At 34.1% G+C, this 42,194-nt stretch carries 40 protein-coding genes and 3 pseudogenes; 39 read left to right on the top strand and 4 right to left on the bottom strand.

The window, feature by feature from the left end; genetic code table 11:
- Window positions 1–39 precede the first annotated feature (39 nt).
- From KI369_RS02685 to KI369_RS29405, 36 genes and pseudogenes are all read left to right on the top strand, one after another.
- Window positions 40–545, top strand: a pseudogene (locus KI369_RS02685) (recombinase family protein).
- Between the two features lie 585 nt (window positions 546–1,130).
- Window positions 1,131–1,478, top strand: coding sequence for an ArsR/SmtB family transcription factor (locus KI369_RS02675; protein ID WP_000416301.1), 348 nt, complete (start codon window positions 1,131–1,133; stop codon window positions 1,476–1,478).
- Window positions 1,479–1,506: 28 nt separating this feature from the next.
- Window positions 1,507–2,562: an ACR3 family arsenite efflux transporter gene (gene arsB / locus KI369_RS02670; RefSeq protein WP_000072354.1), complete on the top strand. Its 1,056-nt coding sequence runs from the start codon at window positions 1,507–1,509 to the stop codon at window positions 2,560–2,562.
- A gap of 26 nt (window positions 2,563–2,588) precedes the next feature.
- Window positions 2,589–2,993, top strand: a complete 405-nt coding sequence (arsC, locus tag KI369_RS02665) for an arsenate reductase (thioredoxin) (protein WP_000428325.1) — start codon at window positions 2,589–2,591, stop codon at window positions 2,991–2,993.
- 65 nt (window positions 2,994–3,058) lie between these two features.
- Window positions 3,059–3,418, top strand: a complete 360-nt coding sequence (arsD, locus tag KI369_RS02660) for an arsenite efflux transporter metallochaperone ArsD (protein WP_000717840.1) — start codon at window positions 3,059–3,061, stop codon at window positions 3,416–3,418.
- A gap of 18 nt (window positions 3,419–3,436) precedes the next feature.
- Window positions 3,437–5,200, top strand: a complete 1,764-nt coding sequence (gene arsA, locus KI369_RS02655) for an arsenical pump-driving ATPase (protein WP_000182869.1) — start codon at window positions 3,437–3,439, stop codon at window positions 5,198–5,200.
- A 23-nt stretch (window positions 5,201–5,223) separates the two neighbouring features.
- Entirely contained in the window at window positions 5,224–6,168 is a 945-nt protein-coding gene (trxB, locus tag KI369_RS02650; protein ID WP_000549739.1) for a thioredoxin-disulfide reductase, read from the top strand.
- A gap of 16 nt (window positions 6,169–6,184) precedes the next feature.
- A complete protein-coding gene (locus tag KI369_RS02645) occupies window positions 6,185–6,466 on the top strand; it encodes a HesB/IscA family protein (RefSeq protein WP_212954972.1) in 282 nt (93 codons plus the stop codon).
- Between the two features lie 27 nt (window positions 6,467–6,493).
- Window positions 6,494–6,922 (top strand): protein-tyrosine phosphatase family protein, encoded by a 429-nt coding sequence (locus KI369_RS02640; protein ID WP_033695785.1) that lies wholly within the window; start codon window positions 6,494–6,496, stop codon window positions 6,920–6,922.
- Between the two features lie 118 nt (window positions 6,923–7,040).
- Window positions 7,041–7,880 carry a heteromeric transposase endonuclease subunit TnsA gene (locus KI369_RS02635; protein WP_001129155.1) on the top strand — a complete coding sequence of 280 codons (840 nt, stop codon included), beginning with the start codon at window positions 7,041–7,043 and terminating at the stop codon, window positions 7,878–7,880.
- Window positions 7,861–10,005 carry a TnsB C-terminal domain-containing protein gene (locus KI369_RS02630; protein ID WP_000631828.1) on the top strand — a complete coding sequence of 715 codons (2,145 nt, stop codon included), beginning with the start codon at window positions 7,861–7,863 and terminating at the stop codon, window positions 10,003–10,005. Before KI369_RS02635 ends, KI369_RS02630 begins: the two co-directional genes overlap by 20 nt.
- Window positions 9,998–11,638 (top strand): ATP-binding protein, encoded by a 1,641-nt coding sequence (locus KI369_RS02625; protein WP_001285624.1) that lies wholly within the window; start codon window positions 9,998–10,000, stop codon window positions 11,636–11,638. Before KI369_RS02630 ends, KI369_RS02625 begins: the two co-directional genes overlap by 8 nt.
- Window positions 11,639–11,644: 6 nt before the next feature.
- On the top strand, window positions 11,645–13,528 hold the full coding sequence (locus tag KI369_RS02620; RefSeq protein WP_000888139.1) for a TnsD family Tn7-like transposition protein: 1,884 nt from the start codon (window positions 11,645–11,647) through the stop codon (window positions 13,526–13,528).
- A gap of 665 nt (window positions 13,529–14,193) precedes the next feature.
- Window positions 14,194–14,355, top strand: coding sequence for a hypothetical protein (locus KI369_RS02615; protein ID WP_000353863.1), 162 nt, complete (start codon window positions 14,194–14,196; stop codon window positions 14,353–14,355).
- Between the two features lie 106 nt (window positions 14,356–14,461).
- Complete coding sequence (locus KI369_RS02610) at window positions 14,462–15,385, top strand: Rpn family recombination-promoting nuclease/putative transposase (RefSeq protein ID WP_000118205.1); 924 nt, start codon at window positions 14,462–14,464, stop codon at window positions 15,383–15,385.
- A gap of 208 nt (window positions 15,386–15,593) precedes the next feature.
- Entirely contained in the window at window positions 15,594–15,782 is a 189-nt protein-coding gene (locus KI369_RS02605) for a hypothetical protein (RefSeq protein WP_000727316.1), read from the top strand.
- 149 nt (window positions 15,783–15,931) lie between these two features.
- Window positions 15,932–16,351 (top strand): hypothetical protein, encoded by a 420-nt coding sequence (locus KI369_RS02600; protein WP_001216648.1) that lies wholly within the window; start codon window positions 15,932–15,934, stop codon window positions 16,349–16,351.
- Window positions 16,352–16,417: 66 nt separating this feature from the next.
- A complete protein-coding gene (locus KI369_RS02595) occupies window positions 16,418–16,768 on the top strand; it encodes a PrgI family protein (protein WP_001233525.1) in 351 nt (116 codons plus the stop codon).
- Window positions 16,769–17,683 carry a hypothetical protein gene (locus KI369_RS02590; RefSeq protein WP_000892011.1) on the top strand — a complete coding sequence of 305 codons (915 nt, stop codon included), beginning with the start codon at window positions 16,769–16,771 and terminating at the stop codon, window positions 17,681–17,683.
- A 2-nt stretch (window positions 17,684–17,685) separates the two neighbouring features.
- Window positions 17,686–18,639 (top strand): annotated as a pseudogene (locus KI369_RS02585) (putative type IV secretion/conjugal transfer ATPase); the annotation flags it as partial.
- 733 nt (window positions 18,640–19,372) lie between these two features.
- Entirely contained in the window at window positions 19,373–21,205 is a 1,833-nt protein-coding gene (ltrA, locus tag KI369_RS02580) for a group II intron reverse transcriptase/maturase (RefSeq protein WP_000914978.1), read from the top strand.
- Between the two features lie 116 nt (window positions 21,206–21,321).
- A pseudogene (locus tag KI369_RS02575) lies at window positions 21,322–22,464 on the top strand (putative type IV secretion/conjugal transfer ATPase); the annotation flags it as partial.
- Between the two features lie 30 nt (window positions 22,465–22,494).
- Complete coding sequence (locus tag KI369_RS02570) at window positions 22,495–26,475, top strand: TrbL/VirB6 family protein (protein WP_000884607.1); 3,981 nt, start codon at window positions 22,495–22,497, stop codon at window positions 26,473–26,475.
- Window positions 26,472–28,679 carry a lysozyme family protein gene (locus tag KI369_RS02565; protein ID WP_000081398.1) on the top strand — a complete coding sequence of 736 codons (2,208 nt, stop codon included), beginning with the start codon at window positions 26,472–26,474 and terminating at the stop codon, window positions 28,677–28,679. The genes KI369_RS02570 and KI369_RS02565 overlap by 4 nt, the downstream gene beginning before the upstream one ends.
- A 16-nt stretch (window positions 28,680–28,695) precedes the next feature.
- Window positions 28,696–29,271, top strand: coding sequence for a hypothetical protein (locus KI369_RS02560; RefSeq protein WP_002163382.1), 576 nt, complete (start codon window positions 28,696–28,698; stop codon window positions 29,269–29,271).
- A gap of 164 nt (window positions 29,272–29,435) precedes the next feature.
- Window positions 29,436–29,819, top strand: a complete 384-nt coding sequence (locus KI369_RS02555; RefSeq protein WP_001237722.1) for a hypothetical protein — start codon at window positions 29,436–29,438, stop codon at window positions 29,817–29,819.
- Entirely contained in the window at window positions 29,810–30,115 is a 306-nt protein-coding gene (locus KI369_RS02550; RefSeq protein WP_000426065.1) for a DUF2325 domain-containing protein, read from the top strand. The genes KI369_RS02555 and KI369_RS02550 overlap by 10 nt, the downstream gene beginning before the upstream one ends.
- Before the next feature lie 85 nt (window positions 30,116–30,200).
- A complete protein-coding gene (locus tag KI369_RS02545) occupies window positions 30,201–30,485 on the top strand; it encodes a hypothetical protein (RefSeq protein ID WP_000949089.1) in 285 nt (94 codons plus the stop codon).
- A 151-nt stretch (window positions 30,486–30,636) separates the two neighbouring features.
- Window positions 30,637–31,320, top strand: coding sequence for a hypothetical protein (locus tag KI369_RS02540; RefSeq protein ID WP_000784097.1), 684 nt, complete (start codon window positions 30,637–30,639; stop codon window positions 31,318–31,320).
- Between the two features lie 18 nt (window positions 31,321–31,338).
- Complete coding sequence (locus tag KI369_RS02535; RefSeq protein ID WP_000886566.1) at window positions 31,339–32,580, top strand: glutathionylspermidine synthase family protein; 1,242 nt, start codon at window positions 31,339–31,341, stop codon at window positions 32,578–32,580.
- Between the two features lie 130 nt (window positions 32,581–32,710).
- On the top strand, window positions 32,711–32,965 hold the full coding sequence (locus KI369_RS02530) for a hypothetical protein (RefSeq protein WP_001032086.1): 255 nt from the start codon (window positions 32,711–32,713) through the stop codon (window positions 32,963–32,965).
- A 192-nt stretch (window positions 32,966–33,157) separates the two neighbouring features.
- Window positions 33,158–33,550, top strand: coding sequence for a hypothetical protein (locus KI369_RS02525; protein WP_000425107.1), 393 nt, complete (start codon window positions 33,158–33,160; stop codon window positions 33,548–33,550).
- 49 nt (window positions 33,551–33,599) lie between these two features.
- Window positions 33,600–34,304 (top strand): CPBP family intramembrane glutamic endopeptidase, encoded by a 705-nt coding sequence (locus tag KI369_RS02520; protein ID WP_002020067.1) that lies wholly within the window; start codon window positions 33,600–33,602, stop codon window positions 34,302–34,304.
- A 30-nt stretch (window positions 34,305–34,334) separates the two neighbouring features.
- Window positions 34,335–34,868 carry a D-glycero-alpha-D-manno-heptose-1,7-bisphosphate 7-phosphatase gene (locus KI369_RS02515; RefSeq protein WP_001074762.1) on the top strand — a complete coding sequence of 178 codons (534 nt, stop codon included), beginning with the start codon at window positions 34,335–34,337 and terminating at the stop codon, window positions 34,866–34,868.
- A 138-nt stretch (window positions 34,869–35,006) separates the two neighbouring features.
- Window positions 35,007–35,237 carry a hypothetical protein gene (locus KI369_RS02510; protein ID WP_001288776.1) on the top strand — a complete coding sequence of 77 codons (231 nt, stop codon included), beginning with the start codon at window positions 35,007–35,009 and terminating at the stop codon, window positions 35,235–35,237.
- Between the two features lie 191 nt (window positions 35,238–35,428).
- On the top strand, window positions 35,429–35,608 hold the full coding sequence (locus tag KI369_RS29405; protein WP_000428650.1) for a DUF8096 family protein: 180 nt from the start codon (window positions 35,429–35,431) through the stop codon (window positions 35,606–35,608).
- A 258-nt stretch (window positions 35,609–35,866) separates the two neighbouring features.
- Here the strand turns inward: KI369_RS29405 and KI369_RS02505 are convergent, their stop codons facing one another.
- Both KI369_RS02505 and KI369_RS02500 read right to left on the bottom strand, forming a co-directional pair.
- The gene (locus KI369_RS02505; RefSeq protein WP_001186864.1) at window positions 35,867–37,012 is read right to left on the bottom strand and encodes a DUF418 domain-containing protein; all 1,146 of its coding nucleotides are present in this window, start codon (window positions 37,010–37,012) and stop codon (window positions 35,867–35,869) included.
- Window positions 37,013–37,051: 39 nt separating this feature from the next.
- On the bottom strand, window positions 37,052–37,534 hold the full coding sequence (locus tag KI369_RS02500; RefSeq protein WP_001045585.1) for a thioredoxin family protein: 483 nt from the start codon (window positions 37,532–37,534) through the stop codon (window positions 37,052–37,054).
- 284 nt (window positions 37,535–37,818) lie between these two features.
- Here KI369_RS02500 and KI369_RS02495 point away from each other — a divergent pair, with 284 nt between their 5' ends.
- The 3 genes from KI369_RS02495 to KI369_RS02485 all read left to right on the top strand — a co-directional run bounded on the left by KI369_RS02495 (window position 37,819) and on the right by KI369_RS02485 (window position 41,125).
- Window positions 37,819–38,448: a hypothetical protein gene (locus KI369_RS02495; RefSeq protein ID WP_000181006.1), complete on the top strand. Its 630-nt coding sequence runs from the start codon at window positions 37,819–37,821 to the stop codon at window positions 38,446–38,448.
- A 153-nt stretch (window positions 38,449–38,601) separates the two neighbouring features.
- Window positions 38,602–39,924, top strand: a complete 1,323-nt coding sequence (locus KI369_RS02490) for a hypothetical protein (RefSeq protein ID WP_000210898.1) — start codon at window positions 38,602–38,604, stop codon at window positions 39,922–39,924.
- Window positions 39,893–41,125 carry an SIR2 family NAD-dependent protein deacylase gene (locus KI369_RS02485; protein WP_000051204.1) on the top strand — a complete coding sequence of 411 codons (1,233 nt, stop codon included), beginning with the start codon at window positions 39,893–39,895 and terminating at the stop codon, window positions 41,123–41,125. The genes KI369_RS02490 and KI369_RS02485 overlap by 32 nt, the downstream gene beginning before the upstream one ends.
- 331 nt (window positions 41,126–41,456) lie before the next feature.
- Here KI369_RS02485 and KI369_RS02480 read toward each other — a convergent pair whose 3' ends face one another.
- Together KI369_RS02480 and KI369_RS02475 are read right to left on the bottom strand one after the other, a co-directional pair.
- Complete coding sequence (locus KI369_RS02480; protein ID WP_001043947.1) at window positions 41,457–41,729, bottom strand: non-specific DNA-binding protein Hbs; 273 nt, start codon at window positions 41,727–41,729, stop codon at window positions 41,457–41,459.
- 111 nt (window positions 41,730–41,840) lie between these two features.
- On the bottom strand, window positions 41,841–42,110 hold the full coding sequence (locus KI369_RS02475; RefSeq protein WP_000162598.1) for a ribbon-helix-helix domain-containing protein: 270 nt from the start codon (window positions 42,108–42,110) through the stop codon (window positions 41,841–41,843).
- Window positions 42,111–42,194: the final 84 nt, after the last annotated feature.

The raw sequence follows: 42,194 nt of genomic DNA, 5'->3' as shown, positions 1-42,194 counted from the left end.
TCTTAAGTTGATGGGCATGCGGCTGAACCCCAAGATGACTTGAAATGTGAAGAACAACTCAAAAGCTTAGAGAAATGTAATTGTACGATGATTATCTCAGAGGAACATTCATCGGCAAAAAAAGAGTACAACTTAAAAATATGATAGATAACCTAAAGCAAGATGATAAAATTGTTGTTACAAAACTGTTCACATTAGCTGATTCAACACGTCATCTTGTTGAGTTATTACAAGTCATTGATAATAAAGGTGCTTACATTTACTTTGTTCAAGAAGATATTGATACGAGTCATGCAAATGGGTATCATTTTGGAGATATTATAAAACATCTTGTTGATTTTCAAAGTGATGTAATTAGTGAAAAAACGAAGAAAGGCTTGTATGAAGGGAAACAAAAGGGAGTTACAGCAGGACGCCCAAGAAAACCTGATGAGAATGTAAAGCGTGCTATTGTAATGTATCAAAGTGGTAACTATAGTTTAGCTGAAATACGAGAAGAAACTGGAATCAGTAAATCTACTTTATATAGATATTTAGAAAATTAAATCACATTAAGGGCCTTTGTAAAAGGCTCTTTTTATTTTATCTAGGTACAGTATGTTTACAGTATGTAGTAACAACTAAAAAATAGAAAAAAGTGAATTATTAAGTATATAACTATATACTTATGTTATTGTTATAGAAAAGAATTTCTAACAAATCTTTACAAAAGGGATGAAAAATTTATTAAAAGGGGAGATCTATTTGATTGATCAATTATTTATTGTGGGGATTTACCTACTAATCATTTTTATGTGTACATATATCACATTAGAGTATCGACAGCATAAAATGAGTAAACAGTATTTTGTAGTATGGTTAGTTGCTGTTTTTTTAACAGGTCCATTCGGTTTTCTTTTATATCTGTTATGTGGCAAGAGATACAAAGGTCTGTAAGAATACGTTGTAAAGAAGTATTGTAAAGGTTTTGTAAAGAATGAGCTTTTCGGTTGATTATATAAGTAGTTAATTATATACTTATTTCAAGAAGGAGAGAAAATTAAAAAAGAATCTATTTAATGAATATTATGTTTAATTTTCGCTCAATATATAAGTGTATGCTTATGTATTTATAAATAGGAGGTGTGGATATGGAAAAAACGGTTATAGAATTAACAAGAGTGTCACAGTTACTAAAGCTACTAGGAGACAAAACAAGACTAACAATAGTATCAATTCTCAAACAACGTGAATGTTGTGTCTGTGAACTTCTTGAAGTGTTTGACATGAGTCAACCTTCAATCAGTCAACATCTTCGAAAGTTAAAGGATTTAGGCTTGGTGCAAGAAGAGCGTAGAGGTCAGTGGATTTATTATTCTTTAAATCAAACAAGTGATTTATACGCACTTTTAGAAGATATTTTAGCGCATGTACCAGACCAAACAGAGAAAATTAAACAAATTGAGAAGAGCAATCCTACACTCCAGTGTGGTTGTTAATAAATAGTTAGAAAGGGAAGTGAGAAGGATGAGCAACACGGGGAAAAAACGTCTGTCTTTCCTAGATCGATATCTAACCCTTTGGATTTTTCTTGCAATGGCAGTAGGAATTGGAGTTGGCTATATATCCCCTGGATTTGTTGAGGGCATGAATAGCTTACAAGTAGGAACAACCTCTATACCACTTGCGATTGGGTTAATTTTAATGATGTATCCTCCATTAGCAAAAGTTCGTTATGAAGAGATGGGGCGCGTTTTTAAAGATGTAAAAGTATTGGTATTATCACTTGTACAAAACTGGATTATTGGTCCTATTCTTATGTTTGCCTTGGCAATTATATTTTTACAGGATAAGCCAGAATACATGGTGGGCTTAATCATGATTGGTTTAGCTCGTTGTATTGCGATGGTTATCGTATGGAATGACTTAGCGAAAGGTGATACGGAGTATGCGGCAGGATTAGTTGCTTTTAACTCTGTATTCCAAATGTTATTTTTCTCAGTATACGCTTATGTGTTTGTAACAGTCATTCCAGAATGGTTAGGAATTGAAGGAGCTGTTGTAGATATTACAATGGCAGAGGTTGCAAAATCAGTCTTTATTTATTTAGGAATTCCGTTCATCGCAGGAATGTTAACACGTTTTATTTTTGTAAAAACAAAAGGGCGAGAGTGGTACGAAAAAGTATTCATTCCCAAAATCAGCCCAATTACATTAATCGCATTATTATTTACAATTATTGTGATGTTCTCATTACAAGGTGAAGCTATTATTAGCGTACCATTCGATGTTGTACGTATTGCAATCCCATTACTGATTTATTTTGTATTAATGTTCTTTATCTCTTTCTATATGGGTAAGAAAATTGGTGCAAGTTATGGAGTATCAACAACATTAGCATTTACAGCTGGAAGTAACAACTTTGAATTAGCAATCGCTGTAGCTGTAGGTGTATTTGGAATCCAGTCTGGTGCAGCGTTTGCGGCAGTTATCGGACCTTTAGTCGAGGTGCCAGTTATGATAGCGCTTGTAAATGTAGCACTTTGGTTCCAACGTAAATACTTTCAAACACAACCAAAATAACTAATTATAATAAAGGTGGAATTATCATGGAAAACAAAAAAACAATTTACTTCTTATGCACAGGAAACTCTTGTCGTAGCCAAATGGCAGAAGCTTGGGGCAAAAAATATTTAGGTGACAAATGGAATGTACTTTCTGCTGGTATTGAGGCACACGGAGTAAATCCAAATGCGATTAAAGCACTGAATGAAGTAGACATCGATATCACGGATCAAACATCTGATATTATTGATCGCGACATTTTAGACAAAGCGGATCTTGTTGTAACGCTTTGTGGCCATGCAAATGATGTATGTCCAACAACGCCACCACATGTAAAACGAGTTCACTGGGGCTTTGATGATCCAGCTGGTCAAGAGTGGTCTGTATTCCAAAAAGTTCGTGATGAAATTGGTGAACGTATTAAAAAGTTTGCTGAAACAGGAGAATAATTGAAAACAAAATAAGCCGAGAATTTTTTCTCGGCTTATTTTATAAAGAAGGGGAGAAATCAGAGATGAAAAAGATTGAAATTTTTGATCCTGCAATGTGTTGCTCTACCGGAGTTTGCGGCCCAAGTGTTGATTCAGAATTAATTCGTATATCAGTTGCTGTTAACAATTTGAAAAATAAAGGAATTGATGTAACTCGTTATAATCTTGCGAGTGAACCAGATGCTTTTGCTAATAACAGTGTTATTAGTCAGTTATTAATGGATAAAGGACCAGATGTGTTACCTGTAACTATAGTAGATGGAAAGATAGTAAAAGAAAGAGTTCATTTAACAAATGAAGAATTAGCACAATTAACGAATATGACGGAAGAAGAGTTAAGTCAGAAGCCAAAGATACGTTTAAATGTAAACGTAAAAAAATAGAGAAAGAAGTGAAAGGCAATGACAAACCTATTTAATCCAAGCACAATGACATTTACACCATTTCTATTCTTTACTGGTAAAGGTGGCGTAGGTAAAACATCAACCGCATGTGCAACAGCCATAACGTTAGCTGATATGGGGAAACGTGTTTTGTTAATTAGTACTGATCCCGCTTCAAATTTGCAAGACGTATTTGAAATCGAACTAACCAATAAACCAAAAGTCATTCCTAATGTTCCGAATCTACATGTAGCTAACTTAGATCCTGAAACAGCTGCTCATGAATATAAAGAGCGTGTTGTTGGTCCATATCGTGGAAAGCTACCTGATACGGTTATTGCGACAATGGAAGAGCAATTATCCGGAGCGTGTACAGTAGAAATTGCAGCTTTTGATGAGTTTTCTACGTTACTTACAAATAAAGAATTAACATCGAAATTCGATCACATTATTTTCGATACAGCGCCAACAGGACATACGCTCCGTCTTCTTCAACTTCCAACAGCTTGGAGCGGATTCCTAGAAGAAAGTACACATGGAGCTTCTTGTCTAGGACCGTTAGCGGGACTTGGAGATAAAAAAGAATTATATAGTCAAACTGTTGAAGCGTTATCTAATCCAAAGCAAACATCGTTAATGCTTGTGACACGTCCTGATAGTTCCCCGTTGCAAGAAGCAGAACGTGCAGCCAAAGAGTTAAAAGAAATTGGAGTTAGTAATCAATATTTGCTAGTAAATGGTGTTTTAACGAACTATGTGCAAAATGATAGTGTTTCTAAAGCATTGTTTACAAGACAAGTACGTGCGTTAGAAAACATGACAGAAGAACTGAAAGATCTTCCAGCTTATGAAATTCCATTAGTGCCGTTTAATGTTACTGGCATAGAGAATATGAGAAAGTTGGTTCAACCAATAGAAAATCTTTCAATTTCAGATGAAGAACAACACAATGTTTCTATACCACCTCTTCAAAACTTGATTACAGACCTATCTAAGACAGGAAAAAGAGTTATTTTTACAATGGGAAAAGGTGGAGTAGGAAAAACAACTGTAGCTTCAGCAATTGCAGTTGGGCTTGCTGAAAAAGGACATCATGTACATTTAACTACAACGGATCCAGCGGCACATATTGATTATGTTATGCATGGCGAACAAGGGAATATTACGATAAGCCGTATTGATCCAAAACTAGAAGTAGAAAATTACCGTAAGGAAGTTATTGAGCAGGCGAAAGATACAGTAGATGAAGAAGGGTTAGCGTATTTAGAAGAAGATTTACGTTCTCCTTGTACAGAGGAGATTGCGGTATTCCGTGCTTTAGCTGATATTGTTGAAAAAGCAAATGATGAAATCGTGGTAATTGATACCGCACCAACAGGTCACACATTATTGTTACTAGATGCGGCGCAAACGTATCATAAAGAAATCGCAAGATCTTCAGGTGAAGTACCGCAGTCTGTGAAAAACTTACTACCACGTCTTCGTAATCCAGAGGAAACAAGTGTTGTAATTGTAACGTTAGCAGAAGCGACACCAGTTCATGAAGCAAGTCGTCTACAAGAGGATTTAAAACGTGCAGAAATTTATCCGAAATGGTGGGTAATTAATCAAAGCTTTTATGCAACGCATACAATAGACCCAGTATTAAAGGGACGATCACAATCTGAAGTGCAATGGATTCAAGAAGTTCAAAAAGAATCAAAACATAATAGTGTGATTATTCCTTGGCAATCAGAAGATGTTATTGGATATGAAAAACTAAAAGAATTGACAGTTCAATAATTGTTCATTAGGAGGCATTCACAATGCATAAAGTCGTTATTTTAGGAACAGGACCAGCCGGATTAACAGCAGCTATCTACTTAGCACGTGCGAATATGAATCCACTTATTATTGAAGGAACTCAGCCGGGTGGACAATTAACTACGACAACGGATGTAGAGAACTTTCCAGGTTTCCCTGATGGTATTATGGGACCAGAGCTAATGGACAATATGAGGAAACAAGCAGAACGATTTGGTGCAGAGTTTAAAAATGGTTGGGTAGAAAAAGTGGATGTATCTAAGCGACCATTTAAAATCACTGTAACTGGAATGGAAGAGATAGAAGCTGAATCCATTATTGTTTCTACAGGTGCTTCTGCTAAATTACTCGGGATTCCAGGAGAGAAGGAAAATATGGGTCGTGGAGTAGGAACTTGTGCAACATGTGATGGATTCTTCTATCGTGGTAAAAAAGTCATTGTAGTTGGTGGTGGAGACTCTGCAATGGAAGAAGCAAACTTCCTAACAAAGTTTGCAACAGAAGTTCATATTGTACATCGTAGAGATGAACTACGTGCATCTAAAATCATGCAAGATCGTGCAAAAGCAAACGAGAAAATTACTTGGGGATTAAATAAAACACCGATAGAAGTAATAGCAGATGGAAAAGTTACAGGTCTAAAAGTGAAAGATAACGAAACTGGTGAGGAAGAAATTATTGAAACTGACGGTATTTTCATTGCGATTGGCCATCGTCCAAATACAGAGTTTTTAAATGGTCAAGTTAAGATAGATGAAGCTGGTTATATTGTTGTAAAACCAGGAACGACAGAGACAAATATACCAGGAGTATTTGCATGTGGAGATGTGCAAGACCATAAGTATCGTCAAGCAATTACGGCTGCAGGAACTGGTTGTATGGCTGCATTGGATTCCGAACGCTTCTTAGAAAATCATGCTGTGCATGATTGGAGTCAATCTTTATAAAACGGGGGAAGTTAAAATGAATATTACAGATAAAGCAAAAGAGTTTATTGAAACTGCTATGAAAGAAAATGGTGTTACAACATTACGTTTTACATTTGATGGTGCTGGCTGCTGTGGTCCTAGCTACGGTACTAATCTAGGCGAAGCACAAGAAAATGATGTCACAGAAACAGTAAACGGTATTCAAGTTGCAATGGATCCAAAGGTTGTTGAAATTGTAAATACATTGACACTAGACTATGTAGAAGATCAACAAGGTGCAGGCCTTGTTATTAGTGGCGGATCTAACTGCTGCTAAAGTATAAATAAAAGGAGACTAACAAACATGACGAACTATCACGAACTTGTAAAAGGAAAAGTATATATTGGTGGAGTAGACGCTATACAAGACGCAGTAAAAAAGCATGGGATTACAGAGGTGTTTGATTTACGTGCTGGAGGAGAAGAGCCAGAAGGATTTCCAGGTGAAGCTAAGCGACATGCTTATCCAATTGTAGAGGGTGTAGAAGGGCAAGATGAATCTGTTAAAAGTGCAATTGGAGCCGTTAAAGAAGCTGTAGAACGAGGAGAAAAAGTATTTTTCCATTGCTCTGGTGGACGAAATCGTACTGGTACGGTTGCTACAGGATTATTATTAGAATTAGGTCATGCTTCTAATGTAGAAGATGCAGAACAACAAGTAAAAACAGTTCGTTCTATTATTGCAATTAAACCAGAGTTAAAACAAGTATTACAAAACCTATATCAACACTAAGAGTGAAACGGATATTTTTTATAAAATATCCGTTTTTTTATAAACAAGAATATGTATTGTACGCATAAAAATATCCGATAATGGAAATGATAAAAATTTTTTAAGAGGGGATATGTAAATGGCAAAGCGTAAAAATGATTGGACGGAAAAGAAAATAGAGAAGTATATAAAAGAAGGCAGAGGACAAGGGGAGTTAAATAACTATAAACCCTGGTTAACGATACAAAATGTATCTTCAACGGGGAATAGCTCTCGTATAATGGGGTGGAAAACTAATAGGAGACATGAGTTTCTGTCGGATTTAGAGAGGGATTACTTTTTTATATTAGAATGGATAGAAGAAGTTATTGATATTCGTGAACAATTTCCATTAAATCGAGAATTGACATATAAAATTGCTGAAGAAAAAGGGATACATCATCCTATTTGTAAAGGAACTGAAACGTTAATAGTTCTGACAACAGATTTTTTCCTGACGGTTCGAGACGGAAAAGAAATTAAATATATTGCTAGGACTATAAAGCCTAGTAGTGAATTAGAAAATGAAAGGGTAATTGAAAAGTTTGAGATAGAAAGAGAATATTGGGAAAGGAAAGGAATCGATTGGGGAGTTGTAACAGAAAAGGATATTCCCGATACGATGAGTCAGAATATTTCGTGGATTCATAACCATTATTATCTCGAAGAAATTGAGGATGAAACTTTTGTGAAATTCTTTTTTAGTTACTTAATGACGTTTCAAAATGTGGATAAGAGCTTTATAGAAATCTGCAATGAGTTTGAAGAACAGTATAATTTGGAACAAGGTTCGTCAATTAATTATTTTAAATATTTAGTAGCTAGAAAGTTAATTTCTGTAGATATCAATACGCAAAAATTAAATATGCGAGGTTTACATATAAGCGAACTAGCTTTTAGTGAAAGGGGCGATGAGAATTTTGATTACGCTATCAGTTAATGAAATATTTAAGTCAATTGATGATTCAAAGATATACAGATTACTCTGGATAGATGAAAGTAATGTTATTACATATTTAATCGATGTATATGATGAAAAAGCTATGCCTTTTGTAGATACACTGAAAAGTCTTCAAGAAGGCTTTTCGAATGGACAGTATATGAAAGTAAGCAATGATGAAGTATTTCCAGTTGTAAATCATCAAGAATTGACAGAAAAAGATATACTTATGAGAGATAAGGCATGGAATATTATACAAGATTTAATAATTCAAGAACCTAACATTTATAAAAGAGATAAAAGAGGTACGTTAATTAGACAAACGAGAGGGAATTTTGGGTGCTCAAAACAAACGATTTACAAATATTTAAAGCGGTATTGGCAAAGAGGAAAGGTCAGAGATAGCCTACTTCCTGATTTTAAAAATTGCGGTAATAAGGGGAAGTCGAAGAATTGGAGCGGAAATAAGACGGGTAGACCGAGAATGACTAATAGCACGGGAATCAATATTACATCGGAATTAAAAGGAATATTCAAGAAAGCTATACAAAATTATTATTTTACAAGTCCAGAAAATACACTGACATATACATACAAAATGATGATTAGGGATGCTTTTCAGGCAAGCATTCGTTATCAAGATGGAACAAAGTATATTGTGATTGAAGACGCAGATACCATTCCTACTTTTCGACAGTTCTATTATTGGTTTCATAAAGAATATGGAGTTGAAGAAATTACGTCAGCTAAGCATGGGAGAAAGAAATTCGAAAGAGATCATAGGGCTGTTTTAGGTTCGTCTTCTTTTGAAGTTTTTGGACCGGGATCCAGATATCAAATTGATGCGACAATCGCTAACGTATATATAGTTTCTCGTTATAATTCTGATTGGGTATTGAAGAGACCAACTATATACTATGTAACGGATGTCTTTACCCATTTAATTACTGGTTTTTATATTGGGCTTGAAGGCCCCTCATGGACTGGAATGATGATGGCACTTTTGAATTCTACAGTTTATAAAAAGGACTTTTGTGCGGATTATGGTATTAATATTACAGATAATTGTTGGCCAGCAGCACATCTACCAGAGATTATTTTAGGAGATCGCGGAGAGTTAGAAGGATATAATGTAAATCATTTGATACAAGGGCTTAATATTACAGTGGAAAATAATCCATCCTTTCGTCCAGACTGGAAAGGCATTGTAGAAAAATTATTTGATACATCTCAAGAAACAATACGCCCCTTTTTACCTGGATATGTTTTAAAAGATTGGGGTGAAAGAGGGGCAAAAGATCCACGTTTAGAGGCGAAACTCAATATAGAACAATATACAAAAATTATTATCAATTTTATTCTGCATTACAATAAAAATTTCTATATGAAGAATTATATACGGGACAAAGATATGATAGTTGATAATGTAAAACCAACACCAATTGAATTGTGGAAATGGGGAATAAAAAATCGCTCTGGGAAATTACGAGTCGTTCATCCTGATATCATGAAATTTTATTTAATGCCGAGAGGTGTTGCTAGAATCACTGCAAAAGGAATCAGATTTGAAAAAATGTTGTATAGCTGTGACACGGCAATACAACAATCATGGTTTGCTACAGCAAGAACAAAGAAAAGTTGGAAAGTGGATGCTTCTTATGATCCTCGAAATATGAATAATATTTATATTCATACAAAGGATGAAAAGATATTTGAAAACTGCTATTTATTAAAACATCAAGAGCGATATCAAGATAAAGCCTTAGAGGAGGTTAGACAGTTAAATAGCTTAGAAAGTAAAGGTTACAAAGAAGAAGAACATATATTACTACAAAATGAAATTAACTTTTTTGATAATATTCAATCGATTGTTAAAGAAGCTGTTAAGGAAGCAAGCAAAAAACAAACAAAGCATGTAATAAAGAGAAAGAAAATTAAAGACATCAAGCATCATACCCAATTGGAGAGGAAAATGCGAAGAACTGAGGAAGTATTTCAACTTGATAACAATGAAGAAGAGGCTCTACCAGAGGTTATTCATTTGGATAAACAACAAGAAGATGAATTCAAGCGTCGCTCAGTTAAAGAATTATTTAATAAAAGGAGGAGGCATAAGCATGAGTGACACTCTAAGAGAAATACAGTTAGATAATGGGACATACGCTTTTCTAGCTCAATATCAGCAACAGCAATTAGTTGATTATCAGGGGAATCCGCTGATAGAAGCTTTACCTGGCATATTGTCATATGAAGAAGCTTTTGATCAACTTAGCTTCCTACCCAATTATCATGAAAAAGAAAGAAATTTATCAGATCATCATCGATTTCATGCCTTATTACGTTTAACTCGTTTTTTTCAACCAATTTCTCAAACATTAGACTTGGAAAGACGTTTTTCAAGATTTTTACGCTATGGATATGTGAATCGGAATCCTCTTCAAAAGCAACACGTTCAAGTATTAAATGAATTACATCATCAATTAGTAGAAAGAAATAATTTAAGTCTGCCGGCGGATATACGGGCTACTGCATCTAGTTTTACATTAATGGGTTTCTCTGGCATTGGAAAATCAACAGCTATAGAACGAATACTTTCATTATATCCTCAACTTATTATTCATAGAGATCCCCTCAATACGCTTCAAATTGTTTGGTTAAAATTAAATTGCCCACATGATGGGTCGTTAAAGTCATTATGTCAAAACTTCTTTGAAAAGATAGATCAATTAATTGGCACAAACTATCTCGAAAGTTATGGGAAATCCTCTAATTCTATAAGTTCAATGGTAACTAGGATGGGGCAAATTTCTAGACTACATTGTGTTGGTGCATTGATCATAGATGAAATTCAACATCTGTTGGCAGCGACAGGGGATGCCTCTGAGAAAATGATGAATTTTTTTGTTACCCTTATTAATGAAATTGGTATTCCGGTAATGATAATTGGAACCATGAGGGCTAGGAGCCTTTTACAAAAAGATTTTAGACAAGCACGTCGTGGTAGTGGACAAGGTGATATGGTCTGGCAACAAATGAGCAATAAAGAAGATTGGGAAGTTTTAATTACAAGTATGTGGGATTATCAGTGGACAAAGCAACATGTGGAACTAAATCAAGATTTATTAGATGTTATTTACGAGGAAAGCGAGGGTATTACTGATATAGCTATAAAGTTGTTTTTACTAGCACAGGGGCGAGCGATTGAAACGGGCATAGAAAAAATTTCATCAGAATTAATCAGAAAAGTGGGTAAAGAAGATTTAAGACTTGTTCAACCTATGCTTCAAGCTCTTAAATCTGGTTGTGAAACAGAAATTGCAAAGTATGAAGATCTTGTATCGTTAGATATACAAGATTATATATTTAATAAACTTCCAGTAATTGATATGAGAGCCAAACTCCAAGATAAAAAAGAAAAAATCGCACAAGAGCGTCAGAAAATAGAACCAACAAAGGTAGAGAAATTGATTATTTCCCTTATAAACTTAGATATAAACGAAAAGGATGCAGAAAGAGCAACAAAATATGTATTAAATAAATCACCTAACTCTAAAATTAGTGAGTTGATGAAAGAAGCTTTACAATATATTAAGGACAAAGGAAGCAAAAAGAAAAAAGTTGTAGTAGAGGATAAAAATAAATTAAAGTGTATCATTGATGAAGGTAAAAAGAATAGACAGTCTGCGTATGAGGCTCTCAATGGTGAAGGATATATTAAGGACCCTTTAAAAGAATTTAATTATAAAGAATCAAGGTGATGTAAAATGCTTGATTATTTTCCTGTACCGTATGAGGATGAATTGTTTTATAGTATAGTCTCTAGATATCATATTCGAAGTCCAGATTTATCAAAAAAGCATACTATGAAGAAGTTGTTTAATAAAAGTGGCTGTTTCTTCGGGATTGAATCCATTGGTGAATTAAAATATTTAGTTGATAATTTACAAGTGTTTTCAGATGTGTTTACTGAAAAGTATTTTATAGAAAGGCATTCACTGATTCCACTTATAAGACCATTTAAAACAAAAGAATGGTACGAACAATTAAGCATAGGAATCTCTTCAAAAGTTTATCAGAGTTTATTTAGTTTGAAAAAAGGGAATATAAAGTCAAAAGAGCATTTATATTATTGCTCTGTATGCGTAAAGGAACAATATCAACTTTATGGTGAAGGGTATTGGAATAGAGTACATCAGGTTCCAGGAGTTTTTGTATGCATTAAACATCAATTACCTCTAAAGAAACATCCGGTTAATATTATGACTTTTCGGTCTCATAATTTTATCTATCCAAATCTAAAGGATAGTAACAGCAATGAGATATTCATGGAAAGTGAACTTGTGGATGAATTAATAGGAATTGCAGAAGATGTAAAATATTTGCTAGATAAAAATTTTTCGTCTTTTTCAAAAGATTATTATGTTGAGAAATATGAGACACTTTTGAAGGTTAAAGGGATTGGATACCCCACTTTAAAAAGACATCAGCGCTTAAGGGAGTTACTTCAAGATCATTATTCGCAAACCCTATTAAGGATGTTAGAATCCTCATTTAAAATAGATGAAAGATTATCATGGGTAAATTATATTCTGGGGAAAGGTAGTATACAATTTTGTCATCCCATTAGGCATATATTGATTATGCGATGTTTGTGTGGCTCAGTAAAAAATTTTTTTGAAAATGAATATTTGTATGAACCCTTTGGAAAAGGTCCATGGTTATGCATGAATTCCCTATCGAATCATTATTTACAAAAATGTGTAGATAAGGTGGAAATCAGTGTTCACGGATTGAATCGAGAAATTCAAGGGGATTTTGAGTGTGATTGTGGTTATATATATAGACTTAGGGAATGGGAGCAAAACCCCCTAGAAGTTGCATTCTTTAATAATAGGATTATTCAAAAAGGCCACGTATGGGAAGTGGAGTTTAGCAAACTTTTATCTAGTGGATTAACACAAAAAGAAATAGCTATGAAAACGGGTTTTACACCACCGACTATACGAAAAATATTGAAGGATCGTAAAAATGTCCCAATTAAAAAATCGAGAGAAGACAGTTTGAAGGTCGCTCGAGAAAAGAAAACAGCTCAGTACAAGCATAAATGGATACAATTACGAAATAAATATCCAGCGTATACGAGAGCGAAATTAAGTGGTTTAAATAGAGCTGCATATGCGTGGCTAAGCAATTATGAGAGAGCGTGGTTAGAGGAACATTCACCACTTAAGGTTTTGGGGAAGCATTCAAAAAAAAAGAGTGTAGAAAGCTACAATAGAGAAGATTTAATATTAATCGAAGAAGCAAAAAAAATAGTTGATAACTGGGATGAATATGAAAAAAACAGAGGTAAGTTAATTAGAAAAACGTATGCAGCTGTTACGAAAATATTAGGTGTATACCAGAAATGTCAAAAAAAGAAAAATCATTCTTTATTACAAAGTTACATTGTCACAGTTGAAGAATCTTTACAAGATTTTCAAAAAAGAAGAGTTCGATATTTATTAAATACAAAATTCAAAGATAAAGTAGTTACTTTATCTAAAATAAAAGAGGCTGCAAGTATAAAGGTGGCTGTAAGGGAAGGCGAAGGGGATATAAAAGAATACGTTGAAAAATTGATCAAAGCTCATAATCAAACAAACTAAAAGATAGTATGGGCTAAGGATTATAAATCATCGTTTTTAAAACAAAAAAATTCATTCGTGAGTTTAAAATAAATATAACTCTTTTATAAAAAGGATAAACCGAAATCTTTCTATGATTTCGGTTTTTTTATTGAGATATAGTGAGTATGATGAATAAATAAGAGAAGAAGAAAATTAATATCGAATGTATAAACAAACAAGGGGATATAGATAGAAAGTTAACCCATTTTGTTCTGAACTTTTGTTTTACAAGAAAAAATATAAAGAGTGTGTTTTGATCCTTTTCAGAACACACTCTTTATTTATGCTCAAGTATTGAGTGGGAGTGTATAAATTTTTAATAATTTATTTTAGTAGGATAGTCCATAACTTTCTTGTAATAATTAAGATAGTATGCATTCCTAAAGGAAATACATTAGTGTTCAACTTTCTTGTAATTATTTTCTCTTAAGGGCCTTAAATATAATGGTTTAAAAGCATATTAGTAAAAGGGTTTGTTGTAATTAAACACATAATTGTGAAGTTAAAACAAAATTGTACACGTTAAAAGAAAGTCGTACATTTTACAACAAAGTAGAAGTATTAGTGTAAAACTTTCTTTTAACAAAACACTTAACAGTTTAGCTAGAGGACTTTATATAAAAGAAAGGTGTGTATTAAGTATTATGGATATTATGCAACAATTAATGGACGTAGATAAAAAAGCTAGGGAACAAGAAAGAATGGAACTCATTCAACGATTTTATAATGAGGGAGTTTCTATCACGACAATTGCAAATGCGACAAATATGTGTGAAGAGGATATTTCTTATATAGTAAGTAACTAGTAGCCATATTTGATGAGATGAATAGAGGAGAAAAAGATAGAATATAATTCTATCTTTTTTTATGCTCTTAAATACAATTTTAAAACGAGAAAGGTAGAGGGAAAACATGAGTGTATATGTAAAAAAGAATCTAGTAAATTTACGAGTTGATTATGCTTTTAAGCGTTTGTTTGGAGTAGAAGGAAATGAAGATATATTAATTGGGTTTCTTAACGCGGTACTACAATCATCTATTGATGAAGAAATTACATCTTTGCACTTAGATGATCCGCATCTTCCAAGAGAGCAGAAGGATGATAAATTGTCTATTTTAGATTTGCGAGCTACGCTAAATAGTGGTATAAAAATTAATATAGAGATTCAAGTTCGAGACAAAAAAGATATGATAGAACGTTCTTTGTTCTATTGGTCAGGTATGTATTATTCTCAAATGACTCAAGGGATGAAATATACAGAATTAAGACCAACCATTTGTATTAATATAGTGGATTTCATTCTATTTCCAGAAGAGCAGGAGTTTCATAGTATTAATACAGTGATGAACAAAAAATCTAAACGTATCATTACCGAAAATATGCAGTTGCATTTTCTTGAAATTCCAAAAGTGATTCAAGAATGGCAAGGAAAACGAATGGATCCGTGGGAAGATTCTTTAGCGCGTTGGTTACTATTATTTCCTGCGCATGAGGATGAGAGATTAACAACAATCCTGGAGGCGATAGCAATGGAAAAAGATCCAGTTTTGAAAAAAGCAATAGAGGATTGGGAGCGTTTAAGTAGCGATAAGGATTTTTTACGCTTATATGAGGCTAGAGAAAAAGCAATAAAAGATAGAATATCAGAAATAGAGACAGCAGAAGAAAGAGCTGCGAAAAAAGCTGCAGAAATAGCTACAGAAGAAACTAAAATTGCAACTAAGATAGAGATGATTGAAAATATGTTTAAAATAGGATTACCTATAGAAAAAATTGCAAAAGTTGCAGAATTAAGTGTTGAAGAGGTTAATGAAATTATAAGAAATAAAAGGTAGATATAAATGATAAAAAAACAGGTAATTGTGGGTACACACGATTACCTGTTTTTTTGATTTAATGAAAGTAAGTGAATAGATGTGAAGGAAGGGGGAATAGTTATGAAAGTAACAAGAGGAAATGCTATTTGAAGTGTGTAATTTTTACATACTCAATTATTCTGTTATTAAAAAAATATAAAGAATATAAGGGGAAGTTATTTGTATTATGAAAAAGAAAAAAGAAGCATATTATGTACATGTGTATACGCTTAGAGACAAAAGTATAAAATCTATAAAAATAGAACCATGGCGCTCATTGAAAGAGGAAATGAATGTTTTGGGTCTTAAGGACAGTGATATTTTTCAAATTCAAATGGTATGGTACGATCCAAACAAAGAGGATAAAAAGAAATGAAATAAAACGGAACACGAAAAGTCCAATTTTACTTTTTAGGCGTAAATAAGGCTTGTTTTTTTAAAATCGTATTGCTATAATATAAACGTAATAAGATTTAACAATAAAATAAAAAATTAATCAGTTCGCATATAAGAGAAGACCTCAATATGCGCCATGTCCTTAGGGGACGTGTGCGTGTATTGGGGTCTTTTTGCGTTTTGCGAGCAAAAACACCCGGAGGTGCAGGAATTATGTTGAATTGGTTGTCTGCAAAACTTATGACAACATCAGTAGGAGATTTTCTACTGGCAAAAAAAAGTTTTGAGGGGGGGCTTACTGGGCACACCAGTGGTGCAGATGCTACCACTGTACAAAAAAGCATGAATACCCTTGTAACAACACTAATTGGTTTTGGTGGTATTTGGGTAGCAGCTTGCGTTGTATTTGCAGCTATTAAACTATCTGGTGCACAAGGTAAAAACCCTGAAAACCGTACACAAGCCATGATTGGTTTAGCGTGTGCAGCAATTGGAGGCTTTGTCATGATCAAAGCATACGACATCGCTTCTTGGGTTACAAAAATTTAACATAAGAGTTTGTAAAAGCTCTCCTCTATTTGGGGAGAGCTTCTCTTATATAAGGGAGGAAACAAAATGAGAAAAGTAACCGTTCCTGTTGATATGACTTCGGAACAAAAAACACTGTTAGGTGTGCTGAGCAAACGCCAATTGATTTATCTATTGGGTGGCGGAGCATCCCTTTATTTATATGTGCCATTCTTATGGCGGTTATTTGCACCTTTTAATGCGGCGGTAGCATTTTTTATTTGCTTAATTTTAGCAATACCAACAGTAGTAGTTGTAATAACGTTTGCTTTTATTTATAAAGAAAAACAACACATGTATCTAGATAAATATTTACTTATCAAAATGCGTAGCCGTTCTGAAAAAGGCAAGTGGAGAAAAGGATACGAGCCAATTACATGGGTAAAGGAGAATTTATAGATGTTAGAAATGATATATTTTGCGTTGGTAGCCATTGTAGGGTTTTTCTTTTATCGGAAAATGAATGGAAAACCGATGTTTGGTTCTAAGAAAAAGGGGAAAAGCCAGGGCGGGTTAGAGAAACGTACTGCTGAAAAAAATGGAAAGAAAAATAAAAAGAATACGCCTGCTGAATCGGAAATTGATGAGGATAATGTTGATTTCTTTCGTGCTTTTATAGAAGACATTAAGGAAGTTGAAAATCATATGATTCGTTATCATGATGACACGTTTATCCTAATCGCGGAGGCACACCCAGTAAACTATTATTTACTTTCCAATGCGGAACAAGAAGCGATTGATATCAAAATTGAATCATGGTTAACCACATTAGAGTTTAATACGAAGGTATATATCCAAAGTAAGTTTGTAGATTTAACAGATCCTGTACGAAAAATGACAGAAACAATGAAAGGTGCGAAGGACCTTACACCAGAGACAGTACTTTATGGGCAAGAAGTTATCGACAACTTAGAGTACTGGCAACGTTCGCAGCCTCGATATGAACAAAAGCGATATTTAATTTATCCATACAAAGTGGATATTAGTACGATTACAGCTGATACAGAGGATGAATTGGAAGAAAAGATTGTAGATAAAGCGTTTAACGAATTATATCGTCGCTATAATGCTTCCCGAAATCTACTATCGAAAGCAAAAATTAGTGTAGAAATGTTAACAAAAGATAAATTAATAGAACTCCAATATGTAGCGTTTAACCGTCGTAAAGCGGTGAAAGCACGTTTCCAAGATTTAATTGAAAATGAGAACTTCTCTCTCTATTCAACTGGTGAAACAAATGAGAGAAAACTAGAGTTAATGAAGAAAGTGCTAGCGGAAGAAAAAGCTGAAAAATCAAATAATGGGGTGGCATAAGTATGAAATTGTTTGGAAAGAAGAAAAAAGAAAAAAAGAAGTTAGAAGCTGAAAAGAATGACGAATTGGAACTAGAGGAGGAAGCGTACGAACAAGAAGAAGTTCCGCCTCAATTAGAAAATCAAACAACTGTGTTTGATGTCATTGCCCCAGAAGGAATGAAAATTGATTCAGAAGACTATGGGGTAATTAAGCAGTCTTTGGGAAGTAATACTTTCTTCCGTCCATTTTATATTCCACGTGATGGATACCCTCGTATGATGCAGACCAATTGGCTGAACATGTTAACTTCAGCTGGAGAGGTTGATGTCATGATTGATATTCATAAAGAGCCAAAAGCAAAAGCGATGCGTTCGTTAGATATGCAGCTGACGATGTTACGTTCGAACCTTTCTTTCCAACGTACACGTGGAAATATTGACCAAGAAAAAGATTTAGATGCAAAAATTCAGGATACAAACAATTTAATGGATGAAATTCAATTTAATGAGAATGACTCTTATATGGTAAGTACCATGGCGGTTGCGTATGCTGACTCAAAGAAAGAATTAGATGTTTTATGTGAGTATATCGAAGATGAAATGCAAGCATCTCACTTTAAAATAGCGAGTACTTGGAATCGTGTGAAGAGTGGCTTGAAAGCAGTTATGCCACTAGGTGCACCAAATACTCTGCAAGATACATATCGCAATATCGATAGACGTGCTCTATGTACATTTGCTCCCTTTGTATCAGGTTCCGGAAGATTTAACGGTGGTATACCAATAGGAAAGAACAAAATTACTGGCCAAGTAGAATTTTTAAATTCATTTGGTAACGCAGATTATCGTCCACCAAACTATAACATTGGTGTGACAGGGATTTCAGGTTCCGGTAAAAGTTTACTCTTAAAAATGAAGCTAGCTCGTGAAACATCACTTGCAGATACACATGCGATGATCATAGATCCCGAGGGTGGTGCGACACGTTCCTAAGTGAAAAGCTTAGGCATTGTCGAACTTACAGTTCAACAGTGAACTGTCATTCCAAGAAGTCAAATGATAGGGTAACGCCTTGAAGGGCTTCCTTTAATACTCCGACATGCAGTGAAGTTAGCAAGAACTGAACTGTATGAAGCTCGGTGAAGTCGGTTGAGAGTTACCGTAATCCTATAGGATACGAAAGTCACTCAGAGGTGGGTGGTGTAACCTATAAACCGGAAGTCTATAAATTACCTATGGTTAGTATGCACTATGAACCAATAGAGTATGGTATGTGCGGACGAATCTCTGATGGTACGGGTCTATATCGGAAGTAAGTCGAAAGGCTTACTGACACAATTAGTGTCGCTACTGTGGATGAGTAAAACTCGCCTTTATGAAAGTCCATATATTGTTACAGGCAATATCAAGGTAGCAGGCTCATAGGAGAAACCTAACGGTATATGCACAGATAGGAATGACGGAACGTGGTAAGCTGTCAACACTGAGGGCTTGCTTCCGATGAAGTGGTTCTAGGGAAAACAATTGTAAATTGTATAACCTAGGTTTATGACAGTGAAAGTGGTGGCACAGTACCTATGAAACGTGTAATGAACGTGGAGGGATAGCCACTAGTCGATTGAAAACTGACTGTTACTTATGGTTGACATGGTTTCGAGTAAGACTAAAGAGATGTAAACCTCCAGTAAATAAGGGGAGGTTACAGCCCATGTTAAAGAAAACTAAACTAAGGCACAGTGAATATTACGACATGCAAAGAAAGTATGATGAGTTATATTCTAATAGCCTTAATGGTAACAATTTCTATAAATTAATTGATATTATCGGTTCGGAAGAAAATATTAGATTAGCATACCGCAACATCAAAACTAATAAGGGGAGTAACACGGCTGGAGTTGACAATTTAACCATTAAAGATATTTGGCACCTAAACGATACAAAGATTATTCATGAAGTTAGGAAACGATTAAATAACTATCAACCACAAGCAGTTAAAAGAGTCCTTATCCCAAAAGAGGGCAGTGATAAGAAGCGACCCCTGGGGATTCCAACAATTTGGGACAGATTAGTACAACAATCTATCCTCCAAGTATTGGAACCTATTTGTGAAGCTAAGTTTCATAACCATAGTTATGGATTTAGACCGAACAGAAGTACACACCATGCACTAAGTAGAGTTGTAAGTCTTATTAACATAGGTCACCAACACTACTGTGTTGATATTGACATTAAGGGGTTCTTTGATAATGTATGCCACAAAAAGCTATTAAGGCAAATGTGGACTCTGGGAATAAGAGACAAATCACTTCTATGTGTTATTTCAAAAATCCTTAAATCTGAGATAGAAGGAGAGGGTATTCCCAATAAGGGTACTCCGCAAGGAGGAATTATTTCTCCTTTACTTTCCAACATTGTTCTAAATGAACTTGATTGGTGGATAAGTAGCCAATGGGAAACCTACAAACCTCACAGAATCTCTACTCGGCATTTAGGGTTTCGACAATATGCTAGGAAGTACACGAATCTAAAATGTGGTTATGTAGTGAGATACGCGGATGACTTCAAAATAATGTGTCGGACTTATGATGAAGCACAACGCTTTTATCATGCGACAGTTGATTTTCTCAAATCCCGCTTGGGATTAGAAATTAACCCCAAAAAGTCCAAAGTGGTTAATCTCAAGAAAAACTCGTCAGTTTTCCTTGGATTCAAAATCAAAGTGGTTAAACAAGGTAAAGCTAAATTTGGATATATTGCAAAAACCAGTATGTCCGACAAAGCTATTACAAAAGCTAAAAGACAACTAAAAGAACGAATCAAAGGAATTCAAAAGGAGCCCACTTCAGAGAAAGTTACTCAATTTAATTCAACCCTTCTTGGTATACAAAATTACTTTAAATATGCGGTTACAATTTACATGGATTTAACGGAGGTAAATTACTCTCTGCGAAGAGTCATAAGAACCAGACTTAGAAACAATATGAAGCACATGAAGTTCTGTGAAACATCTGTGAATTTTAAAAGGAAGACCAAAGGAATACAACCTAACACTAAGATTTACGTTGTACAGAACACTCCACTCTTACCAGTTACAGGAATACATCATAAAAACCCGTGGAATTTTTCGCAGGTTATCTGTAACTATACGGAAACGGGGCGTAATAAAGTACATAGTAATCTTAAGGCAATACCTAAGGATGTTCTCAACCAAGTTATGAGGACTTATTCGAAGAATAAAAGTATTGAGTACAACGATAATAGGATATCAAAATACGTTGCTCAATATGGTAAGTGTTATGTAACTGGTGAGGAAATTGGTATTGAACGTGTTCATTGTCATCACATTGTTCCCATTAAACAAGGTGGGGATGACAAGTACAACAACTTGGTAATTGTAGATTGGTTTATACACAAACTGATTCACATGACGAATCTTAATAAGATTACACATTACCTTCGGTCTTTTAAACTTAACAAGAAACAAATGGATAAACTGAATGTGCTAAGAACTAAAGCTGGAAATGAACCGATAGTAACATAATTTGATTTTAAAGTCAGTTGGAAACGATGGAACGCCGTATGCTAGGAAACTAGCACGTACGGTGTGAGGTGGGGGAAAAGGTGGAGATTACATCAAAGCCTTACCTATCATCATAATTCGTAAAAATCACCAAACGATTAGGTGGTATTAACTTAAATATTTCACCAGAAAGTAATATCATTATTAATCCTTGTGCAATTGCAGTAACAGAACTTCAGATTACGGATAAAGATGAAGAGCTAGAAGCGCTTGAACAATATGACAAGAAAGAACTCGTAGAGCGTGATGGCGTGAAGTATGTAAGATTTGTGCCTATTTTAGAGAAAATCAATGAAATACTAGGATTCTTTGACATTATTATTCGCGGACAAGATTTTGATCAACCAGGATTAAATGTATTCCAGCGCACAATGTTAGAAGATGCAATTCGTGAAGTATTCGATAAACATGGTATTACTTCTCATCCCTCATCTTTATATAAAGATGAAGTGAAGAAGGTGGATGGACAATTAATTCAGTCTCAAGTGAGAAAGCCGGAGCCAGAGTTAAAAGAAATTTATGATGTAATAGTAGAAAACCATGGAGACGATGTGAAAGCAGAAGAGTTAATTGCTGCGATTCGTCCGTTTTTACGTGATGGCTCAAAACCATTATTTGATGGACAAAGTAATTTTGGACGCGGTGTAGAAACACAGTTAAATGAATCACGTGTTGTTAACTTTAATATTAGTCATTTAGAAGAGGGCTTCTTAAAACCGATCGCCTTCCACGTTATCTTGAACTATATTTGGGAGCATTGGATTAAGAGTCCAGAACACGCTATCAAACGAAAAGTGTTATATGTGGATGAGATGTGGCAGTTTATCGATTATGAACAAACTGTTAACTTCTTAGAAAAAGTAGCACGTCGTTCACGTAAAAGAAATGCCGGTATGTGTTGGGCAAGTCAGGACTTTGTTCGTATTTTGGAAAATGTGAAAGCGCGTGGTATCTTGCAATCTACTTTCTCTTATTTCTTCTTAGAGCAAAATAAGATTGATAAGAAAAAAATCCAAGAGAACTTTAACTTAACTGCTGGGGAGCTTGACATTATTCTCAACAATCCAGGGAAAGGTGAAGGGATTTTCCGCATAGGAGATAGTTCAGTTTGGATTCAAACAGATCCATCAGATAAAGAAATGATGTTCATTGAATCCAATGAAGCCGTACTGCAAGAGCTTTTAAATAACATGAAGAAAGTACAAGGGTACGCAGGATAATAGCGTACCTTTGAAAAGGAAGGTGAAATTATGCTTGATAAGATAATAGGATGGGTCGGCGGCTTAATTGTTTCTATGGTCAAGACCTTTCTTTCTCCAATCTATAAATTAATTGATACTATCCCCGATTTAATTTTTGGTGGGGATAGTGCAAAATTAAATTTTTTATTTAAAGACGACACAGCTGGGAGTGTATTAAATACGGGATTACCAGTCATGTTTAAATTTGCAGCCTTTTTAGTCTTAGTCAGTGCTGTAATTGCTGGTGCAAAGTATTCAGCTGCTGCTATTAATCCAACAAATCGAACATATATCATTGAATATGCGAAGGATTTAATGATCGTTTCTATTTGTATATGGCATCTAGATTTCTTCTATAACATTATATTTGATATGAATACTTGGGTAGCATCGGAGTTTAAAAGAGCAATAGGAGAACAATCGCTAGATGTTTTTAAACCAGGTCAGACAATTGCCGAATTGTCTATGGATAAAAATAAGGATGATTATTTATTTCAAATTTTTGCGATGTTGATTGAAGTTGGATTGTCACTTTGGGCAAACTTCTTCTATTTAATGCGAGCGGTATCTCTATATATTTTGATGTTAATGGGACCGATTATGGTTGGTATGTGGTTATTTCCTCAAAAGAAACAACAAACTCTATATTGGATGCGTGAATTTGTTGGTACAGTACTCATCCAAGGTATCCATGCGATTACTATATGGTTGATTTTTGTACTAGTAGGCAAATCAGATAATACCATTATTAAATTAATCTTATTTGCTATGTTTATTCCTATAGGTGAAATTGTAAAAGGGTTCATTGGTTTAAGTACAAATACGGCGGGAGCGGTAAATAGAGCAGGTACGATGCTTGGAATGGGAGCCTTAGCAAGTATGGCAGGTATCGTTAAAGGGATACGTGATGACCATCGTAGTAATAAAGAGAAGACAAAAGCTAGAAAAGAAGGTGAGGAAGATAAAAAAGAAGATGCTGATAACCCTAAAAACGCGTTGGGAGCCAATTTAGGGACAGATGTAGGTACAACATCTCGTGCAGCTCGTATGTTAAAAGCAGGTCAAATTGGAAGCATGGTTGGAAAAGCAACGGGCGGACTCGCGGGGTTAGCAATGGGTGCAGGACTTGGACCAGAAGGAATGGCAGTAGGAACATTTGCTGGAAGTAAAGCAGGTGGAGTTCCTGGTGCAGTAACAGGAAGAACATTGGCAGCTGGACTTGAAGGAGTTACTAGTGCTGGGAAGCATATTGGTTCTAGTGTGAAGAAAGGTCTAGATACGTATAAAGGGTTAAATGGAGAACAATATCCAGAGTTAACAGATGAAGATATTGCACAAGACTTAGCTACGAAAGATTTTGAAAATTGGAAAGCTGATAATCCTGATTCTGCAGTTGCGAGCCGTTTAAAACAAGCATTCCCTGGTGCATCTGATGCAGAGATTGCAAAAAAAGTAGCAAAAACAAATAGTGATCAAATGTCTCATTTCAAAAATCAGCGAAAACAAGATTTACAAAATATGAAGAAAAATGCTACACCATATGGAAACGCTAGAGATTTAGTTAACGCTGCAACTAACGCATTCCAAAAAGGATATGAGGCAGACCATAAAGATGCGTTTATGAGTCAATTACCAGAAAACATGTCAGCGGAAGAGAAAGAGAAAAAATGGAATGACCATCTAAACTCAAAAGTTCAGGGATTTAGAAATCATGCAGAACAAGCGGCAATAAAAGCTGGAGCAATGCCAGTTGATGCGAAAGATAAGCAAGGCAACAACCTGTTTGATAAGTCTTATGTAAATAAAGATGCCTTTGCTTCTCAACTTGCACTTGGAAAAGTTGGGAAAGCGGTTGAAGGAGTAAAGGGAGAAACACTAGAGAGTGGCCATCAAAATATGGGACAAGTAGACTCACTTGTGGGTGCGTCCACTGCTGCATTTAAAAAGGCATATACAGCAGATCATAAGGCTGGATTCATGAAGCAATTCCCTGCAGATGTACCACAACAAGAAAAAGAGGCTGCATGGAACAAACACTTGAGTCAAAAAGTGCAAGGATTTAAAAATCATGCACAGAAAGCTGCAGAACAAGCAGGGATTGTGCAACAAAAAGATGGGACTAGCTATGCTAATAAGGAAGCTTTTGCTTCTCAGCTATCGCAACAATTACAAAACAATCCAAATATAAATGCAATGGGTGTATCTAGTGTATCTGGCATTCAAAAAGCGGTAAATGGTGTAAAAACACATAGTTTAGCAAATGGATATGGAAACCAGAAACAAAAAGGTGTAAGTAATGTTGGGAATTTAGTACAAGCATCTACAGAATCCTTTAAACAAGGATATGCAGCAGAGAACAAAGCAAACTTTATGAAAAACTTGTCTCCAACTATGTCTCAAGCGCAAAAAGTAGAAGCTTGGCAGTCTCACTTGAATGATAAAGGGAATGAATTTAAAGCAGTCGCTCAGCAAGCAGCGGTACAAGCGGGTGCGATGCCCGTACAGGCAAAAGATACGAGTGGTAAGAGTCTACATAATCAATCGTATATTAATAAAGATGCCTTTGCTTCGCAATTGACGAAAGGTTTACAAAGTCATGCTAGTCTTGGAACAGTGAGTCAACAAGTAGGTTCTGGAATTACTAGTGCGATTCAAAGTGTTCGTTCACACGGTGTTGCGACAGGTGGTGCAATCAATAAAGCTGTGTTTGCAGCTACGCAAACGCAAGCGAGTATGGCACGTGCTGGAAATCTGTCTGTTTCTGAAATTGAGCGCTCGTATGCGGATGCATCAGCTAGTGTAGCAAATATTTCGCAAAGTGCTGGGAAAATGACGATTCCAACTTCAGCAGTGGGACGTATGACACAGCAAAGTAAGATGATTGGTGTAAGTATGATGGAAGGTGCCAAACATCTCGTGCATACAAAAGGTATGGAAAATATATCACAAGCATACTTTAATGCATCTAGTGCTGTTCAGCAGGCTGGTGGAAATGCAGTACAAAGAGTGATGAGTGGAACTGCAGCTGCCGTTCATACTTCATTAGGAGGTAATGCAGCAGAACGCCATTACAATGTGACAAAAGGATTAAGCTATGCAGCAGGTGTAATTGGTGGTGCAGGTGCTTACCAAGCTACTGCACGTATGGTAAGTAAACATAATCCATATAATAAAGCAGTTCAAACAGAAGCAAAAGAAATTCAAGAGATTAAGGGAATGGTACCAACAATAACAGATGCGACTGGAAGACAATCAGTTGCTCAAGGTGCAGTACGTCTTGTTACGACAAATAATAAATCATGGATTGAAGCGAAAGATTCCAGTGGAATGACACAAGTTGTATCTCGTTATGGTAGTGGTGATAGTAGCATTCGTTCGGGACAAGTTGTATATCAAGACTTAAATATTTCGGATGGACAATTAACGCAGTACCGTAATGGTATGAAAGCAACACCAGCATATATTCAAGATTCTAGTGGTGGGAAAATTAGTATCAATCGTTCTATCAATATTAATCCAAACCAATTAGTAGGAAATCAAAATCAAAGACCTTTACAACAAAAACCAGTATTTAGTGAACCGCCACTTACAGTAAGTCATAAGGTAGACAATGGTCACTTCTATATGTCTGATTTAGACCAGGGGGGATACCAGAATGTGCAAATGGTGGTAGAAAGAGATCGTAGTTATATGGTTGCGACAACTACAGACGGTACAGTGTCACGTATTTCTCCGTTCGGAAAAGGAGATACACGATTACAAGCAAACCAAAGAATTGAAAGGGTTTGTGAAGTGAAAGATAGCAGTATTAAACCGAGAGAAGAAATCCTAGTAACTCATACACAGGACGAAGTTGTACGTACAGAGACACATTTGAATTTATCAGAACATGACCCACAAAACCTGATTCCATTTGCGCCAAACCCTCGCTTAGCACAGCGAAGAAGTAGAAATAATGAAAATGGAAAGTATGGAGTGACAAGTCTATGAGTCAAAATCCTAACGATCCAAATAACCAGAAGAAAAGTAACCCTTTAAAAGATGCGACATCTCACTTTATTAAGAAAAAAGGGATGCAGGCAAGCGGGAAAATGGCAAAAATGGCAGGAAAAGCAGGAAGAGCGGCAGCGAAAGCTGCTGCCAAACTGCTAAGAGCTGGTATAGTGAAAATTGTCGGAGCTATCGTGGGAGCAGTAGGATTGCCTGTTGCTCTCATTATGGCTCTTATTATTACTGTATGTGTGATTCTAGCATCTTTTGTACCATTTACCGATGATGAGAGTAAAACAGAAGAGCAAGTCAAAAAGTATATGGAAATTTCAATGGCACTAAACGTAGACTGGAAAGAGGTCGTCGCTTTTGACATGGCTCGGTATGATAATGATTTGACTGGAAAAGATCCGCATGATGCTATATCATATTTCTTGGATATCCAATATGAAGAATATACGGAAAAAGAGGTATGTGAGGCAGGGCCGAATGGTCCTTGTGAAAAAAAGAAAAAGGAGATGCAAAAAACCAAATCTGAAAGTTATTCCGGACCAGATGTAAAAAAGATATTGGGAGATACAGATTTTAAGAAAAAAATAGATGAAATTAATGCAAGTGGTAGTAAAAAAGTAACAGTTTCTTCTCATGGATTAGAAAAAGCGATGGAGCTTGCAAAATTTAGTGAGAGTCAAAAAGATCGTGCGCGTGAGATATTAGCAGCAGGAATGTTAGAAGGAATGTATGGACATCTGGCACCTTCTAGTAATTTTGTTGGTGGTATGTGTGTAGGTAATGTGAGCCCTGGCGGAGAACCTGTTAACCTTAATGCAAAAGTTACAGGATACCTTCCTAAAATTAAAGAAATGGCAGAAAAACATGGTGTAGCTCAATATGTTGGTGTTTTGGCTGCCCAAATGATGCAGGAATCACAAGGAGAGGGAAGTGACCCGATGCAAGCTGCAGAAGGGCATTATGGAGACTTAAGTTCATCTTGTATAGGTCTAAAAGGAAGTGCTCGTATAGGGTGTATTAAAGACCCCAATATTTCTATTGAAGCAGGCGTACAAGAATTTAAAGATGTTTTAGCGAAGGCAAATGGAGATATAGCACTTGCCTTACAGAGTTATAATTACGGTCCTGGATTCATTAGTTATGCATTAGCAAAAGGTGGATATTCAGAAGAAACAGCTATTGCGTTTTCTAGGGAGCATGCTGGTGAAAATCCAGCAGGTTGTTCTGATCCTAATAACTTCCGAACCAAAGTTGGAGCGTGTTATGGAGATTACACTTACGTTTCCAAAGTTTTGAAATATTATAAAGATTTAGGTTGTGTAGAATCTGGAGATGGAGAATGGATTTCCGATAAAGGTTGGAAATGGCCAACGAAATCAGGGCGTATTACAGATACATTTGATGCAGTTCGTGGTGGAAAGCAACATAATGCTGTAGATATTGGAGCTATGACCGCTGGAAAAGCTGGAGACCCCGTGTGGTCAATGGAAGCAGGTATTGTAGTCCAAGCAGGTAATGTAAATGGTGGAGGTCTAGGTGTTTATGTAGACCATGGAAATGGTATTGTATCTCGTTACTTACATTTGAGTAAAATATCAATTGCACAAGGAACCATGGTGACGAAAGGACAAATTATTGGAGAGATGGGTGGTTCTAACTATGATAAAAACACTGGTTTCCTTAATATGAATGGCTACGCTGTTCATTTAGATTTCCAAATTCGTATTAACGACCAACCAACGGATCCAATGAAATTCTTTAAGAAAAATGATGATCCAGGACTATCATCTGGTGGTTCTCCTATTATGACGAATGACAAACGACAAAAAGTATTAGCAGAAGCGAAAAAATGGCTTGGTCAAGGAAAAGTGAGATATGTCTTAGGGGATCGTAATCCGCCAGGAGGTACTTCAGATTGCTCAGGATTTACTCAGTATGTATTTAGAACAAGTATAGGTGTACAACTTGGAGATTGGACTGGTGCTCAAGTCGGACAAGGAAAACAAGTGCCAGACATCAATCATGCGCAACCAGGGGATCTAATTTTCTATGAAAATCCAGGGCATGTTGCGATTTATATGGGGAATCAAAAAATGATTCATATTGGTGATAATAAGGGTGTACAAATTACAGGTCTAAACTATACGGCAAGAGGACAACATATGACACAAATCCGTAATGTTATAGACTGATAAGGGATGAGAGTAGATGCAGAAAATAATCAACATTTTATCTAATATGCCTCGTAAATACTTGGTCATATTGGGGATTATCGTACTAGTGGCAGGTGTTGCCACCTATAATACCATTCATGATTATATGCTGAAATCACAAGTGCAAGAGGAAGAGCAAGTAAATCAAGATGAAATCGAGATGCTTGGAGATAAACCAAAGAGATTTGATACAAAAGAAGAAGAATATATTGCAAAAACAAAAACAGTAGAGGATTTACTACGAAAAATTTCTAATAGTAGTTATGATGTTCCATATTTGTTTACAAAGGCTGGATTTGGTATTGAACCAATGAAAATGACAAGTAATGAACGTATGCTTGCTACAGAAGCTGTTCAAAGATATTTCCTAAATGGAGATAAGTTTTACAATGCACGTATTACCAAAATTGACCGCGGGAAAAAAGTAGATACATTTCATATAGAGGTTTTAATACAACAGGTAAACTTCTTGGAACCACGACAATTTAAAATTCAGGTAAATCAATATGCGCAAATTGTAACACCAATTGAACAAATACCGCATGGACAAGAAGAAGTTCCTGTGGATTAACTGAAAGATAAGGGTTGTGAATAAAAATCACAGCCCTTATTAAAAAATATAAAGAGTACCTAAAAATATTTATTGAATATTCTTAATTTTCTGATATAATAAAGTTATGGTTAAATGGAATTTGTATATATTAGTGAAATGATATAGATGTGGAGGTAAAAAGAATGAGATTATTATTTGGAACCGCAGCAAACTATTTTGCAGGATATTCTTCTGGAAGAGGCTCGGGACTTTTAGGGACAATATTTGGGTGGGCTTTATTAGTAGGTAGTGGATACCTGTTGATAACAAATTGGGATAGTATCACAGTTTGGATGCACAGTTTAGATATTGTAACAGGATTAGATGGTTATGAAGACATGAGCAATGGATTTATATTCATCTGCTTGCTTGTAAGTGGTTTTATTTTCATGCTATTGTTACCAGTCTTTGCAATTGTATTAATAGTGGGTGTGGTATTCCTGAATATTGTCATTTGTACAATTGTATTATTAGTATCACCAAGTACATATAAAAAAAATAAAGATGTGGAGAGTGAATGGAAATGAGTACAATTCTAGTTTTAGGTGGTTCAAATGGTAGAACATTAGAGAAGTTAGCGAAAAAAAGAGATTGTCAGGTGATTTTTCACGACGGAAAAAATCATGGTGGTGTAAAGAAAACATTTCGTAGTGTTATAAAAAAATGTGATGTTATTGTAGTGCAGAAAGGTGCATGTGGTCATGTGTCTATTGATGTAGCAAAAGAGTACGCAAAGAAGTATGATGTCCCGCTTTTATTTAATCAGGGTTTTGGAGGAACAGGCGCGTTAGAGATTGGGTTAAAGCATTTGCAAGTAGCATAAGTTTAAGTGGTATAGGGATTTATTTAGATTGTATAATCATATAATCCTTATATAAAATTATAAAGTTGATATTGGAGGAATCGAAATGCTATCAATACCAGAACAAAGTGTTAAATGCTTTTTGAATGCTGATTTAAATGGACAATTAGAATTAGATACGAAAGAATCACAAGTTGCTCTCTATATGTTTTCTGTCGAGGGGATTTACTATCCTGTTAATAAAGATAATATACTAGCCTACTTTTATGATGAGTTTTTTGACGAATACTTAGTAATAAAAAAGGGGTTTTATAGTGATTGTAATTGGAAACATCCTGATAAAAAATTTTGGGAAGTTCAACATGAATGGGATTTAATTAATCCTTTATAAGTTAAACAAGTATAGGACAAGATTTAATGTATTTATAACTATATATGGTTAGTGATAATGATGGCAGCAGAGAATCTTGAAAAGCAAAGGTGCTACTGTAATTGATTTTGAACTCACCATACGGATGAAAAATATAGGAGGCTCTTTAGTTATGAAAATGAGTAATAAAAAATTTATGAAAATCGCGGCAAACCTTGGAATTTCAACAGTTTTATTAACGGGATGTGTAGGAGATCTCGAAGAAGATAATTCACTAGCAATTGACCAAGACACAACTGATAAAGAGGAGACGCAAAAACAATGTACTTCTAATCAAATAAATGATAATGAGTGTTTTGAAGAGATGCCAACTACAGGACCAATTAAGCACGAAGACAAACAGGATAATCCAAGTGTAGAGCATGATAATGGTTGGAGTTCGGCTTTAGTTCCGTTTGCTGCAGGGGCAGCTGGCATGATGTTGATTAATTCATTAAATAAGAAAAATCCAGGACAAATTAATAATAATACCAACCATACATATAGACCACCAATGACACAAAGACCGTTACCAGAAGTTCCAAAAGAAAAAGAGAAGGAAAAAGGGAGAGGGACAAGTACAAGTACTACTACCACAAGTGGTGGAGGTGCAAATAAGCAAACAAATAATTCTGCTTCTACAAATAAAAATGAATCAAAAGATAAAGTTAATTTAAATAAAAGTGACTCGAATAAAAGTAACGTACCATCTCCGAAAACAAGTAATCCAACACAATCATCAAAACCATCTTCAACAAGTAAGGTTACCAGTGGATCTAGTGGCATCGGAAATGCAAAAGCACCAGCTGGATCTTAATTTATAGGAGGAGAAAAAATGTTAGACAATCAACAGCAACAAGAATATATGAAAAAATGGTTTGCTTTATCTGAGCAAGCTTGTACACGTGGTTTTACTTGGTCAAGCTTATTAGAGAATAATGAATGGTGTCAGTATATGTCTACTGGTATCAAAAGAATCAGAAAAGAGGAATATAATAATATTATAGAAGCAACTGAATTAGTAAAAATCATTTTTCAAAAGGTTTATAAATATTTACTAGAAAGTCACGAGGGTTTTTTACAATTAAAATTACCCACCGAATTATGGGAAGTGACTAGAACAAATTATGATGTTTTATTTTCATATTTCACTAGGTTTGATTTCATTGTTGCAAACGATGAAATCAAACTAATAGAAATTAATGCAGACACACCCACCGGCTATTTGGAGCCATCTGTAGCTAATCAAGTTTTATGTGATCATCATCAAGTTATAAATCCAAACTGCATAGAAGAGAAGCTAGAAACAACGTGGCATAAAATCATTTCTGATTATGAATTGAATCCTCATGATGTTATACATTTCACTAGTTATGATTGGCATGAAGAAGATTATCAAACGGTAAAATTTATTCAACAATATTGTCCGCAGCCAAGTGATTATGTGGGGATACAAAGTATTATCGTTGCAGACGATGGGTTATATACACCAGATGGCGTTAAAATAGAATATTTGTATCGATTATATCCACTAGAGTACTTATTAGAAGATAAGGACTATAGCGGAAAATCAATTGGCCTTATGTTTTTAGACCATATTGCACAGGGGAGAGTGAAAATTATTAATCCTCCTTCAGCATTCTTAATTCAAAATAAAGGTGTACTAGCTCTTATATGGCAACTTCACGAGCAAAATAAATGGTTTACAGAAAAAGAACATAAAATTATCGAAAAGTACTTTTTACCAACTTATTTCTCAAAGGACAAATTTGAAGAAAATGATATAGATTATGTGAAAAAAGCGACATTTGGAAGGGAAGGCGGTGGGGTTTCCATCATCAATGAAGGGAAAGAAGTAGCTGCAGATAAAACGCCTTACTACGAGCAACAACATAAAATTTATCAAAAGTATATTGAAATGCCGGACTGCACTATAGATACGTGGGATGGAGATTATACAGGTAAATTATTAATAGGGTCACATTTAATTGGTGGAGAACCAGCGGGATTATTTTTAAGAGTAGGTGAAAGGATTACCGGTAATTTATCAATGTTTATTGGAATTTCCACAGAATAAATTCAATTTAATACAATTTGAGTTTTGTGTAGAAAGGGAGGTGAAGAAAAGTGATCATATTCCTCTGTACGAGGATTTAAAAGAAGTTTAAAAAAGCATTATTTGAGAAGAAAAAATGGAGGGATGAATTATGAATAAATTTCAAACTATGAAAGACTTGAAAGAAGAATTTGGGAGCAATGTTTTATCTTCGTTTCTTATTTTAATTGGTGCAATTATCAGTATTATTTTTGGTAATGTAACTAAGGATTTGTTTGATACTAATGTCTCTGTGTGGCTATATATTATAGCATGTTATGTAGTTCCTTTTATTTTCATGGTATTAGAATTTTGGTTAGTTGCAAGAACGAAACGAATTGTTAAGGAAATGAACAATTTACAATAAAAAAACATTTAAAGATGGTAGGGAGAATGACAATGACTAAAGGTTTTACAGTAGAAGAAACGTTAATGGCTATTAGTAATTTAACGATTTTTCTATATATAGCAGTAGTTATATATTGTTTCTCTCGGTTATCGCACCTTAAACAATAATAAAATGGTTTCGTATTATTAGGAAGTGAAAGGATTTGATGTTATGGAAATGGAAAAGTTCAATGCAAAAGCATTCTTTATATTTATTGGCATAATCTTAATACTCAGTATCGGTGCTAGATTTGCTCAGGAATTTAGGGCGGAACAAGATAAGAATCATGAGATAAGGATGGAACAAACTAGGAGTAACGTGAAAGTTGCAGAGGAAATGGTTGCGAAAAAATTAAATACAGATAATAAATATTCTCGAATGACTGCTGTACCAGGAGATCTGCTGAATCGAAATTACTGGATAACTAAAGAGTTAGTATCAGAAATAAAAAAAGATGGGGAAGAATACCGAATCTACTTTGAAACAAAAAGAGTCAGCAATAGTGAAGGGGATTTTGTTATGTATAAACCTACAGGTATAAATAAAATTCTTAAAGAAGAGTAGATAATACTATTTCGATTTAAAATTCGAATAATATAAAATTTGCAGGTAAATGAAAGGTGAATATAGTAAAATGAATCATAGTAATTTACATAAATCAGGTTATGTTATACTCATCTACTTTGTAATGACTCAACTTGTTGGGATTATAGGAGTACAATTGCTAGCTAAGACAGGTTGGTATGATATTAAGGGAAATCAACAGCAAGCAATTCAGCAACTACTTGTTCATTGGGAACTAATAGGGTTTTCACTCATATTAATATTCATTTATCTTATATATAAGAAAGAAACGATGAATGATTCAAAGTTATCGATTAAATTATCAAGAGTATTATTCGGTTGGATTTTAATAGGAATAGTTGCAGTATTCTTTGCACAGACAATTGGTAGTATTTTGGATACGAGTATATTTCACTTAACTACACAATCAGTAAATACATCAAGTAATATTGAATCTGTAGCAATTTCTCCTCTTGCTCTTTTATCAATTGTAATTCTTGCTCCACTAGTTGAGGAGCTTGTATTTCGTTACGCGGCCATAAATATATTAAGCCGTAAATTCAATAAAATTGTGTGTATATTAGTTAGTGCATTGTTTTTCTCTATCATGCATTTTGATTTTCCTTTTGTATTTGGATATTTTCTAATTGGACTTGTACTTGCGGCAATATATGTACGTACTAATAGGTTACTAGTATCATTTGTCGTTCATGCTACTATGAACTTAATAATTGTTATACTTCAGATTTTTTAATAGAAAATTTGTAGGTAAGGAGAGAGTAACTTGGCTAAAAAAAAGGCAATATTTTTAGACCGTGATGGGGTCATTAATCAAGTACTTACAGATCGTGTTAGATTTGTAAATAAACCAGAAGATATTTACCTGCTACCTGGTGCAGCTGACGCAATTGCTATATTTAATAGAAAGGGATATATGGTCCTAGTAACAACAAATCAAGCGGGCGTCGGATTGGGTTATATGACTCAAGAAGAGCTCTTAGAAATACATGAACATATGCAAGAAAAATTAATTAATGAAAACGTCGATGCTCATATACATGAATTTGTTGCCTGTATCCATCGGCCAAAAGATGGGTGTCCCTGTAGAAAACCAGAGGCTGGTATGCTGCTGCAGTTAGCTCAAAGGCACGATATTGATTTAGCGAGTAGTTATATGATTGGTGACCAAGAAACCGATATATGTGCAGGGAAGAAGGCTGGAACAAGAACAATTCGAATTGCTGATTCTTTGGAGGAAACACAAGCGAATTATAAATTTCCTTCTTTGCTTAATGTAGCACTTGAAAACATTTTTTAATATTTTTTATGAAGGTAAAATTTTAACAAGTGGTGATTAGTAACAATAAAGATGTTTAATTCCACTGGTCGAAAAATAAAGCAATGCATTAAAATAATAATTTTAGATATATAAATAGATATAAGGAGGTATTTTACAATGAGTGAATTTCAATCAGGAAAAAGAGAAGGGTATATTTATGGTTATATATTTCTTTCGGGAAATAAAGGGTTGGTTTTAGATGAAGGTTCAAACGAGTATCCAATAGAATTAGCAGAATTACTAATCAATGGAGAATTTGTTTTAATGGAAAACTTAACGGTAGATTTATTGAGAAGAAAAAATCTATACGGTTCTAAAGCAAGGATTAAGGAAAGTTTTATTTCATAGTTCGTAAAGTACTATATTATTTTTAAACATTTTTTGCATGAAGTTAGCTCTCATTTTAATTGTGGGAGCTTTTTCTATAGGGTTCTGCTGGGACAAACATCCTTTAAAAAATAAAAAGCATCCACTATGCGGACACTTCGTGTTATTATGGTTTAGCTATACTAATTCAAATTGCTATGTGGGTGAAACGAATGGAAAATAAACAACCTGAACAACACTACGATCTAAGTAAAATATACACATACAAAGAGCTGCCAGATAAGATTAGCGGCCGTTGCGATAACTGTGGCAATACCGCGTTCAAGAGTTCCGTTAAAGATTTCATCTTTCTAAGAGAATGTCGTCAATGTGGTATGAAGAAAATTATTTAGCCCTGTTAGGGCTTTTTTTATTGGCTCTTATATCCAAAAATGCCGTTTACTAAATAATATTATTATCTAATACATAAGTATTAAAGCTTTGTTAAAATACATATTTTAATAAAGAAAAGACACCTAAGGTGCCTTCCTCTGACTTGAACCACTTTAATTTTAATAACATCATTTTACAATCACAAATATATCTTTAATCTTTCATATGATATTTTATCATTTTTTTCAGTCAATTGCATGAAACTGGTGAAAAATAGGTTATTTTTTGTAAATGCCTTTTCTCCATATCCATTCAATGGGACCATAGCGAAAATATTTACTCCAAATTTTGCTGAATATAATTTGCGCAAAGATAATTAAAATCCCGAAGATACATAATTGCCAGTAATATACCTGTGAGACATCTTTAAAGTTCAACGAAAGAATGACAAGAGTTAGTATACTTTGGCTAATGTAATTCGTTAAAGCATACTTGCCTACGTTCATAAAGGGTTGCAGCTGCTCTATATATTTTTTATTCTCACAAACCCTAAGTAGAGTACAAACATAGAATATAGCTAGCGTTTTCCCTCCAAATAGAATCCATAGTTTAATATCCTGAGAGTAATAGACATCCGTTTTTATAAAATAGTAGATAATAGGACAAGAGAGAAGACATGAAATGCATAACGAACTCCACTGGATAAATCTAATTTCCTTTATTAATTCCGGTACCCTTTTAAAAATATCTTTCTTACCAGCCCATAAACCAATTAAGAACAAGCCTATATATTCCGGAATTCCTATTAGTAATTGTTGAAATTCCTCGATTATTAAAAAGAACAGACGAGCTTTTACTTGTTGTGAATAATGTGTAAATAGATTTACAGTGTGATTGGTAGTGTTGCCTGTAAACATATATTGATAGTAACTAGGTACGGCAGAAATAGAAGAACTTGCTTGTATAAATAAAATAGCATGTAGTGTATAGCTAACAAATAGAGAGATGCAGCCAACTATAAAGATAAGCTTTGTAGATCGCTTATAAAAGAACAATAGGATAAAACCAGCTAAGGCATATGCGTGTAGAATATCTCCATACCATAGAAAGATAAAGTGGAGTAAACCAAAGAGTAGCAAAATACACAATCTACGGCTAAATAGCTTATATATAGAATATCCTTTTGCTTCCGCGTTTTTTATAAAGATAAAAAATCCTACCCCAAATAAGAATGCAAAAATAGTATAGAATTTTGCTTGTATAAACAAATCTATTAAAAAACGAATCCCTTTATCTGTACCGGAATAACCGGCCTGGTTAAAGGGATCTAGTCCCGTCATAGTAGGTAGATTAGAAAATAGGATACATAGTATGGCTATACCTCTTATTGCGTCTAAAGAATAAATACGGGCGTTTTGTTGCATGTAAATTCCCCTTTCTTAAAAAGAAAAACGAGCACTATATTAACTAGCGCTCGAATTACGTCTCGCAAAGAATCCGTCATATGTAGCAGCTGACACTGCACCTTCTAGGCGTTCAATTTCTTCACCTCTGTTATAAGCTACAACAACTGGAGTGCCAGGAATATCGAACTCTTGAAAGGCACTTTGATTTTCTGGCGTAGAGATATCAATACGATAGATGGTTCTATCATGCTTTTTTGACATACTATTGATATCTGGTGCTGCCTTTTTACAATAATGACAAGTTGGTTGATAGTAGTACGCAATAAACTCTTCATGGGATTGTATTTTTTGCTTTAATTCTTCTTTTGAAATATCTTTAATATTTTCGGGCGATCCTTTTGTTTCTGCAGCTGATACAATTGTTTTGTTTGGTGTTACAGTCTCTGGGTTAACAGATTCATTTTTAGTTAAAGTAAAGATAGCGATACAAGCAACGCATAATGTAGTAACAATTGCTCCAATTTTGTAGACTTTATTCATAGTAAATTCCTCCTTAAAGTAAAAAAAAGGACAAACCTCGCCCGAGTTAACTGGGCGTAAGGTTTGTCCTTCACGCTACGTACAATAGAGTATAAACAATGGAAACAAATTTTCTACTTATATTTTAACATATAATCCATATAAAATACTATATAAATTTTCAACAAAAGCACTAGATTATAAAATTTCACGTACCATATTATTTTTAAACCTATTTACAAAGTAAACAGTACATAGTACAATTCAGTAAGCATCTATTTACTTTGTAAACGGGAGGGTCTGTAATGACAAATTTTATTGATCTGGAAGAACTTGCATTAATCCTAAAAATTAATAGCTCAGAGATTGTAGAAAGAATCGTTAAACAATATACGATGGATTCAAAAGATATTATGGATAGATTTGAAATTAGTAAACAAAGATTGTTAGCTTTAAAAAAGCAAGGTGTACTTAAAGAAATAAAAAAAGGTATATTTATAATACCGGATGCTGAGGAAATGCGAAAAAAACAAGTTGAAGAAAAAAGATTACAGAAGTATTCTAACTACGATTTAACGCCAGCATATAAAAAAATAGAGGAAGATATCTTGATAGTGAATAAACTACGCTTCTTTGATTGCCTAACAATGGTAAATAAAAGTGAAGATTCCATGAAATATAATAAGCACTTAGAAAGTACCTTACACTCAATTTATGAAATCTTTAAAGATGGTGGAGTCCTTTACTTTACATTACATAAAGGATTTGATGAGGTCGAAAATTTGCAAGAGCTAAAAGAGTTAGAAATTATACAAAGGAAGTTTACTAAGAATGAATTTATAAAATTTCTAGAATCGGTTGAAATGAGGATTTTGGGAATACAAAAAGTCTTAGGATTCGTTTCTATCTTAAATAATTTAAAAACATTAAAGTAATATTATAATGCATATCATGCTTCCGTTGAGTATTAAACAATTGATGGTTTACAAAAAAATATAGTATGTAAAGTAACTGGTACAGGATCTGTCTTTAGTGATATGTACTTAAAATAAGGATATTTATATAACAATAAATAGAAGGTGAATTAAGTGACGACAAATTATGTATTTACTGGCCACAAGTTTTTGGAATTTGTAGACTCTTCTAAGATTATAGAAGAAGCGAATGAAAAATTAAGTTCTTCTATAAAAATTGAAGATAAAAAGAAATTGAGTACGTATTTTGAAGAAGTAATTAGAAATAATCCTAAAGATAGGTATTTACTTAACACTATATTTTTTGAGCATATAATGTACAGTAGATTAAGAAATATTTTTGTAGATAGATTTAATGTTACAGATAACACGTTAGAGGTTTCGACTTTTAACATGAAAGTAAAGCGAATTCTAGAAAGTTTTAATAACGAAACAAGAATACCGCAAGCACTACTCTCTAAAATGAATGATGGTAAGTATTATTTAATGGATATGTTAGACATAAAGGCTTTAGGTACTAAATTTATTGCAGGCTATGACTATACTACTAATGGAGATAAGGTGAAAACTGCTAGATTTATATTTGTTCAAGTTGTACCTAGAGGAACAAGGATAGGATACTTTATAGCGGGAATAGATATTAATTTCGAAAATGGTACTTGTTTAACAATGATTCGAAATTTAACTGACATAAAAGATATTGAGAATGAAAAAGAGGCAGAATCTAAAAAAAATGATGAGAATAATCAATATGATGATTATCCAAAATCTTTTAATCGCTTGTATTCAACTGTTAAAAATTTGATAGTTGAACCTTTAATTAATTTAGAAAGTATAGATGTGAAGTCAGATAGGAAAGGAATGTATAATTTATGTTCCAATCTTTTACATAATCTATTAGGAGACATCCATGAAGAAGTTTTAAAAGCTACAGAAGAAGAGGTAAAGGATAGCGTCCAAACTATTCTTAGAAAACTATTCCCAAATGATAGTGCATTTATTAAAACTAATACTGCTCCGCTTGGAATGAAAATACAATCGATGTTATGTTCTGCGTTTATAAGCAAAAAGTATAAAACAAAGGATATAGTAAAAATAGCAAAACAGATACCTCTAAAAGGGTATCCAACAAGAATAAAATTTATTTCCAGTAAATTTAGTAAAGGGGCTGCACAATCCGGAGGATCTAAAATTCCTGTTGCCTATACAGATTTATTTCATAGCCTCTATACTGAATTTGAAAAATCATCTGATTTAGAAGAATGGTCTATTTCTTGGTTTTTAGATTTTAGAAATACTAACCCAGATAATTGTTTGGTTTCACAGACTACAATTTATGCTAAGCAGACATCCTTTAGAATAGTATTTTTACAGAAAAAATCACTAGGCAAGGAGTTTATATATCATGTCATTGGAGAACTTAATCATTACCGCTAAACAGGAATTACTCAAGTCGCAAGAAGAGGTTTTAAGTTTACTTGAAACTTTAATTAACACAGTTAATATGCAACCTTTCTCAAAAGAAGATCTTTATCATGCAAAATTAAACGAAAAAGAAATAAACTTTCTTGTGAAACACTTATTACAAGAAAGTTTATTTGAAAAAAGTTATGCCTATGAATGTCTAAAACATGAAGAACATGATGTTGTAGAAGATTTAAACGAAGATTGTGAGTTCTGTGAGCAGAAAATCCATGAAAGTCCATCCCATTTTATTAAAGAAATATTTGAATTAAGAGAGGAGTTTATACAGATGGTAAATTCTAAACAAGAGGAAATGCTAACAAAGTATTTGCAAGAGGAATATATGGATAACTACTTGTTATTGAAAGAAAATGTCGATAAGATAGTCCCATTTTTAGGAGCAGGCGTCTCAAAGCCACTTGGTCTTCCGGATTGGTATGGATTAATTTGGGGTATGAAAGAAAAGCTTCATACAGCAATAGATAAAGAGTACTGTGAAGGTTTAATTAATAGTGGTGATTTCCTAGGTGCTGTAGATACAATACTTGAGTATTCACCAACTTTAAATACTGAGGATAAAATAAAAACATATATAACGAATAAAATAGACAGCGATTTTAATAATCAAGTAGATGAAAGTAAGCATAACATTAGGGATATTATGAATTTGGCTTCTAGTTTTATACTGACTACAAATTATGATAATGCATTAGATGTATATAGGAATAAAGAGAAGGACGGTTATAGTTCTCCTAAGATAATCGAAGATATAGAAAATCTACAGAATCATTTAAATAAAGGTAAAAAGCAAGTTGTTCATTTTCACGGTATGGCAGAAAGGCCTAAAACAATGGTTGTTACGAAAAATGATTATAATGATTTGTATACGGATCGAAAAACAAAAGACTTCCTAAATGGAATTATGTCTGGTAAATTCTTGTTGTTTATTGGATTTTCTTTTAAAGATGTATATTTTAAGGAAATATATAGGGACATTCACAATAGCATAGGCGGTCAGCACTTTATTATTGTGCCTAATTTACATCCCCGTGAGAATAAACAATTATCTCATAGGGGATTAACACCAATTGGTATAAAAGTTCCAACCGAAAGTGATAAGTTTCAGCAAGGCATGGTGGATGCTATTAAATATATAATAAATAGCATCATATAATATATGATAAAAAATCGCCAAATATAAGTTGTAATCCATCTATTCATCTAGTAACGTAAAAAAAGACACTATAGAAAGTGTCTTTTTTTACGTTGACATACTATGAAAGAAAATGTAGTGATTAATCATAATTTGTTGGATGCTTCTTGGTTAAATCTAGTATAACATTAAAACAAACATTTATACATGCAAATTTACATATATTAAGATTTTATCAAATCAGGAGAGTCATCTCAAATACTATTAGGAAAATTAAATTTTTCTATATCTAAAACTAAGTTAGTCTCATTAGGGTCTGATATGAATATCAAACCCTTTTCATTATATGTAATTATTTCACTGCATCTTTTAATTCTTTTCCAGCCTTAAAAGCAGGTACTTTTGAAGCAGCGATTTGCATTTCTTCACCTGTTTGTGGGTTACGTCCTGTACGTGCAGATCTTTCGCGAACCTCAAATGTACCAAATCCAAGAATCTGAACTTTCTCCTCACTTGCTAGTGCCGTTGTAATTGTATCTAATACAGCTTGTGTTGCTGCAGCTGCATCTTTTTGTGTAAGTTCTGCTTTTTCTGCTACTACTTTTGTTAATTCAGTCTTATTCATTTTCTACACCTCGTTATATGTAATTAGGTGACTATTATAACGTGCCTATACTTTTGATGCAATTAGTACTATACCCATAGATTGTTTCTTAGCAGTCTAGATAAAACCATGTTAGTCCTTCTTTAGACTATTTAAAATATAATCTGTGAGTTCACTACTATTAAGCCCTTTTTGCTCTTTTAATTCGTTCATTTCACTAATGAAAGCATTAGTAGAATTAGACTGAAAGAGTAATAACAGTGAAACTGCCTGGTCTAATAGTCTTGTTTTAGGTATATTTGTATCCTCTTTAAGTTTTTCTAATCTTTCATTCAAATCATTGGCTAATGTTGTAGATAATTGTTTTCTATTCACTACTTTATAATGTTTCTTTTTAGTCATATTGAACACCCTTTAACTTTTTCATATTTATATAATAGCATTACTATAGAGTTTCTATCAATTTAATTAAACAACAATAAACTT

Origin of the sequence: Bacillus sanguinis (genome assembly GCF_018332475.1) — a bacterium.
Classification (GTDB): Bacteria; Bacillota; Bacilli; order Bacillales; family Bacillaceae_G; genus Bacillus_A; species Bacillus_A sanguinis.
Note: the sequence above shows the minus strand (reverse complement) of the source record. Positions and strands in the feature narration are given on the sequence as shown.

Excerpts from the sequence above, each read along its gene's own strand:
- KI369_RS02675 (WP_000416301.1), top strand. The coding sequence starts at position 1,131 with ATGGAAAAAACGGTTATAGAATTAACAAGAGTGTCACAGTTACTAAAG.
- arsB (WP_000072354.1), top strand. The coding sequence starts at position 1,507 with ATGAGCAACACGGGGAAAAAACGTCTGTCTTTCCTAGATCGATATCTA.
- arsC (WP_000428325.1), top strand. The coding sequence starts at position 2,589 with ATGGAAAACAAAAAAACAATTTACTTCTTATGCACAGGAAACTCTTGT.
- arsD (WP_000717840.1), top strand. The coding sequence starts at position 3,059 with ATGAAAAAGATTGAAATTTTTGATCCTGCAATGTGTTGCTCTACCGGA.
- arsA (WP_000182869.1), top strand. The coding sequence starts at position 3,437 with ATGACAAACCTATTTAATCCAAGCACAATGACATTTACACCATTTCTA.
- trxB (WP_000549739.1), top strand. The coding sequence starts at position 5,224 with ATGCATAAAGTCGTTATTTTAGGAACAGGACCAGCCGGATTAACAGCA.
- KI369_RS02645 (WP_212954972.1), top strand. The coding sequence starts at position 6,185 with ATGAATATTACAGATAAAGCAAAAGAGTTTATTGAAACTGCTATGAAA.
- KI369_RS02640 (WP_033695785.1), top strand. The coding sequence starts at position 6,494 with ATGACGAACTATCACGAACTTGTAAAAGGAAAAGTATATATTGGTGGA.
- KI369_RS02635 (WP_001129155.1), top strand. The coding sequence starts at position 7,041 with ATGGCAAAGCGTAAAAATGATTGGACGGAAAAGAAAATAGAGAAGTAT.
- KI369_RS02625 (WP_001285624.1), top strand. The coding sequence starts at position 9,998 with ATGAGTGACACTCTAAGAGAAATACAGTTAGATAATGGGACATACGCT.
- KI369_RS02620 (WP_000888139.1), top strand. The coding sequence starts at position 11,645 with ATGCTTGATTATTTTCCTGTACCGTATGAGGATGAATTGTTTTATAGT.
- KI369_RS02615 (WP_000353863.1), top strand. The coding sequence starts at position 14,194 with ATGGATATTATGCAACAATTAATGGACGTAGATAAAAAAGCTAGGGAA.
- KI369_RS02610 (WP_000118205.1), top strand. The coding sequence starts at position 14,462 with ATGAGTGTATATGTAAAAAAGAATCTAGTAAATTTACGAGTTGATTAT.
- KI369_RS02605 (WP_000727316.1), top strand. The coding sequence starts at position 15,594 with ATGAAAAAGAAAAAAGAAGCATATTATGTACATGTGTATACGCTTAGA.
- KI369_RS02600 (WP_001216648.1), top strand. The coding sequence starts at position 15,932 with ATGCGCCATGTCCTTAGGGGACGTGTGCGTGTATTGGGGTCTTTTTGC.
- KI369_RS02595 (WP_001233525.1), top strand. The coding sequence starts at position 16,418 with ATGAGAAAAGTAACCGTTCCTGTTGATATGACTTCGGAACAAAAAACA.
- KI369_RS02590 (WP_000892011.1), top strand. The coding sequence starts at position 16,769 with ATGTTAGAAATGATATATTTTGCGTTGGTAGCCATTGTAGGGTTTTTC.
- ltrA (WP_000914978.1), top strand. The coding sequence starts at position 19,373 with ATGTTAAAGAAAACTAAACTAAGGCACAGTGAATATTACGACATGCAA.
- KI369_RS02570 (WP_000884607.1), top strand. The coding sequence starts at position 22,495 with ATGCTTGATAAGATAATAGGATGGGTCGGCGGCTTAATTGTTTCTATG.
- KI369_RS02565 (WP_000081398.1), top strand. The coding sequence starts at position 26,472 with ATGAGTCAAAATCCTAACGATCCAAATAACCAGAAGAAAAGTAACCCT.
- KI369_RS02560 (WP_002163382.1), top strand. The coding sequence starts at position 28,696 with ATGCAGAAAATAATCAACATTTTATCTAATATGCCTCGTAAATACTTG.
- KI369_RS02555 (WP_001237722.1), top strand. The coding sequence starts at position 29,436 with ATGAGATTATTATTTGGAACCGCAGCAAACTATTTTGCAGGATATTCT.
- KI369_RS02550 (WP_000426065.1), top strand. The coding sequence starts at position 29,810 with ATGGAAATGAGTACAATTCTAGTTTTAGGTGGTTCAAATGGTAGAACA.
- KI369_RS02545 (WP_000949089.1), top strand. The coding sequence starts at position 30,201 with ATGCTATCAATACCAGAACAAAGTGTTAAATGCTTTTTGAATGCTGAT.
- KI369_RS02540 (WP_000784097.1), top strand. The coding sequence starts at position 30,637 with ATGAAAATGAGTAATAAAAAATTTATGAAAATCGCGGCAAACCTTGGA.
- KI369_RS02535 (WP_000886566.1), top strand. The coding sequence starts at position 31,339 with ATGTTAGACAATCAACAGCAACAAGAATATATGAAAAAATGGTTTGCT.
- KI369_RS02530 (WP_001032086.1), top strand. The coding sequence starts at position 32,711 with ATGAATAAATTTCAAACTATGAAAGACTTGAAAGAAGAATTTGGGAGC.
- KI369_RS02525 (WP_000425107.1), top strand. The coding sequence starts at position 33,158 with ATGGAAATGGAAAAGTTCAATGCAAAAGCATTCTTTATATTTATTGGC.
- KI369_RS02520 (WP_002020067.1), top strand. The coding sequence starts at position 33,600 with ATGAAAGGTGAATATAGTAAAATGAATCATAGTAATTTACATAAATCA.
- KI369_RS02510 (WP_001288776.1), top strand. The coding sequence starts at position 35,007 with ATGAGTGAATTTCAATCAGGAAAAAGAGAAGGGTATATTTATGGTTAT.
- KI369_RS29405 (WP_000428650.1), top strand. The coding sequence starts at position 35,429 with ATGGAAAATAAACAACCTGAACAACACTACGATCTAAGTAAAATATAC.
- KI369_RS02505 (WP_001186864.1), bottom strand. The coding sequence starts at position 37,012 with ATGCAACAAAACGCCCGTATTTATTCTTTAGACGCAATAAGAGGTATA.
- KI369_RS02500 (WP_001045585.1), bottom strand. The coding sequence starts at position 37,534 with ATGAATAAAGTCTACAAAATTGGAGCAATTGTTACTACATTATGCGTT.
- KI369_RS02495 (WP_000181006.1), top strand. The coding sequence starts at position 37,819 with ATGACAAATTTTATTGATCTGGAAGAACTTGCATTAATCCTAAAAATT.
- KI369_RS02485 (WP_000051204.1), top strand. The coding sequence starts at position 39,893 with ATGTCATTGGAGAACTTAATCATTACCGCTAAACAGGAATTACTCAAG.
- KI369_RS02480 (WP_001043947.1), bottom strand. The coding sequence starts at position 41,729 with ATGAATAAGACTGAATTAACAAAAGTAGTAGCAGAAAAAGCAGAACTT.
- KI369_RS02475 (WP_000162598.1), bottom strand. The coding sequence starts at position 42,110 with ATGACTAAAAAGAAACATTATAAAGTAGTGAATAGAAAACAATTATCT.